This window comes from Microbacterium sp. STF-2, assembly GCF_034650155.1.
In the GTDB taxonomy this organism is placed as follows: Bacteria; Actinomycetota; Actinomycetes; order Actinomycetales; family Microbacteriaceae; genus Microbacterium; species Microbacterium maritypicum_A.
The window spans coordinates 2096956-2153082 of record NZ_JARKMW010000001.1 but is presented as its reverse complement, the minus strand read 5'-3'; the positions used below and the strand labels follow the sequence as shown (position 1 = coordinate 2153082).

Annotated in this window: 51 protein-coding genes (2 of these 51 cut by a window edge); 31 read left to right on the top strand and 20 right to left on the bottom strand. The window is 68.4% G+C overall.

Translation table 11 applies throughout. The features are described from left to right. Together MicroSTF_RS10380 and MicroSTF_RS10375 are read right to left on the bottom strand one after the other, a co-directional pair. Window positions 1–637 carry the 5' portion of an NAD(P)/FAD-dependent oxidoreductase gene (locus MicroSTF_RS10380; protein WP_029264782.1) on the bottom strand. 314 nt of this gene lie to the left of the window's left edge, so 637 of the gene's 951 nt are visible here — the first part of the coding sequence; it begins with the start codon at window positions 635–637; its stop codon lies off the left edge, out of view. 138 nt (window positions 638–775) lie between these two features. After that, window positions 776–1576, bottom strand: a complete 801-nt coding sequence (locus MicroSTF_RS10375; RefSeq protein ID WP_322955377.1) for a MerR family transcriptional regulator — start codon at window positions 1574–1576, stop codon at window positions 776–778. A gap of 178 nt (window positions 1577–1754) precedes the next feature. Between MicroSTF_RS10375 and MicroSTF_RS10370 the strand changes: the two genes are divergently transcribed. From MicroSTF_RS10370 to MicroSTF_RS10345, 6 genes are all read left to right on the top strand, one after another. After that, window positions 1755–3047, top strand: a complete 1293-nt coding sequence (locus MicroSTF_RS10370; RefSeq protein ID WP_322955376.1) for an HNH endonuclease signature motif containing protein — start codon at window positions 1755–1757, stop codon at window positions 3045–3047. Between the two features lie 215 nt (window positions 3048–3262). Continuing rightward, on the top strand, window positions 3263–5128 hold the full coding sequence (gene dnaK / locus MicroSTF_RS10365) for a molecular chaperone DnaK (protein ID WP_021201687.1): 1866 nt from the start codon (window positions 3263–3265) through the stop codon (window positions 5126–5128). 2 nt (window positions 5129–5130) lie between these two features. Further along, window positions 5131–5787: a nucleotide exchange factor GrpE gene (locus tag MicroSTF_RS10360; protein ID WP_021201688.1), complete on the top strand. Its 657-nt coding sequence runs from the start codon at window positions 5131–5133 to the stop codon at window positions 5785–5787. A gap of 7 nt (window positions 5788–5794) precedes the next feature. After that, window positions 5795–6778: a DnaJ C-terminal domain-containing protein gene (locus MicroSTF_RS10355; protein WP_021201689.1), complete on the top strand. Its 984-nt coding sequence runs from the start codon at window positions 5795–5797 to the stop codon at window positions 6776–6778. Between the two features lie 40 nt (window positions 6779–6818). Then, window positions 6819–7232 carry a heat shock protein transcriptional repressor HspR gene (locus MicroSTF_RS10350; RefSeq protein WP_167256169.1) on the top strand — a complete coding sequence of 138 codons (414 nt, stop codon included), beginning with the start codon at window positions 6819–6821 and terminating at the stop codon, window positions 7230–7232. A gap of 52 nt (window positions 7233–7284) precedes the next feature. Further along, window positions 7285–7944: a GntR family transcriptional regulator gene (locus tag MicroSTF_RS10345; protein ID WP_021201691.1), complete on the top strand. Its 660-nt coding sequence runs from the start codon at window positions 7285–7287 to the stop codon at window positions 7942–7944. A 3-nt stretch (window positions 7945–7947) separates the two neighbouring features. Here MicroSTF_RS10345 and MicroSTF_RS10340 read toward each other — a convergent pair whose 3' ends face one another. The 4 genes from MicroSTF_RS10340 to MicroSTF_RS10325 are packed head-to-tail and all read right to left on the bottom strand — an operon-like array spanning window position 7948 to window position 11803. Beyond that, complete coding sequence (locus tag MicroSTF_RS10340) at window positions 7948–8382, bottom strand: ATP-binding protein (RefSeq protein WP_136024647.1); 435 nt, start codon at window positions 8380–8382, stop codon at window positions 7948–7950. Next, window positions 8372–8704: an STAS domain-containing protein gene (locus MicroSTF_RS10335; protein WP_021201693.1), complete on the bottom strand. Its 333-nt coding sequence runs from the start codon at window positions 8702–8704 to the stop codon at window positions 8372–8374. Before MicroSTF_RS10335 ends, MicroSTF_RS10340 begins: the two co-directional genes overlap by 11 nt. Further along, on the bottom strand, window positions 8688–10652 hold the full coding sequence (locus MicroSTF_RS10330) for a glycosyltransferase family 2 protein (protein WP_029259350.1): 1965 nt from the start codon (window positions 10650–10652) through the stop codon (window positions 8688–8690). The genes MicroSTF_RS10335 and MicroSTF_RS10330 overlap by 17 nt, the downstream gene beginning before the upstream one ends. Continuing rightward, window positions 10649–11803 carry a PP2C family protein-serine/threonine phosphatase gene (locus MicroSTF_RS10325; RefSeq protein WP_021201695.1) on the bottom strand — a complete coding sequence of 385 codons (1155 nt, stop codon included), beginning with the start codon at window positions 11801–11803 and terminating at the stop codon, window positions 10649–10651. Before MicroSTF_RS10325 ends, MicroSTF_RS10330 begins: the two co-directional genes overlap by 4 nt. Window positions 11804–11959: 156 nt before the next feature. On the opposite strand from MicroSTF_RS10325, the gene MicroSTF_RS10320 reads away from it, so the two are divergent. From MicroSTF_RS10320 to MicroSTF_RS10270, 11 genes are all read left to right on the top strand, one after another. After that, a complete protein-coding gene (locus MicroSTF_RS10320) occupies window positions 11960–12928 on the top strand; it encodes a tripartite tricarboxylate transporter substrate binding protein (protein WP_021201696.1) in 969 nt (322 codons plus the stop codon). An 88-nt stretch (window positions 12929–13016) separates the two neighbouring features. Beyond that, window positions 13017–13574 (top strand): tripartite tricarboxylate transporter TctB family protein, encoded by a 558-nt coding sequence (locus MicroSTF_RS10315; RefSeq protein ID WP_029264776.1) that lies wholly within the window; start codon window positions 13017–13019, stop codon window positions 13572–13574. Continuing rightward, complete coding sequence (locus tag MicroSTF_RS10310) at window positions 13571–15226, top strand: tripartite tricarboxylate transporter permease (RefSeq protein ID WP_167255260.1); 1656 nt, start codon at window positions 13571–13573, stop codon at window positions 15224–15226. The genes MicroSTF_RS10315 and MicroSTF_RS10310 overlap by 4 nt, the downstream gene beginning before the upstream one ends. Then, the gene (locus MicroSTF_RS10305) at window positions 15223–16092 is read left to right on the top strand and encodes a dihydrodipicolinate synthase family protein (RefSeq protein WP_029264774.1); all 870 of its coding nucleotides are present in this window, start codon (window positions 15223–15225) and stop codon (window positions 16090–16092) included. Before MicroSTF_RS10310 ends, MicroSTF_RS10305 begins: the two co-directional genes overlap by 4 nt. 119 nt (window positions 16093–16211) lie before the next feature. Next, window positions 16212–16652 (top strand): DoxX family protein, encoded by a 441-nt coding sequence (locus MicroSTF_RS10300; RefSeq protein WP_021201700.1) that lies wholly within the window; start codon window positions 16212–16214, stop codon window positions 16650–16652. Window positions 16653–16932: 280 nt separating this feature from the next. Next, window positions 16933–18249: an ABC transporter substrate-binding protein gene (locus MicroSTF_RS10295; protein WP_021201701.1), complete on the top strand. Its 1317-nt coding sequence runs from the start codon at window positions 16933–16935 to the stop codon at window positions 18247–18249. 79 nt (window positions 18250–18328) lie between these two features. Further along, the gene (locus tag MicroSTF_RS10290) at window positions 18329–19219 is read left to right on the top strand and encodes a carbohydrate ABC transporter permease (RefSeq protein WP_021201702.1); all 891 of its coding nucleotides are present in this window, start codon (window positions 18329–18331) and stop codon (window positions 19217–19219) included. Then, window positions 19216–20103, top strand: coding sequence for a carbohydrate ABC transporter permease (locus MicroSTF_RS10285; protein ID WP_021201703.1), 888 nt, complete (start codon window positions 19216–19218; stop codon window positions 20101–20103). Before MicroSTF_RS10290 ends, MicroSTF_RS10285 begins: the two co-directional genes overlap by 4 nt. Then, window positions 20100–21611: an FGGY-family carbohydrate kinase gene (locus MicroSTF_RS10280; protein WP_029264772.1), complete on the top strand. Its 1512-nt coding sequence runs from the start codon at window positions 20100–20102 to the stop codon at window positions 21609–21611. The genes MicroSTF_RS10285 and MicroSTF_RS10280 overlap by 4 nt, the downstream gene beginning before the upstream one ends. Continuing rightward, on the top strand, window positions 21608–22264 hold the full coding sequence (locus MicroSTF_RS10275) for a class II aldolase/adducin family protein (protein WP_021201705.1): 657 nt from the start codon (window positions 21608–21610) through the stop codon (window positions 22262–22264). The genes MicroSTF_RS10280 and MicroSTF_RS10275 overlap by 4 nt, the downstream gene beginning before the upstream one ends. Window positions 22265–22273: 9 nt before the next feature. After that, complete coding sequence (locus tag MicroSTF_RS10270) at window positions 22274–23233, top strand: ketose-bisphosphate aldolase (protein ID WP_322955368.1); 960 nt, start codon at window positions 22274–22276, stop codon at window positions 23231–23233. A 45-nt stretch (window positions 23234–23278) separates the two neighbouring features. Here the strand turns inward: MicroSTF_RS10270 and MicroSTF_RS10265 are convergent, their stop codons facing one another. Further along, window positions 23279–24076 (bottom strand): DeoR/GlpR family DNA-binding transcription regulator, encoded by a 798-nt coding sequence (locus MicroSTF_RS10265; protein ID WP_021201707.1) that lies wholly within the window; start codon window positions 24074–24076, stop codon window positions 23279–23281. A 157-nt stretch (window positions 24077–24233) separates the two neighbouring features. On the opposite strand from MicroSTF_RS10265, the gene MicroSTF_RS10260 reads away from it, so the two are divergent. Beyond that, complete coding sequence (locus tag MicroSTF_RS10260) at window positions 24234–25220, top strand: LacI family DNA-binding transcriptional regulator (RefSeq protein ID WP_021201708.1); 987 nt, start codon at window positions 24234–24236, stop codon at window positions 25218–25220. A 17-nt stretch (window positions 25221–25237) separates the two neighbouring features. Here the strand turns inward: MicroSTF_RS10260 and MicroSTF_RS10255 are convergent, their stop codons facing one another. Next, window positions 25238–25528 carry a hypothetical protein gene (locus MicroSTF_RS10255; protein WP_021201709.1) on the bottom strand — a complete coding sequence of 97 codons (291 nt, stop codon included), beginning with the start codon at window positions 25526–25528 and terminating at the stop codon, window positions 25238–25240. A gap of 194 nt (window positions 25529–25722) precedes the next feature. On the opposite strand from MicroSTF_RS10255, the gene MicroSTF_RS10250 reads away from it, so the two are divergent. Continuing rightward, window positions 25723–27258: an FGGY-family carbohydrate kinase gene (locus tag MicroSTF_RS10250; protein WP_322955364.1), complete on the top strand. Its 1536-nt coding sequence runs from the start codon at window positions 25723–25725 to the stop codon at window positions 27256–27258. Continuing rightward, window positions 27255–28889 (top strand): fucose isomerase, encoded by a 1635-nt coding sequence (locus MicroSTF_RS10245; protein ID WP_322955362.1) that lies wholly within the window; start codon window positions 27255–27257, stop codon window positions 28887–28889. Before MicroSTF_RS10250 ends, MicroSTF_RS10245 begins: the two co-directional genes overlap by 4 nt. A 39-nt stretch (window positions 28890–28928) precedes the next feature. On the opposite strand, the gene MicroSTF_RS10240 is transcribed toward MicroSTF_RS10245, so the two are convergent. Further along, window positions 28929–29207, bottom strand: a complete 279-nt coding sequence (locus MicroSTF_RS10240) for a hypothetical protein (protein WP_322955360.1) — start codon at window positions 29205–29207, stop codon at window positions 28929–28931. Between the two features lie 226 nt (window positions 29208–29433). Between MicroSTF_RS10240 and MicroSTF_RS10235 the strand changes: the two genes are divergently transcribed. Continuing rightward, window positions 29434–30360 carry an endo-beta-N-acetylglucosaminidase H gene (locus tag MicroSTF_RS10235; RefSeq protein ID WP_322955358.1) on the top strand — a complete coding sequence of 309 codons (927 nt, stop codon included), beginning with the start codon at window positions 29434–29436 and terminating at the stop codon, window positions 30358–30360. Window positions 30361–30403: 43 nt separating this feature from the next. Here MicroSTF_RS10235 and MicroSTF_RS10230 read toward each other — a convergent pair whose 3' ends face one another. Genes MicroSTF_RS10230 through MicroSTF_RS10215 form a run of 4 tightly spaced genes read right to left on the bottom strand, consistent with a single transcriptional unit; the run spans window position 30404 to window position 36794 of the window. After that, window positions 30404–33634: a GH92 family glycosyl hydrolase gene (locus tag MicroSTF_RS10230; protein WP_322955356.1), complete on the bottom strand. Its 3231-nt coding sequence runs from the start codon at window positions 33632–33634 to the stop codon at window positions 30404–30406. After that, on the bottom strand, window positions 33631–34566 hold the full coding sequence (locus tag MicroSTF_RS10225) for a carbohydrate ABC transporter permease (protein ID WP_322955354.1): 936 nt from the start codon (window positions 34564–34566) through the stop codon (window positions 33631–33633). Before MicroSTF_RS10225 ends, MicroSTF_RS10230 begins: the two co-directional genes overlap by 4 nt. After that, window positions 34563–35489 carry a carbohydrate ABC transporter permease gene (locus MicroSTF_RS10220; RefSeq protein WP_021201716.1) on the bottom strand — a complete coding sequence of 309 codons (927 nt, stop codon included), beginning with the start codon at window positions 35487–35489 and terminating at the stop codon, window positions 34563–34565. Before MicroSTF_RS10220 ends, MicroSTF_RS10225 begins: the two co-directional genes overlap by 4 nt. A 3-nt stretch (window positions 35490–35492) precedes the next feature. Further along, window positions 35493–36794 (bottom strand): ABC transporter substrate-binding protein, encoded by a 1302-nt coding sequence (locus MicroSTF_RS10215; protein WP_021201717.1) that lies wholly within the window; start codon window positions 36792–36794, stop codon window positions 35493–35495. Window positions 36795–37025: 231 nt separating this feature from the next. On the opposite strand from MicroSTF_RS10215, the gene MicroSTF_RS10210 reads away from it, so the two are divergent. Further along, window positions 37026–38336 (top strand): glycoside hydrolase 5 family protein, encoded by a 1311-nt coding sequence (locus MicroSTF_RS10210; protein WP_167255274.1) that lies wholly within the window; start codon window positions 37026–37028, stop codon window positions 38334–38336. Between the two features lie 7 nt (window positions 38337–38343). Here MicroSTF_RS10210 and MicroSTF_RS10205 read toward each other — a convergent pair whose 3' ends face one another. Further along, on the bottom strand, window positions 38344–39375 hold the full coding sequence (locus MicroSTF_RS10205) for a LacI family DNA-binding transcriptional regulator (protein ID WP_021201719.1): 1032 nt from the start codon (window positions 39373–39375) through the stop codon (window positions 38344–38346). Window positions 39376–39534: 159 nt separating this feature from the next. On the opposite strand from MicroSTF_RS10205, the gene MicroSTF_RS10200 reads away from it, so the two are divergent. The 3 genes from MicroSTF_RS10200 (at window position 39535) to MicroSTF_RS10190 (ending at window position 44658) form a co-directional block, all read left to right on the top strand. Continuing rightward, on the top strand, window positions 39535–41124 hold the full coding sequence (locus MicroSTF_RS10200) for a family 20 glycosylhydrolase (protein WP_322955349.1): 1590 nt from the start codon (window positions 39535–39537) through the stop codon (window positions 41122–41124). Next, window positions 41117–44137, top strand: coding sequence for an alpha-mannosidase (locus MicroSTF_RS10195; protein WP_322955347.1), 3021 nt, complete (start codon window positions 41117–41119; stop codon window positions 44135–44137). Before MicroSTF_RS10200 ends, MicroSTF_RS10195 begins: the two co-directional genes overlap by 8 nt. 110 nt (window positions 44138–44247) lie before the next feature. Then, window positions 44248–44658 (top strand): MmcQ/YjbR family DNA-binding protein, encoded by a 411-nt coding sequence (locus MicroSTF_RS10190; protein ID WP_322955345.1) that lies wholly within the window; start codon window positions 44248–44250, stop codon window positions 44656–44658. 146 nt (window positions 44659–44804) lie between these two features. Here MicroSTF_RS10190 and MicroSTF_RS10185 read toward each other — a convergent pair whose 3' ends face one another. Beyond that, window positions 44805–45803 carry an SEC-C domain-containing protein gene (locus MicroSTF_RS10185; protein ID WP_322955343.1) on the bottom strand — a complete coding sequence of 333 codons (999 nt, stop codon included), beginning with the start codon at window positions 45801–45803 and terminating at the stop codon, window positions 44805–44807. 53 nt (window positions 45804–45856) lie between these two features. On the opposite strand from MicroSTF_RS10185, the gene MicroSTF_RS10180 reads away from it, so the two are divergent. Next, a complete protein-coding gene (locus tag MicroSTF_RS10180; RefSeq protein ID WP_029259327.1) occupies window positions 45857–46225 on the top strand; it encodes a VOC family protein in 369 nt (122 codons plus the stop codon). 18 nt (window positions 46226–46243) lie between these two features. On the opposite strand, the gene MicroSTF_RS10175 is transcribed toward MicroSTF_RS10180, so the two are convergent. Beyond that, the gene (locus MicroSTF_RS10175; RefSeq protein WP_029259326.1) at window positions 46244–46831 is read right to left on the bottom strand and encodes a hypothetical protein; all 588 of its coding nucleotides are present in this window, start codon (window positions 46829–46831) and stop codon (window positions 46244–46246) included. A 125-nt stretch (window positions 46832–46956) separates the two neighbouring features. Between MicroSTF_RS10175 and MicroSTF_RS10170 the strand changes: the two genes are divergently transcribed. Both MicroSTF_RS10170 and MicroSTF_RS10165 read left to right on the top strand, forming a co-directional pair. After that, window positions 46957–48189, top strand: coding sequence for a glycosyltransferase (locus MicroSTF_RS10170; protein WP_322955342.1), 1233 nt, complete (start codon window positions 46957–46959; stop codon window positions 48187–48189). A 64-nt stretch (window positions 48190–48253) separates the two neighbouring features. Continuing rightward, window positions 48254–49483: a glycosyltransferase gene (locus MicroSTF_RS10165; RefSeq protein WP_322955340.1), complete on the top strand. Its 1230-nt coding sequence runs from the start codon at window positions 48254–48256 to the stop codon at window positions 49481–49483. A gap of 48 nt (window positions 49484–49531) precedes the next feature. Here the strand turns inward: MicroSTF_RS10165 and MicroSTF_RS10160 are convergent, their stop codons facing one another. Both MicroSTF_RS10160 and MicroSTF_RS10155 read right to left on the bottom strand, forming a co-directional pair. Continuing rightward, complete coding sequence (locus MicroSTF_RS10160) at window positions 49532–50122, bottom strand: hypothetical protein (RefSeq protein WP_322955338.1); 591 nt, start codon at window positions 50120–50122, stop codon at window positions 49532–49534. Between the two features lie 43 nt (window positions 50123–50165). Further along, entirely contained in the window at window positions 50166–50327 is a 162-nt protein-coding gene (locus MicroSTF_RS10155; protein WP_021201728.1) for a hypothetical protein, read from the bottom strand. Window positions 50328–50411: 84 nt separating this feature from the next. Here MicroSTF_RS10155 and MicroSTF_RS10150 point away from each other — a divergent pair, with 84 nt between their 5' ends. Continuing rightward, entirely contained in the window at window positions 50412–51386 is a 975-nt protein-coding gene (locus MicroSTF_RS10150; protein ID WP_029264752.1) for a GlxA family transcriptional regulator, read from the top strand. 26 nt (window positions 51387–51412) lie between these two features. Here MicroSTF_RS10150 and MicroSTF_RS10145 read toward each other — a convergent pair whose 3' ends face one another. Then, window positions 51413–52114, bottom strand: a complete 702-nt coding sequence (locus MicroSTF_RS10145) for an NRDE family protein (protein WP_021201730.1) — start codon at window positions 52112–52114, stop codon at window positions 51413–51415. Between the two features lie 67 nt (window positions 52115–52181). On the opposite strand from MicroSTF_RS10145, the gene coaBC reads away from it, so the two are divergent. Beyond that, complete coding sequence (coaBC, locus tag MicroSTF_RS10140; protein ID WP_322955333.1) at window positions 52182–53381, top strand: bifunctional phosphopantothenoylcysteine decarboxylase/phosphopantothenate--cysteine ligase CoaBC; 1200 nt, start codon at window positions 52182–52184, stop codon at window positions 53379–53381. A 149-nt stretch (window positions 53382–53530) separates the two neighbouring features. Next, a complete protein-coding gene (locus tag MicroSTF_RS10135) occupies window positions 53531–55741 on the top strand; it encodes an ATP-dependent Clp protease ATP-binding subunit (protein WP_021201732.1) in 2211 nt (736 codons plus the stop codon). A gap of 100 nt (window positions 55742–55841) precedes the next feature. Here the strand turns inward: MicroSTF_RS10135 and MicroSTF_RS10130 are convergent, their stop codons facing one another. Continuing rightward, window positions 55842–56127 carry the 3' end of an excinuclease ABC subunit UvrA gene (locus MicroSTF_RS10130; protein WP_322955329.1) on the bottom strand. Its footprint extends 1991 nt past the window's final position, so the window shows 286 of its 2277 coding nt (coding positions 1992–2277); its start codon lies beyond the right edge, outside the window — the gene reads right to left on this strand; the stop codon is at window positions 55842–55844.

Below are 56127 nucleotides of genomic sequence, written 5' to 3'. Positions count from 1 at the left end.
CGATGGGAGCCCGATGCACGGAGATCCCGACGGCTGCGAGGGCAGCCTCCTCGTCCGGTGTCACGGAGTCTGCGCCGTGGGTGAAGACGGCAAGGTTCTCGGTCCAACGGCCGATGAGTCGCGCGCGATCCGCGAGGTCCGCGGTCTCGCCGATGAGGGCGAGTCGGCGTCCCTGCAGCTCCCACGCATCGCAGGCGGCGCAGCTGAACAGACTCATGCCGTAGTAGCCGCGCAGGTTCGGGACATCCGGGAGCGTCTCGCGCAGACCGGTGGCCAGCAGCGTCGTGCGGGCGGTCACGGTCGCCTCGGTCTCGCGCCGTCCGATGTCCGCCGCGAACCCGCCGGCCGCGGGGCGGAGAGCGGCCACGCGGGTCCGTGATCTCACCTCGACGTTCGGGTAGGCCGCGAGCTCTGCCCTGGCGAGGCGACGCAGTTCTTGAGGCGGGATGCCGTCGCGGGTCAGGAATCCGTGCGATCGCAGCGTGGCCGCGTTGCGGGGACGATCGGCGTCGATCACGAGCACGCGCGCGAGGGCGCGGCCGAGGTTGAGCGCAGCGGAGAGGCCGGCGGGTCCGCCACCCACGACGAGCACGTCGTAGTCGGCGGGCTCGTCCGCTCTCGGTGTGAGTGATGTCATCCGCGTGGTCCTTCCGAGAAAGGGGCGGATCCATCGCTCGGCGTCTGCCGAGGCGACGCCGCCGGGCGGCCGGTAAGGCGCGCCTTACTTTCATCCTGCCACTGTTCGGCTGACCGGGTCGGTGCCTTCCGGCCCGACCTACCCGCGCCGCACGGGCTGCTGCAGTTCGGTGACCCAGTCGGACTGGTCTTCCGAGACGGCGCGCACGTAGAGCTCGCGGCAGGGGCCGTCGTGGACCAGACCGCGGGCGAAGATCTCGGTGTGGATCGACTGCCAGCTCTCGGCGATGCGATCCATCGAGCCGAGGTGGATGCCGCACACGGCGCCCGCCGCCGCCGGGAGCTCGATGATCTCGAACCCATCCTGTGCGGGGCCGGTGTAGGCGTATCCGGCGATGACCTGCAGGCCGTCGTCGAGCGTCTCGTACTCGGCGATCGGGGTGGACAGGGAGTGCTGGTCGCCGATGATCTCCGCCACCGCGTCGAACGCGGGTCCGACCACCCCCGCGACCGCCGGCTGATCGGCGACGATCGTGCGGATGGCCGCGAGGCGGACGGCGGGGAGGGGCTTGTCGACGATCTCGATCTGAGACATGTGATTCTCTCTTTCGATGAGGTGGAGGCGCCTCTCCACGTCGACGAGTCTCTCCGCGGCGATCCGATGCTCCTGCTCGACCTCTGCGCGACGGATCCGCAGCAGGGCGGCGATGCGCTCGGCATCGACACCCCGTTCGAGGATCGTCGAGATGTCGTCGAGCCCGAAACCCAGCTGGCGCAGGGCGACGATCCGATGCAGCCGTTCCAGCTGCGAGGGATCGTAGGAGCGGTAGCCGCTGAACTCGTCCACGTGGGCGGGCACGAGCAGGCCGGCGGTGTCCCAATGCCGGAGCATCCGATGGGTCACCTGGCCGACCTGCGCGAACGCTCCGATGGACAACATGTCTCAGTTCTCCCGTCTGCCACTGTGTCAGGGTCAAGTATCACGTCAGGGGAGGGGCGGGCGCGGATGCGGTCTCTCCTGACGCCGCATTCTCCGGCTCCGGACCGCATTCCGATATATCGTTTTCAGCCGCTGATCTGGGCCTTTGAATGTCGGTGGCTCCTGGTTCACTGACGGTATGACGGCACTGGCGGATGCGACTCTCGAGCAGGTGGGGGCGCTCGCCGCGCTCACCGAGATGCTCGTCGAGGTCGAGCGCACGATCAGCAGTCTGCAGGCCGCGCGCGACGGCATCCTCGCAGTGGGCTCGCGGCTCGCGCTCGACGTCGCCGCGCAGGCGGAGCATCCCGATCATGGGGAGATGACGGCGCGCACCGTGGCCGCGGAGTTCGCCGCGGCGCTGCGTGTGAGCGACCGCACGGTGCAGCGCCGCATGGCGGATGCGGCGTGGGTCGTGGAGCGCTTCCCGCTGGTCTGGGAAGCGCAGGGCGCCGGGCGCATCAGCGCGGCGCACGCCAGGGTCGTGTGCGAAGCCGGCGAGCATCTCGACGAGGCGGCGGGCCGCGATGCCTACGCGACGCAGATGGTCGCCTTCGCGGAGAGCGAGTCTCCTGGCAGGGTCGCGCGGATGGCGCGACGCGTCGCCGAACGGTTCCAGGCGCGATCGGTCGATCAGCGGCACGAGGATGCGCGGGAGCAGCGGTCCGTGTGGATCAAAGACGTCGACGACGGGATGACGCAGCTCGGGCTGCTCGGTCCCTCCGCGCTGGTCCACGGTGTCTTCGAGCGGCTGACGCAGATGGCCAAGGCCACGCAGGAGCAGCCGGTCGCGGAGGGGGTTGCGACCGAGGATGCGGAGGCGGATCCTCGCACCATCGCGCAGATCCGCGCCGACCTGGCCCTCGATCTGCTCCTGTCCGGCGCACCGGCAGGACATGACGCGCCCGAGGGGCTCCTCGCGGCGATCCGCGGATCGGTGTCGATCACCGTTCCCGTCACGACCCTGATGGGAAGCGGCACGACCCCGGCCGAGCTGAACGGCCGGACCCCGATCGACGCGCCGACCGCCCGCAGGTTGGCTGGCGCGGCATCCGGGTGGGATCGGATCCTCACCCACCCCGTCACCGGAGCAGTCCTCGCGGTCGACCGTTATCGTCCGAGTTCCGACCTGAAACGGCATCTGAGCGCCAGGGATCAGCGCTGTCGTTTTCCCACCTGCGGGTACGCGGCCGTCGACTGCGACATCGATCACCATCGGGATGCCGCGCTCGGGGGAGCCACCGCCGAAACGAATCTCGGTCACCTGTGCCGACGTCATCACGTGCTCAAGCATCATTCGCCATGGGCGGTCGAGCCCCTCGGCGGCGGGATCTACGCCTGGACCAGCCCGACCGGCAAGGTCTACATCGATCGGCCGCCGCCGCAGAACACCGTCACCTTCGCCGAGGATCATGGGGTTCCGCCGTTCTGAGTGACGGTGCCGCTGCCCGTGTGGGACGGTGCTGAGCGACCGGTCTGAGTGGCCGCGCTGCTTCCAGGTGGGGGAATCGCAAACTTGAGCCCGTTCATATCAAGTTCATTTGACACTCGAGCGACCTCTCGTTACACTTGAGTCATCGCGACTCAGGTTTCCTGATCGCCGCAGATTTCCGAACCACAACGAACTTCCAACAAAGGAGAGAACACATGGCACGTGCTGTCGGTATCGACCTCGGAACCACCAACTCCGTCGTCAGCGTCCTCGAGGGTGGCGAGCCCAAGGTCATCGCCAACGCCGAGGGCTTCCGCACGACCCCCTCGGTCGTGGCCTTCACCAAGGACGGGGAGGTGCTCGTCGGTGAGACCGCGAAGCGCCAGGCCGTCACCAACGTCGACCGGACGATCGCTTCCGTCAAGCGCCACATGGGCACCGACTGGAGCTTCGACGTCGACGGCAAGAAGTGGACGCCGCAGGAGATCTCCGCGCGCATCCTCATGAAGCTCAAGCGCGACGCAGAGGCGTACCTGGGCGACACGGTGACCGACGCGGTCATCACCGTCCCCGCGTACTTCAACGACGCCGAGCGTCAGGCCACCAAGGAGGCCGGCGAGATCTCGGGCCTCAACGTCCTGCGCATCATCAACGAGCCGACCGCGGCCGCGCTGGCCTACGGCCTCGACAAGGGCAAGGAAGACGAGCTCATCCTGGTCTTCGACCTGGGTGGCGGAACGTTCGACGTCTCGCTGCTGGAAGTGGGCAAGGACGACGACTTCTCCACGATCCAGGTGCGCGCCACCGCTGGCGACAACCGCCTCGGTGGAGACGACTGGGACCAGCGTCTCGTCGACTACCTGATCAAGCAGTTCAAGGAGACCACGGGCGTCGACGTCTCGGGTGACAAGATCGCCCTGCAGCGCCTCAAGGAGGCCGCGGAGCAGGCGAAGAAGGAACTCTCCTCCTCCACGTCGACCAGCATCAACCTGCCGTACCTGTCGCTGACCGACTCCGGCCCGGTGTCGCTGTCCGAGACCATCACCCGCGCGAAGTTCGAGGACCTCACGAAGGACCTGCTCGACCGCACCAAGAAGCCGTTCGAGGACGTCATCCGCGAAGCCGGCATCAAGGTGTCCGAGATCGACCACATCGTGCTCGTGGGTGGATCGACGCGTATGCCTGCGGTCGCCGAGCTCGTCAAGCGCGAGACCGGCAAGGACGCGAACAAGGGCGTCAACCCGGACGAGGTCGTCGCCGTCGGCGCGGCTCTCCAGGCCGGTGTCCTCAAGGGTGAGCGCAAGGACGTTCTCCTCATCGACGTCACCCCGCTGAGCCTCGGCATCGAGACCAAGGGCGGCATGATGACCAAGCTCATCGAGCGCAACACGGCCATCCCGACCAAGCGCAGCGAGACCTTCACCACGGCAGACGACAACCAGCCGTCCGTCGCGATCCAGGTCTTCCAGGGAGAGCGTGACTTCACGCGCGACAACAAGCCGCTCGGCACGTTCGAGCTGACGGGTATCGCACCGGCGCCCCGTGGCATCCCGCAGATCGAGGTCACCTTCGACATCGACGCCAACGGCATCGTGCACGTGTCCGCTAAGGACAAGGGCACGGGTACCGAGAAGTCGATCGTCATCTCCGGCGGCTCGTCGCTGTCGAAGGAAGACATCGAGCGCATGGTGCGCGAGGCTGAGGAGCACGCAGCGGAGGACAAGGCGCGCCGTGAGGCCGCCGAGGTCCGCAACCAGGCCGAGACCCTCGCGTACTCGATCGACAAGCTGATCACCGAGAACGACGACAAGCTGCCCGAAGACGTGAAGACCGAGGTCAAGGCCGACGTCGACGCGCTCAAGACGGCGCTGGCCGGCGAAGACGACGAGGCTGTGAAGACCGCGTTCGACAAGCTCAACCAGTCGCAGTCCAAGCTCGGCGAGGCCATCTACGCCTCCTCGCAGGCGGATGCCGCTGCCGGCGCTTCGGCTGACGGCGAGGCCCCGACCGGTGACGCTCCCTCCTCCGATGAGGACGTCATCGATGCCGAGGTCGTCGACGATGAGGACGAGAAGAAGTAATCATGACGGACAAGAACTTCGACGAGAACCAGTTTCCTGAGTCCGCCGAAGGTCGCAGCGAGGGGTCGGATGCTCAGGCATCCGGCCCCGCGCCGCACCACCAGGACTCCCGTGAAGCGGCAGCCGCCGAGGGGTCGGACGAGACCCCCGTCGACGGTGCGCCGGACGACCTCACGGTCGACGACATCCTCGGCGCCACGCAGACCGGCGAGGCCGCGGCGGAAGACGCCGTGCTCGCCGACCTGGAATCCACGCTGCTGAACGACCTCAAGCGCCTCCAGGCCGAGTACGCCAACTACCGTCGCCGCACCGAGGAGCAGCGCCAGGTCGAGAGCGAGCGCGCGAAGGGCGAGGCCGCCAAGGGTCTCATCCCCGTGCTCGACGACCTCGACCGCGCCGCCCAGCACGGCGATCTCGTGGAGGGGACTCCCTTCGCCGTGATCGCCGACAAGGTGCGGCTGGTCGTGGAGCGTCTCGGAGTGGTCGCGTACGGCGAGAAGGGCGAGGAATTCGACCCCCAGCGTCACGAGGCCATCTTCCAGCAGCCGACTCCCGGCGCCGAGAAGACCACCGTGCTGGAGGTCGTCGAGGTGGGCTACCGCCTCGGTGATGTCGAGTTGCGCCCCGCGAAGGTCGTCGTCGCCGTCCCGGAAGGGTAGGTGATCGATGGCCAGCCAGGATTGGTTCGACAAGGACTTCTACAAGACCCTCGGGGTCTCCAAGGACGTCAGCGATGCGGACCTGAAGAAGACGTATCGCAAGCTCGCGCGCAAGTATCATCCGGACTCCAATCAGGGTGATGCCAAGGCCGAGGCGAAGTTCAAGGAGATCAGCGAGGCCTACTCGGTGCTCTCCGACGCCGAACAGCGCAAGGAATACGACGAGATCCGCGCCATGGGCTCCGGCGCCCGCTTCACGGCGGGCGGCCAGGGGGCCGGCGGCTTCGAAGACGTGTTCAGCCGTTTCGGACAGCAGGGCCGCGGGCAGACTGCCGACTTCGAGGACATCTTCGCGATGTTCAACCAGGGGCAGGGCGCGAGCTTCGGCAACGGTCGCTTCGGTCAGCCGAGCGGCGGTTACCGCGGCTTCGGTGGTCCGCAGCGCGGTGCCGACGTCACGGCCCGCACCACGCTCGACTTCATCACCGCCGTGCAGGGCGAGACCATCTCGCTGCAGGGTGAAGACGGCAAGCCGTTCAAGGTGAAGATCCCTGCGGGTGTCGCCGACGGCCAGAAGATCCGTCTGCGCGGGCGCGGTCGTCCCTCGCCCGATGGCGGAGAGAGCGGCGACATCGTGGTGCAGATCGCGGTGCGCCCGCATCCGGTCTTCACCCGCGACGGTCTCAACCTGCGAGTCGTCGTCCCGGTGACGTTCACCGAGGCCACTCTCGGGGCGACCATCGAGGTGCCCACCCTCGGCGGCGACGTGGTGAAACTCCGCGTCGCACCCGGCACCCCCTCCGGGCGGGTGCTGCGGGTCAAGGGCCGCGGTGTCACCACCTCGAAGGGCACGGGCGACCTGCTCGCCGAGCTTCAGGTCGCGGTGCCCACGCACCTCGATGAGGCCGCACGCGAAGCGCTGGAGAAGTTCCAGGAACTCGAGCCCACGGAGAACCCGCGGGCCGAGCTGATGGCGAAGGCGCGGCGATGACCGGTCGTCGAAGCGGACACCGGGGGCGGAGGCGTTCATGATGAATGCCGACACCCCGGTGTTCGCGATCGCCGCCGCCGCCGAACTCTCCGGCCTCCATCCGCAGACCCTGCGGCAGTACGACCGCATCGGCCTCGTCGTCCCCGGGCGCACCTCAGGGGGCTCGCGCCGCTACTCGACACGCAACATCGAGCAGTTGCGCGAGGTCGCTCAGCTCTCCTCCGAAGGGGTGAGCCTTCCCGCGATCGCTCGCCTGCTCGACCTGGAAGACGAGAACAGGGCGCTGCGTAATCGAATCACCGTGCTCGAGAGCGCGCTGCGCACCGAGCGCGAGAGCCGTCCGGGCGTGCGCGTGTTCGCCGCCGGGTCCGCGGGCGTCGTGCCCATGCCGACCGGTCGCCGCCTTCGGCGCTCGACCGAGGTCGTGCTCTGGGACCCGCGCGGGAGCGCCTAGGTCACTCGCGATGGGCGGTGTGTATCCTGTCAACAGTTAACAGGAGGTCACCATGACGCAGACCGTCACGCGCGGAGAATCCCTCGGCGCCCAGGTGGCGCGGGTGCTCCGCCAGCGCATCGTGCGCGGCGAACTCGCCCCGGGCGCACGCATCACCGAAGAAGCGCTCGCCGAGGAGTTCTCGGTCAGTCGGGGACCGGTGCGCGATGCCCTGACGCAGCTGAGCTTCGAGAAGCTCGTCGAGGTGCAACGTCCGCGTGGGGTCTACATCGTCGGACTCACCCGCGACGACGTCGATCAGCTGTACAGCCTGCGGGGCGCTCTCGAACAGCTCGCCCTCTCTCGAGCGATGCGCGTCGACGACGACGAGCGCTGGGAGGCCATCTCCGCCGCCGTCGCGCGGATGGCCGAAGCCGCCGATGCCGGAGACCACGCGGCGTTCGTCACCGCCGACCTCGAGTTCCACTCGCAGATCTACGCGCTCGCCGATCACCCGCGCCTCGAGGGGGCGTGGAACCAGTACCTGCCGACGTTCACGGCGCTGCTCGAGGTCACGATCAATCATGACGAGGATCTCCATGAGTCGTCAGACGATCATGTGAAGCTGCTCGAGGTCATGCGCACCGGTACCCAGGAAGCTGCTGCCGAGGTGTTGAGCGCCCACCTCGACGGTGCACGCGAGCGCATGCTGCACGAGGTGGGCGGACGCTGACCGTCAGATCGACGGATCGTTCGGATGCACCTGCAGCCGACGCACCAGCCCCCAGGTGTTGCCGCGGGCTGTCGCCGAATGGCTGAACTCGTCGAGAGCGGCCTGCGCCAGAGCAAGACCGCGTCCGTTCTCGCTCGCCTGCTCGGGCATCACGACGCCGTCCCAGTCGATCGTCGCCGGTTCCGCCGAGTCGACGACCTCAGCGTGCAGCGCACCGTCGGAAGCGCGCACATCCACGCTCATCGTCACGTCGATGCCCCGGCTGTGCTGTGCGATGTTGGTCGCGACTTCGCTGAGCGCGAGCGTGAAGAGGGTGCGGTCTTCGGCGGGGACGCCGGGCGCGCGTATCCAGAGCCGGTCGAGCTCATCCAGGACGCGGTCGACGAGGGCGAGTTCTGCCCGCCCGTCGATGTGGAAGCCCGGCGGTTCAGCTGCCATCGAACGCCGATTCCGGCGTGGGGTAGTCGCGAAGCACGCGATCGAGGTTGGTGAGGTGCAGGACCGTCTTCACCGCGTCGGGCACGGCGGCGATCCGCAGGTCTCCGCCTGCGACCCGGGCGCTCTTGAGGCCTCCGACGAGGGCGCCGAGTCCGGAGGAATCGACGAATTCCGTGCCACGCAGATCGATCGCGATGCGGGGCTGTCCTGCGGTGACGAGGTCGCTCACCGCGTTTCGCAGCAGCGGCGCGCCCGAAGCGGTCAGCCGCCCCGTGATCGCGATCACGGCATAGCCATCCCTGTTCTCAGTGCTGACGTTCATTCGACTCCTTCTCGAGGGCGCGGGCGGCCGGTCCGCGGTAGCGGGCGGCCTGGATGATGACGCTGAGCACGACCAGGTCGTACAGCACCCAAGCCGTGTTCACGATCGTGCCGGTGCCGTCGGCGGTTCCGATGATCACGCGGGTGATGCCGATGATGAGGGCGAGCGCGAGCATCGCCATCGCGGTGAGCTGGGGCCAGATCTGCCCCCAGGGGATGCCGCGGGGGTCGCGGCCGTCCTTCCGCGTGACGGCGAAGGAAAGCGGGCGGCCGAGTGCGACGTTGGCGAATGCCGTCCAGCAGGCACGGATCCATACCGGGAACAGTGCGAGCGAGTACTGCTGCCCCCTCCAGGTGCGCACGCCCTTCGCGACCACGAGGAACAGCGCCTGATTCACGAGGAAGTACGGCAGGAAGCGGGCGAAGAAATCCAACGACCAGGCGGTGACCGGAAGCACACCCCACACCAGGTAGACGACCGGGGCCACGAGATAGACGATCGCGGCGAATCCCGACAGGTACGTCCACATCGTGGAGAAGTACATCAGCCGCTGTCCGGCCGAGAGGCCCCGTTTGACGAGCGGGTTGTCCCGCAGCATCACCTGCAGAGTGCCCTGCGCCCAGCGCAGTCGCTGCGTCAGCATCGTGCGGAGGTCTTCGGGAGCGAGACCGTGCGCCAGGATCTCGTGGTGGTACACGCTCTTCCAGCCGAGGGCGTGCAGCTGCATGGCCGTGGCCATGTCCTCGGTGACCGAGATCGTCGCGAGGGGGAGGATGGGCTGTGCCTCGTCGCCACGGTCCAACCGCAACGCGTCCAGCAGACCCCGCACAGCGGCGACGGCGGTGACCGGGGAGAGGTCGGAGGCGGCGAGGGCATCGAGGCCGGCCTCGTCGACGATCACCGCGCCCAGCTCGGCGTCCTGCTGCAGCGGAAGGGCGCCTATCTCCGCCAGGTCAGCCCTGATGCCGTCCATATCGTGCGCGATGAGGATGCGTGAGGCATGGTCGACCGACTCGCGCACCCGCGCGGCGACATCGGCGACCGATTCTCCGGCCGCGAGTTCCTTCCGTCCGCGGCTGATCGCGATGCGCAGCGCCGACAGCTCCGTCGCCAGGGCGGAATCCGCTGCGGTCTGCGCCTCCCGCGCGATCAGGGTCTCGGCGGCCTTGAGTGCCCGGGAGGCCGAGTCGGTGACGTCGCGCACATACCCCACGATCCCGAGTCGCATCAGGGCTTCGCGTCGCAGCACGGCGTTCGAGCCGCAGAAGAAGGCGGCGTTCCATCCGTCCTTGCCCTGCTGGATCGGACCGTAGAACAGCGGCGCCTGGCTGCCCAGCGGATCGGCGTCATCGACGTTCACGAACCACTGCGGCGTCTGCACGAGGGCGACCTCCTCGTCGTCCGCGAAGTATCCGAGCGTGCGATGGAGGATCAGTGGATCGGGAACCTGATCGGCGTCGAGGATGAGGAGGAACTCGCCGTCGGTCTGGAACAGTGCGCTGTTCAGGTTGCCGGCCTTGGCATGCCGCGGCTTTCCCGTCCACTCCTCCGAGCGCGTGAGGTAGCCGACCCCCGCCGCTCGGGCTTCGGCCTCCAACTCGGGGCGCGAGCCGTCGTCGAGGATCCAGGTCGAGTGGGGGTAGGCGATGTTCTTCGCCGCGCGGGCGGTGGTCATCACCAGAGCCACCGGTTCGTCGTACGTCGTGATGAACACGTCGACTGTCCCCTGCGGCGGCGAGACGGGGGCCGGCCGCTCGCGTGCGCGCCACATCGTGAGGCAGAACAGGAACGTGTCGATCAGGCTGTAGGTCTCGGCGATCACGAGGGGCACGGCGATCCACCACGCCGACCAGTTGACCGATTCGAGCCAGCGCCATGCCACGTAGTTGACACCCAGCAGCACGGAGAGCAGGGCGAGGATGCGGATCGCCGCGAACCGGGCGGTCATGCGTCCCTCCGCACCACCACGACGGTGATGTCGTCCGTCGCACGATCGTCGGCGGCGAGTCGCAGCGCCTCGCGCACCGCACCCTCCGGGCCGAGCGCTCGGAGCACGCGCTGCACATGGGCGAAGGGATCGTCGGCGTCGAGCACATCCAGCAGTCCGTCGCTGCAGCAGATGAACGTGTCGCCGGGTTCGAGCCTCGTGGTCATCGGGACGCGGGCATCGACGACGCCCATGCCCATCCCGAGCGGGAGGTTCTTGGAGCGCAGGTGCGTCCAGGAACCGTCGGCCCGGATCACGAAGGCGAGGTTGTGCCCGGCGTCGATCACGTCCAGATCCCCGCTCTCGGGTCGCAGCTCGGCGACCATGGCGGTGACGAACATCGCCGTGTCGGCGAGGTCCTCTTCGAGCAGACGATCGACGTCGGCCACGGAGACGGCGAGCGAGCGCTCGGGCGCCGTCCGCAACGACGCTCGCACGGTCGCGGCGACGAGTGCGGGGCCGGTGCCCTTGCCCATCGCGTCGGCCACCGTGATGCGCAGCGCCCCTCCGTGCGTCGAGAAGTCGTAGTAGTCGCCCGCGAGCATGCCGCGCGGGGCGGCACCCGCAGCGATCGTGTAACCATCGAGCTCGGGGTTCGAGCGTGGTCGCAGCGCGCGCTGGAGAACAGCCGCGTGGTCGATGTCCTGGTCCTGGGCGAGCTCGGTCTGCACCCAGAACGCCAGGTCGCGCAGCAGGTCGCGCTGCGCTTCGGTGAAGGTGTGGGGCTCGGTGTCGAGCACGCACAGGGTGCCGACGGGCTCGCCGCCGGGCGCGTGCAGCGGGTGGCCGGCATAGAAACGCAGGTGCGGGTCCCCGGTGACGAACGGGTTGTCGGCGAAGACATCGGTGATGAGGGCATCTTCGACCACCACGGTCGCGTCCTGCGACACCGTGTAGTCGCAGAAGGAGTCCTGCCGGGGGGCTTCGTTCCCGCCCAGCCCGATCTGCGCCTTGCGCCATTGCCGATCACGGTCGATCAGCGAGACGCTGACCATCGGCACGCCGAACATCTCCTTCGCCAGCCGTGCCACCCGGTCCACGCGCTCGTCCGGTGGTGTGTCAAGGATCCCCAGTTCCTCGAGCGCTGCCTGTCGCCGTCGCTCGTCGAACATGTGCTCCGCCCCTCCTACGGTCGCCTTCGGCCATCCTAGAAGGAACGCATCGCCGGCGGGACGCCATTCGCGCATCCGCCAGTGTTGACTGTTAACAGTCAACACTGCTACGGTCGGGGAGTCGACAACAGGGTCGACCCACGTAGAGGAGCAAAGATGCCCCGCAAGCGCATCACCCGGGCGGCCGCCGCGATCGCCGCCCTCGCAGCCACCGCTCTCATCGTCTCGGCCTGCACCAAGGTCGAGGAGGGCGAGGAAGCCGGATCGGCGTTCCCCGAGAACGACATCCGACTCATCATCCAGGCCAACCCCGGCGGAGGGTCCGACCTCTCGTCGCGCGCGCTGGCCACCGAGCTGGAGAAGATCCTCGGCGTCAGCGTCATCCCGGAGAACATGCCCGGTGCCGCCGGAGCGCTGGCCATGGAGTACGTGGGCGCGCAGGATCCCGACGGGTATGTCATCGGATTCGCGCCGGTCGAGATCGCGATGCTCAACACCACGCAGAGTGCGAACGTGCTGCCGGACGACTTCGACCTGCTCGGCCAGATCATGCTCGCCCCCGGCGTGGTCACGGTCGGCGCGAACAGCGGTATCGAGACCCTGGAAGACCTCGTCTCTCAGGCGAAGGCGGGTGCCGTGACGGTCGCCAACTCCGGCGCCGGCTCCATCTGGGAGGCCGCCACCATCGGGCTCGGCGACGCGACGGACGCCGACTTCACCCCGGTGCCGTACGACGGAGGAGCGACAGCCGTCGCAGCAGCGGCATCGGGTGAGACCGTCGCCGCCGTCTCCGGCCTCGGCGAAGCCCTGGCGCAGGGTGAGGCCGTGCGCATCCTGGCTGTCATGAACGACGTGCGCCACCCCGACGCGGAAGACGTCGAGACGGTCGAAGAGGCCATCGGCGAAGACGTGATCTTCGGTGGCTGGGGCGGCATCTACGCACCCAAGGGTCTCCCTGACGACGTCAAGACCACGCTCGAAGCCGCCGTGAAGGAAGCCGTCGAGTCCGACAGCTACCAGAAGTTCCAGGCCGATGCCGGAAACCTGGTCGTGTACCGCGACTCCGCCGAGTGGACCACCTTCGTCGACGAGCAGTTCGACCTCTTCAAGGACCTCCTGGGCTGAGAAGACCGGGTCGCCGATGCTGCGGGGCCGGGCTCATCACCGGCTCCGCAGCACCCACCCTCACTTCTCGGATCAGGAAAGGAGCACCATGTCGACCTCCGCATCGGACGGGTCTGCAACGCACGTCTCCGTCGCCGCCACGGACGACGGGTACCAGGGCGCCTCCGCCTCGCGTCCCCTCGAGATCGTGTTCGCGGTCGTCGCCCTCGGGTTCACCGCCGGCTACCTCTTCCTCGCAACGCAGATCCCGCTGCGCCGCGAGGCCGCCCCCGGGCAGATCGACGCCCGCTTCTGGCCCCTCGTCATCGGGGTCACCGGCGTCGTCATCGCCATCGCGCTGCTCGCGGTCGCGATCACCCGTCCGGCCCCCACCCGTGAAGACCTCGAGCGCATCCAGCCAGGAGGCTACCTGCGCGTGATCGCCACCCTCGCGATCACCGGCACCTTCATCGCGCTGTGGTCGCTGGGTTCGGTCATCCTGTTCGGCTACCGCATCGAGGTCTTCCCGATCGCCGCCGCTCTGCTGATGGCCGCCCTCATGCTCCTCTACGGCCACCGCCGCTGGCTGAGCCTCGTCATCTACTCCGCCTCCGTCACGGCGTTCGTCTACGTCGTGTTCGGGATGCTCCTGAGGATCCCCCTGTGAACGCGCTCATGGAGGGGCTGAACTCGCTCCTCGACATCTCGATCCTGCTCTACATGCTCGTCGGCCTCGTGCTCGGGTTCATGGTCGGAGCGTTCCCCGGCATCACCGCGACCATGGCCGTCGCCCTCGCCGCCGGCTTCACGATGACCCTCGAGCCCGTGCAGGGTCTCGCCGTGCTGCTGACGATCTACGTCGCGGCGAACTTCGGCGACCGGGTGCCGTCCATCCTGATCAACACCCCGGGCACGCCCGCGTCCATCGCCACCACCCTCGACGGGTATCCGATGGCGAAGCAGGGAAGGGCGGGGCTCGCGCTCACCGTCTCGGCGATCGTCTCGGCGGTCGGCATCCTCGCCTCACTCGTGCTCTTCGCGGTCGCCGCCGTGCCGATCGCCAGCTTCGCCCGCGACTACTTCAAGTCGCCCGAGCTGTTCGCGCTCGTGGTCTTCGGCATCGCGATCATGATCGGCATCTCGTCGAAGTCGATGCTCAAGGGCATTCTCGCCGGACTCTTCGGCCTCATGCTCGGCAGCGTCGGCACGTACGCGGCCACCGCCGACCAGCGCTTCACCTTCGGGGTGCTCGAACTCGTCGAGGGTGTCAACTTCATCGCCGTGATCATCGGACTCTTCGGCATCGCCGAGCTGTTCGACCAGCTGCTCACGCATCGGAAGTCGGCCGTGCGCCCGATCTCGAGTCTCGGCCGCTGGTGGCCGAACCGCGCCGAACTGAAGCAGAGCGGGCGCGCGACCGCGGTCGGCGGCGCCGTCGGACTCGGTGTCGGGCTCATCCCCGCGGCCGGTGGGGACATCGCCGGACTCATCGGGTGGGAGCGGGCACGCAAGGCGTCGAAGCACCCCGAGATGTTCGGCAAGGGATCGATCGAGGGTGTCGCCGCCTCCGACACCGCCTCCAGCGCCACCCTCGGCGGCTCCCTCACGACGACCATGGCCCTCGGCATCCCCGGTGACTCGGTGATGGCCGTGATGATCGGCTCGATGATCATCTGGGGCATCACCCCCGGTCCCACACTCTTCACCAACCGCCCCGACCTGGTCGTCTCGATCGTGGGCATCATGCTGATCGCGACGATCCTCTCTCTCGCGCTCAGCCTGGTGCGCATGAAGGGCATGGTGAAGCTGCTCGACGTGCCACAGCCGTATCTGTGGAGCGGCATCCTGATCTTCTGCATCATCGGCACCTACGCCACCTCGAACAGCCTGTCGACGGTCGTGACGATGCTCGTCTTCGGTGTGATCGGCGTGCTGCTCAAGCGCATGCAGGTGCCGGCCGGTCCGGTCGTGCTCGGCCTCCTGCTCGGACCGCTCGCCGAGGAGAACCTCGCCCGCACGCTGGCGATCCTCCCCACGCGTCCGTTCTTCGAGGTGGTCAGCCCCATCGCGCTCGTGCTGCTCGCCCTGGCCGTGCTCTCGATCGTGATGCCGGCCATCCGCGCCGCCCGGAGGCCCCGTGCCGAGCGCGCCTCGCTCGCGGACTCGATCCTGCACGACGACAGCATCCAGCAGATCGAGAAGGCACACGACGAGCTCGCAGCCCAGCCCGATCTGCTCACCTCCACCGTCCGCAACGTCGACACCTCAGGGCGTCGTGCCCGCAAGACCCGCAAGAACTCCGAGGAGACCGAGAAGTGACCCGCTATGACATCCTGACCGCCGTGCCCACCGCGTTCCACCGCGACGGCACCCTCGACATCGAGGGCTCGCGTGCGATCTTCCGGTTCGTCGCCGACTCGGGGAACGAGGGAGCGTTCGTGCTCGGCACGACGGGGGAGTTCCCCGCCGTGGACGCCGACGAGTTCGCGGCCATCGTGGAAGCGGCGTTGGCCGAGCTGCAGGAGCGCATGCGCGTGGTCGTGCACGTCGGTCGCCCCAGCACCTTCGAGGCCGTGCGGCTGACCCGTATCGCCCGCCGACTGGGCGCGACCGAGTTCGCCGCGCTGACGCCGTACTACCTGCAGGCCACGGACGACGCGATCTTCGAGTACTACCGCGCGGTGTCGGAGGCCGTCGGGGACGGGCGGCTGTACGTGTACATCTACCCGGCCCGCAGCGGCAACCCGGTGTCGCCGGAGCTCCTCGCGCGTCTCGCACGACTGCCCAACGTCGTGGGCGCCAAGATCAGCGAACTCTCCCTCGACGACATCGCCGCCTACCGTGCCGTCGTGCCCGCCGACTTCGACCTCTACACCGGCGCCGACCGCGACCTGATCGCGGCCGTCGAGGTGGGGGCGCAGGGCGTCGTGTCCGGGGTATCGTCCGTCACGCCGAAGCCGTTCCGCGCCCTCGCCGACGCCGCGCGGTCCGGGGACGCGGCGGCCATCGTCGCTGCGCAGGCCGCGGTCGACGATGTGGTCGCGCTCATCGGTGGCGACATGGCCCGCATGAAGGAGGCGTACCGCGTGCTCGACGTGGTCGACACGCACTGCCGCATGGCGATCGCCGAGCCGAGTGCCGCCGAGCGCACCGCCGTCGCCGAGGTGGTGGCCGCGCACCGGTGACACGTCACAGGTGACACGGTCACAGGAGATGGAAATGTCGTCTTCCTAGCGTGGAACCAGGGAACGACCCTGCTCCGCGCCTGGCGCGCGGGTGTCCTGCCACGAAGGAAGAACTCCTCATGACGAACACCACAGCCCCCTCCGCCGCACCCTCGCTGGGACTCCTGGTCCTCCGCGTGGTCGTCGGCGCGATCTTCGCCGCACACGGCGCGCAGAAGATCTTCGAGTTCACGCTCCCCGGAACGATCGGCAGCTTCGCAGGCATGGGGATTCCGCTCCCGGAGATCGCCGGCCCTGTCGTCGCCTTCGTCGAGCTCATCGGCGGCATCCTGTTGATCCTCGGCCTCTTCACCCGTCCTGTCGGTATCCTGCTGGCCATCGACATGATCGTCGCGCTCATCGCCGTGCACCTTCCCGCGGGCCTCTGGGTCGGCGAGGGCGGCTACGAGTTCGTCGCCGTCCTCGGTGCGGCAGCTCTCGCCCTCGCGCTCACAGGCGCCGGGCGTTTCTCCCTGGACGGTGCGTTCCTGCGGGGACGCGCACCGGCCTGGCTGAGCTGAAGAACCTCCGCATCACGACGGATGCCGCGGCCCGAGGGGTCGCGGCATCCGTCGTCTGTGCGGGGTGTGTTGCGGAAGGGAAACCCGCATTCCGCGTCGTTGCGGCCTCCACGCGCACCTCCGCTTTCGTTTTCGACGACAAAGGTATGCGAAAACACAAAAAAGAAAAGACTTTCACTGAGGTTCCCCGTATTCCTGGCGTCAAATACGCAAATAAACCTAAACTGAGCGCATTCGGCATCTCGCCGAGGACTTTTACAGCGAAGTAAGGGGATTGCAGATGAAGCTCAAGAGGAGCCTGGCGGGAGTGGCCACGGTCATCACCGCCCTCGGAGTCACCGCCTGCGCCGGCGGCGCAGCGCCGGACGCGTCGGGAAACGCCTCCAGCGACACCATCACGTTCCGCTCGTGGAGCCCGATCGAGCAGACGACCCGTCAGATGATCGAGGCCTTCCAAGCGGAGAACGACGGATCGAAGATCGACGCGACGATCTTCAACTACCCGGAGTACCTCGTCGACCTGCAGAGCCGTGCCAGCTCGAACACGATGCCCGACGTGCTCGGCCTGCAGCCCGGAGCGCTCACCCAGCAGTACCGCGAGAACCTGATGCCTCTGCAGGACTGCGCCGCCGAGACCTGGGGTGACGACTGGCAGAGCAAGTTCTACCCGATCGGCATCGAACAGGCCCGAATGGGCAACCCCGAGGGCGACGACAACTTCTACTCGCTCCCCATCCTCACCCAGACGGTCAACCTCTGGGCCAACTCCGAGATCTTCGACGACGCCGGTCTGAGTGTGCCGAAGACCTGGGACGAGCTCGTGCAGACCACGAAGGACCTGAGCGGTGGCGACGCCGCCCCGTTCCTCCTGCCCGCGAAGGACTCCTGGCTGCGCAACGTCGTCTTCCTGCAGATCGCCAACAACGTCTCGCCCGGAACCGTCTATGAGGCAGAGGCCGGTTCCGTGCAATGGACAGACCCGGCCATCGTGAAGGCGTTCGAGTACTGGGGCAAGCTGTTCTCCGACGGCATCGCCCAGGACGGTGCGATCGGCCTCGACGCCTACCCGTCGGCGGTGAACCAGTTCGAGGCGGGCAACGCCGCCATGATCCCCCTCGGTGCCTGGTGGATCCAGCAGTCCGACCCGACCAAGTCCGACATCCCGCCGCTGTCGGAGGGCATGTCCGGGTACGAGCCGTTCCTGTTCCCGACCATCCCCGGCGGTGCCGCCGAGCCGCAGTTCGTCGGCGGCATCGACGTGAGCCTGGGCATCTCGAAGAACACGGCCAACCCCGACCTCGCCTGCAAGGTGCTCACCGACTTCATCGCCGGCTCCGCCGCGCAGAAGCTCGTCAACACCATGAACGATGTCCCCGCCGTCACCGGTCTCGCTCCGGAGAAGTTCACGAGCGAGAAGCAGGAGCAGATCTGGAACCTGTTCGTCGACGAGTGGCTCCCGCAGGTGAAGTACTCGCGCTACTTCGAGTCGCCCAAGCTCGACCAGGCCGTGGCCGATGCGCTCGCCGCCATCGCGACCGGTGACGCCACTCCGCAGGAGGCAGCGGAATCCGTCCAGGCCGTCCAGGACACCCTGTAGCTCAGGAACCTGTGGCAGCAGTGGAGTTCGTGCAGGGTCCGGGACCTCTTCCCCGGACCCTGCGCCGAGAGGAGCGCGCATGAAGATCCTGACGAGAGAGCGGCTGGTCGGCCTCGCCTTCCTGGCACCGACCCTCATCCTGTTCGCCGTATTCGTCGTGTACCCGATCGTGTACAACGTGCAGGCGAGCACGCTCGACTGGGACGGTGTCAACGTCGGCACGGCAGTCGGCATCGGCAACTACCTGGAGCTGTTCCAGGATCCGACGTTCCTCATCACGCTGCGCAACTCGGCGTTCTGGATCGTGCTGACGATCGTGCCCCAGGGCGTGATCGGCTTCCTCCTCGCCGTCGCCCTCAACCAGGGGCTCCGCGGCAGCACGATCTACCGGGCAATCTTCTTCATCCCCGCGATCCTCTCGCCGGTCGTGGTCGGGATCGTGTGGCAGCGCATCCTCGACCCTTTCAACGGCGTGCTCACCGCCATCGGCAAGGCCACAGGGCTCACCTTCCTCGGCGGCAACTACCTGGCCGATCCGCAGACGGCGATCTTCGCGGTGATCTTCGTGAACGTCTGGATGTGGACCGGGTTCTCGATGCTGTTCTACCTCGCGGGGCTGCAGCTGATCGATCCCAGCCTCGTGGAGGCGGCGCGCATCGACGGCGCCAACGGTTTCCAGACCATGGTGCGGATCACGTTCCCCCTGCTGAAGACCACCACACTGTCGCTCGTGCTCCTCGGGATCATCGGTTCGCTCAAGACCTTCGAGCTCGTCTACGTGCTCACGCAGGGCGGACCCAACCACGCGTCGGAGATGCTGCCCACCTTCGCGTTCCTGGAGGCGTTCCAGCTGCAGAACGTCGGGTACGCCTCGGCCATCAGCGTCGTGCTGCTCGTCGTCGCCGTCGTGAGCTCGCTCTCGATGGTGCGGGTGTTCGGCGCCGGATTCATCACAGGAGACGAGAAATGACCGCGACGAGCGAGACCCGCACCCTGATCGTCCCGAAGGACACAGTCGGCCGTCACCGCCACGGTGCTCCCGGACGCCGCGTCGGCTGGCTGCACTTCGTGCTCGTGCCGCTCGCCGTGCTCTGGCTCGTACCGATCATCATGGTCGTCGGGCTCTCGATGATGCCGCCGAACAACCCCGGCACGCAGTTCTTCGGGCTGTTCCCCGCGGAATTCAGCGTCAAGAACTACCTCACGATCTGGGACCAGAACCCGATCCTGTTGCACCTGCTCAACAGCCTCCTCATCACGGTGCCTTCGGTGCTGCTGGTCTGTCTGCTCGGATCGATGACCGCCTTCGCCCTGGCCCGGCTGCGGGTTCCGCTGAAGGCCCTGATCTTCGGGGTGCTGATCCTCGCGCTGATCCTGCCGATGTCGAGCATCGTGGTCGCGACGTTCCGCATCCTGCAGTCGATGCAGCTGTACAACAACCTCCTCGGGCTCGTCCTGGTGTACAGCGCACTCGGCCTGCCGTTCGCGGTCATCATCATCCGCACCTCCTACCTCGCGATCCCGCTCGAGACCTACGAGGCCGCACGACTCGACGGGGCGAACAGCTGGCAGATCTTCTGGCGCATCTACCTGCCGCTCGGCAAGCCCGCCCTCGCCGTGGTCGCGGTGTGGCAGACGATGATGAGCTGGAACGACTTCCTGCTGCCGCTCGTCACGCTCGGCGACAACGAGCTCAAGCCGCTCACCCTCGTGCCGCTCGCCTACCGCGGCATGTACCTGTCACAGCCGGGGGCACTGTTCGCGATCCTGGTGCTGATCTCCATCCCGGTCGTGCTGCTGTTCGTCTTCATCCAGAAGTACCTGGTGAACGGCCTGTCGGGAGCGATCAAATGAGCGTCATCGGCCTCGATCTCGGAACCAGTGGCGTGCGGGCCGTCGCCTTCGCCGCAGACGGACGGACGCTCGGTGGGGCGTCGGCACCGCTGATGCTGCGGCGCGACGGTCGCGGGCGCGTCGAGCTCGATGCCGAGGAGATCATCGTCGCCGCCGAGAGCGTGGTGCGCGCAGCGGCGGCGGAGGCAGAGCAACTCGGCGACGCGGTGCAGGCGATCGGCTTCAGCGTGCTCGGCGAGGCCGTCGTGCCTGTCGACGGGGCCGGCGTACCGCTCGCTCCGGTGGCGGTGAGCATGGACACGCGCGGCATCGAACACGCCGCCGTGCTGGGGGCGCGGCTCGGAGACGGCCGCTTCACCGCGATCACCGGACAGCCGTTGCACGGGATGTTCTCGGTCTTCAAGATCATGGCCGGCGATGATGCCTGGTCTGCGGCCGCGGGTTACCGCTGCATCGGGGATCTGGTCGCCGAGCGGTGGAGCGGTGTCGCTGCCATCGACCTCGGTCAGGCCGCGCGTACCGGCATCCTCGACGTCGATCGAGGCGAATGGAGCAGCGAGATCCTCGAAGCCGTGGCCGCCTCCGCCCCGTGGGTGCGGGAAGACCGGCTCCCGGTCCCCGTGGCATCGGGAACCGTGATCGCCGGCGTCCACGACCAGGCGGCTGCCGTGCTCGGCGTCGCACCCGGCACGCGCCTGGTTGCCGGCACGCACGACCAGGCGGCTGCCTTCCTCGGCGCCGGTGGAGAGGCGGGAGTGCGGTCCGTGATCGCGCTCGGGTCGAGCGACTGCCTCTCCGTCGCCACCCGCGAACGCCCGCGTGGACTCGAGTCGACCGGCTTCGCCAGCTACCGACTCGATGACGAGACATGGATCACCCTCGCCGGAACCGCCGCAGGCGGATGGGCGCTGGAATGGCTGGCGACCCTCCTGGGCCGTGACGTCGGCGATGTGTTCGGCGCGCTCGCCGAGGATCCGCCCTCTCTCCTCGTGCTGCCGTACCTCGCCGGCTCCGGCACCCTCGACAACGACCCCTCCGCGCGCGGAACGATCCACGGCCTCACGCTCGACACGACCGTGCCGCAACTGGCGCGAGCCGTCGTGGAGGCCGCAGGCTTCGAGTTCCACAAGATCATCGCGGCCCTGGACCGCCACGGGGTCCGCGTCGATGACCTCCAGGTCACCGGCGCAGGTTCCGAGAACGCCGAGGCGCTCTCCGCCCGTGCCGCCGCGGCCGGGACGCGACTCACGCCGGTCGCCCGTGACGCATCCGCCCGTGGGGCGGCGATGCTCGCGCTCCGCGGTCTCGGCGCCGATTCCTCGGATCTCCTCGTCGCCCCCGACCCCGCGGCTGCGGCCGAGCCCGACCCCGCATCGGGCGAGTGGTACGCCGCGCAGCGAGCCGCCTACGCCGCCCTCTACGACGTGACCCGCGGCATCGCGCCGCACCTGGCCCGGCCATCGTGGCCGACCCAGAACCCGCCCCACCAGAAGGAGAACACGAAATGACCGAGACGACGCTCCAGCTCGACTTCGACATCGACGCCGCGCGCGAGGAGATCCTCGACTACTGCCTGCGTTCGATGGAGTACGGACTCAACTTCAACACGCAGGGCAACATCAGCATCCGCGTTCCCGGCGTCGAGGACCGGTTCCTGATCACGCCGACCGACCTCGAGTACGACAAGATGAGCGCCGATGACATCGTGCTCGTCAACGGCGACAGCGAGGTGATCGACGGACGGCTCGGGCCGTCGAGCGAGGTCACCGTGCACATGGCCGTCTACCGGCGTCGACCCGACGTGAACGCGATCGTGCACTCCGAGCCGGTGTTCTCCAACGTCTGGGGCGTCGTGGGGTCGCCGATCCTCGGGACGCTGGTGAACATGGTGATCTACACCAAGGGCGACGTGCCGATCATGCCGTTCGAGCTCAGCAACAACACCGAATTCGGCGAGCACATGTGCGACGCGATGGGCGACCTCAACGCGGTGGTGTGGGCGAACCACGGCCTGCTCACGGTCGGGCCGAACCTGCGTGACGCGTTCAAGACCAGTGTCGCGGTGGAGTCGGCGGCCAAGGTGCAGGCCTACGCCCGCGCGCTCACCGACACCCCGATCGTGCTCGACTACGACACGCTCGGCATCACCGAGTCGCTCTGAGGATCACGGATGGCACTGCAGACTCTGCGTACCGCGCTCGCCGACGCCGACGCGGGCGGCTACGCCGTCGGCGCCTTCAACGTGTCGAGCATCGATCAGGCGATCGCGGTGCTCGATGCCGCCGAGACGGAGCGTTCGCCCGTGATCGTGCAGGCGATCGCGGGGATGTCCGCCTACGACGACGAATCGCGCTGGTGGCACCGCCTGAGGGGTCTGGTCGCCGAATACGAGCATATCCCCGCAGTGCTGCATCTCGATCACGGGCGCACCCATGACGACTGCGCGCGTGCCATGGACCACGGCTTCACCAGCGTGATGATCGACGCGAGCAGAGCGAGCGGCACCGATGAACCCGCCTCCTTCGCCGACAACGTGGCGCTCACGCGTCGGGTGGTCGAGGCGGCCGTGCCCTTCGGTGTGAGCGTCGAGGGCGAGCTCGGCACGATCGGCGGGGCGGAGGCGGGTGTCACCGGGGTGCTCGAGGAGATCGTGTTCGCCGACCCCGATCAGGCCGTCGAGTTCGTGGAACAGACCGGGGTGGACGCGCTCGCGGTGGCAGTGGGCACGAGTCACGGCTCGGTCAAGTTCACCGACGAGGCCGGAGGCCAACGGCTGCGGCTCGGCCTCATCTCGGAGATCAGAGGACGTCTGCCGGACACCTTCCTGGTGCTGCACGGTTCCTCGTCGGTGCCCGCCGAGGCGGTCGCCAGGATCAACGCACACGGCGGTGACGTGCGGCCCTCGTACGGGATCTCTCCTGAGCAGAAGGCGGAGGGGATCGCCGCAGGCATCCGCAAGATCAACCAGGGTACCGACTCCCACCTGGCCTGGAGTGCCGCGCTGCGCACATTCCTGCAGGAGAACCCCGCGGTGGTCGAGCCCAGCGAGCAGCTGCGCCCCGCGATGGGCGCATTCCGGGCGATGGTCACGCAGCGCATGCGTGAGTTCGGCTCCTCGGGTCGCGCCTGAGGCGCCGGCCCCGCGGGTGAGGCGCGACGAGCTCGATCTCGCAGGTCAGGCGAGCTCGATCGCGAGTCCGGCCTCTCGAAGCGTCTCCAGCTCGGCCGGAGGCGCTTCGACGCCGGTGATCAGCACGTCGACGCGCGCGAGCGGAGCCACCTGGATCACCTGACTCTTGCCGATCTTCGAGCTGTCGGCGACCACGATGGCCCGCGCCGCCGAGTCGAGGTAGCGCCTCTTCATGGTGACCTCGGGGAGGCTGGAGTTCGTGAACCCCCGCTCCGACACCCCGTTGCAGCCGATGAAGCAGATGTCGCTGTGCACGGACCCGATGAACATGTCGCCCATCGGGTCGATGAGCGAGCGCTGCTTGTAGTTCACGGTGCCGCCGGTGACGACGACGGTGATCTGGTGCGGCTCCGCGACGCCGAGCTCGAGCGCGATCGTGAGGGAGTTGGTGAACACCACGACGCCGCGCAGATCCTCCCGGGCTCGCAGGGCGCGGGCGATCGCGAGCGTCGTCGTCCCGGCATCGAGCAGGATCGCCATCTCGCTCTCGACCAGCGCGGCCGCAGCATTGCCGATGCGTCGCTTCTCGGTGACGGCGCGCGTGAGGGCCCGCTCGTAGTCCGGGGAGTGGGCGGTGGACTTGATGCCCGAGATCGCTCCGCCGTGAACGCGCTGGATGACGTTCTCCTCGGCGAGGAGGTCGAGGTCGCTGCGCACCGTGACCTCGGACACGCTGAGGGTGCGGCTCAGCTCCTGCACGCGGGCGAAGCCCTGACGCTCGATGATCGACACGATCTGCTCGCGCCGCACCGTTGCGGGGACCGTCTGCGACCACTCTGGCATCCCCTCAGCGTACTCGGGACGGCGGAGCAGCCGACGGGTGCGCCGCCGGCGCCGCGCGATACTGTTGCACCTGTTGCACCACCCGGCTGCCGCATCATCCGGGCGTTGTCGGCGGGCGAGCCGGGGCAGCAGCAGTCGGCGGGAAGCAGAGGAGCGCATGGCAACGATCTACGACGTCGCCGCGCTCGCCGGCGTCTCGCCCGCGACGGTCTCGCGCGTCTTCAACGGCACGAGCGTGTCGGACGAGAAGGTCGCCGCCGTCCGTGCGGCCGCCGCGACGCTCGACTTCACGCCCAATCGGGCCGCCCGCTCGCTGCGTCGACAGAGTTCCGAGGTCATCGCCCTCGTGATCCCCGACATCGAGAACCCGTACTTCACCGAGATGGCGAGAGGGGTCGAGGATGTCGCCTCGGAGGCCGGGTACTCCGTCGTGCTCTGCAATTCCGATGCGCAGGTGGAGAAGGAGGCCACGTACCTCCGCATCGCGATCGCCGAGAACATGTCCGGCGTGATCATCGCGACCGCTGATGAGCACTCCGACCTCGACAGCCTCCTCGCCACCGGCCGGCCGGTCGTGGCCGTCGACCGCAGCACGACCTACGACATCGACGGCGTGGTGATGGCCAATCGGGCGGCAGGCACATCGGCGACGCGGAGTCTGATCGATGCCGGGCACCGTCGCATCGCCTATATCGGAGGGCCCGCGCACATCGACACCGCCGCCGAGCGCGCTGCGGGATGGCGTTCCGCGCTCGCCGCGGCATATCCCGATCTCGCCCTCGACGGCCTCGAGCGCTTCGCGACGTTCCGCGTCGACGGCGGGCGTGCCGCGATGGAGGAACTGCTCGCCCTCCCGGAACCTCCGGATGCGGTGGTGGCCGGCAACAATCTGATCGGTGTCGGAGCGATCCAGGTGCTCACGGAGCACGGACTCACCCCGCCGGACGTGGGTGTCGCCGTGATCGGCTCGCTGCCGTTCACGACGCTCTCGCCGAGTGTCGTGACCGTGGTGCGCCTTCCGGCGCGGCACATGGGTGTGACCGCGGCGCGGATGCTGCTCGAACGGATCAAGGGTGACACCCAGCCGGCGCGCACGGTCGTGCTGCGCAACGAGCTTCAGCCCGCGAGCGCCGTGCGGAGCTGAGCGGGCGGTCGGGCCGGCTACTGCGAGCGCCAGAACCGCGTCGCGAGGTTCGCCACCTCTTTGTCGAGGCTGTCGACCTTGTGCTCCAGGGCGTCGATGCGGCCGGTGAGCCGGCCCTCGAGACTCTCCAGCCGCCCGCTCAGATCGCCGCGCAGGCCACCGATCTCGCCCCGCAGCTCGCCGCGCAGGCCACCGACCTCGGCGCGGATCACCCGGCTGAACTGCATCGTCATGAGGGTCATGCCGCCGAGCATCATGGTCGTGAACACGCCGATCAGCGTCCATACCTGCGGGTCGTCCAAGCGCATGCCTCCAGTCTGATTCGGGGTGCCCAGAATGTCACGGTATTCCGGTGCTGGTCAGCCAGAAAGCTGCGCTCGGTGGGCGCACCACCCTTCGGCGTGAGTGGTGCAGGACGACTCGCGCCTTGCGTCATGAAATCGATTTCGCGTACAGTGGCGATGAAGCCCGGACTCCGTCGTCCGGGCACGAGGAGGACTCCATGCGCTGCACCCTCGGGGTGGACATCGGCACGTCCAGCAGCAAGGGCGTGCTCGTGGATGCCGGCGGTGGAATCCTGGCATCGGCGACGAGGGCGCACGATGTCGATCGTCCGCGCACGGGCTGGGTCGAGATGGACGCCGCGATCTGGTGGGACGAGTTCGTCGCGATCTCGGGGGAGTTGCTCGCCGCAGTCCCGGACGCCGAGATCGTCGGTGTGGGCGTCAGCGGAATGGGCCCCTGCATCCTCCTCGCCGACGAGCATGACGTCCCGGTGCGCCCGGCGATCCTGTACGGCGTCGACACCCGTTCGACCGTGCAGATCGAGCGCCTCACCCGGGAGCTGGGCGTCGACGACATCACCCGCATCGGCGGGTCGACGCTGACCTCGCAGGCGGGCGGACCGAAGATCGCCTGGGTCGCCGACGAGGAGCCCGCGGCGTGGGAACGGGCGCGGCGGCTGTACATGCCCGCGACGTGGCTCGTGCGCAAGCTCACCGCCGCCTACGTGCTCGATCACCAGTCCGCCAGTCAGGTGTCCCCCCTCTATGACATCGAAGGCGAATGCTGGCACGGCCCCTGGTGGGACCGATACGCGGCGCATGTCGAGCAGCCGACTCTGCAGTGGGCGGGAGATGTCGCCGGCGAAGTCACGGCCGAGGCATCGGCGCTCACCGGAATCCCCGCAGGCACTCCCGTGATCACGGGCACGATCGACGCCTGGACCGAGGCCGTCAGCGTCGGCGCGCACGAGGTCGGCGACCTGATGCTGATGTACGGCACCACGATGTTCATGGTCTTCACGAACGGTGCCGAGACGCTGCGGACGCCATCGATGTGGACCACGGCCGGTGCTTTCGCCGGCACCCGCAACCTCGCCGGCGGCCTCTCGACCTCGGGCGCGCTGACGGCCTGGCTCGTGGGGCTGACCGGCGCCGACTATCCCGAGCTGCTCGCCGAAGCCGAGACCTCGGGGGCCGGAGCGCGGGGCCTCCTCGTCCTGCCCTACTTCGCGGGCGAACGCACGCCGATCCAGGACCCGGACGCCCGGGGCGTGATCGCGGGACTCACGCTCGACCACACCCGCGGTGACCTCTACCGGGCCGCGCTCGAGGCCACGGCTCTCGGGGTGCGCCACAACGTCGAGACCATGCGCGCGGCGGGTGCGGACATCCTCCGCATCGTCGCGGTCGGCGGCGGCACCCAGGGGCGCTTGTGGTTGCAGATCGTGTCCGATGTCACCGGACTCGTGCAGGAGGTGCCCGCGACCACGATCGGGGCGAGCTACGGGGCGGCATTCCTCGCCGCGACCGCGACGGCCGCACTAGACGGGACTCCGGTCATCGCCGACTGGAACCCGATCTCCGAGCGCATCCACCCCGACGAGGCGGTGCGCCCGCTCTACGACGCCCTCTTCGACCGCTACGTGCGGCTGTACGAGGGGTCGAAGCCCGTCGTCCACGAACTCGCCGCTGCCCAGCGCGGCACGCCCGCGACCATCGACAACCCGACCCCCACCGCCCCGGAGGCATCATGACCACCTACACCCTGCCGACGCCGGCGACCCGTCCGGCCACCGCGCCGAAGACGGCATACATCATCACGTCCGGAGACCTGCGCGAGTCGGCGAACATCGCCGGCTGGCCGACCCAGGTCGAGCTGGAGACCGGCGTCACCGGCGTGCTGAACGCGCTCGGCTGGGAGGTCATCCGCCCGTTCGGCGTCGACCCCGAGACCGGCCATGGCTTCATCTCGAGCCAGCGGATGGGACTCGAGGTGTTCAAGAGCATCCCCGTCGATGCTCCCCTCGTCGTCGCCATCGCCAACTGGCAGTACTCCCACCACGTGCTCGCCGGTCTGCGGTCGCATGAGGGGCCGATCCTCACCGTCGCGAACTTCGCGGGGGACTGGCCAGGACTCGTCGGGCTGCTCGGGCTGAACGCGGGTCTGACCAAGATGGACAAGCCCTATGCGACGACGTGGTCGGTCGACTTTACCGATCAGTGGTTCACCGACGGCATCAGGGAATGGACCGAGACCGGTGCCATCGCCCACGACGCCTCGCACGTGCGCGCACTGCCCGCACTGCCGGAGAGCCCCGAGAAGCAGCTGGGTGAGGCGCTCGCGGCCGAGCTGCGCGCAGAGAAGGCGATCATCGGCGTCTTCGACGAAGGATGCATGGGCATGTACAACGCGATCTTCGACGACGAGCTGCTCAACGGGACCGGCATCTACAAGGAGCGGCTGTCGCAGTCGGCGCTGTACGCCGAGATGCTGAACGTCACCGAGGACGAGGCGGATGCCGCCTACGACTGGCTGATCGATGCGGGCATGACGTTCCGCTACGGCGACGACGCCGTCACCGAGCTCACGCGCGAACAGGTGCAGTGGCAGCTGAAGATGTACATCGCCGCGCTCCGCATCGCCGACGACTTCGGACTCGATGCGGTCGGCATCCAGTACCAGCAGGGGCTCAAGGACCTGGTGCCGGCGTCGGACCTGGCCGAGGGCATCCTGAACTCGACCGAGCGGCCGCCCGTCACCTCGCGCGACGGCTCACGCGTGCTGCACGAGGGGCGCGCGTTCCCGCACTTCAACGAAGCCGACGAGGGGGTCGCGGTCGACGCGCTCGTGACCGACCGGGTGTGGCGCGCGATGGGTCTCGTGCCCGACAACACCCTGCACGACGTGCGCTGGGGTGAGGACTACGACGGGCAGTTCGTCTGGGTCTACGAGATCTCCGGCTCGGTGCCCGCCTCGCACCTGGGCGGGTGGCAGAACGCCGAGGGCTGGCGCCAGGGCCACGTGTTCTTCCCGGCCGGCGGTGCGACCATCAACGGCGTCTCGAAGCCGGGTGAGATCGTGCTGTCGCGGGTGTTCATCGCCGAGGGGATCCTGCAGGCCGACATCTTCCGCGCCTCGGTCGTCGAGCTTCCTGCCGAGGAGACGCAGCGGCGCAAGGACGCCACCAACCCGGAATGGCCGATCGCGCACGTGGTGCTGCACGGCATCTCGCGTGACCAGTTCATGGCCCGCCACAAGGCCAACCACGCGCAGCTGGTCTACGCCCCGGATGCCGAGACGGCCGACAAGGCCCTGATCGCGAAGGCCGCGATGTTCGCCGGCATGGGCATCAAGGTCAACCTGGTGGGAGACGTGGCGGTCTGATCGGCTCGTGAGTAGCTCTCGTGAGAGTTCTCACGAGAGCTACTGCGATCGCCAGAGACGCGTCGCGAGATTCGTCAGCTCCGTGTCGAGATCGTCGACCTTCGATTCGATGCGCCCGAGTCGACCGTCGATGCCGTCGATGCGAGCCGAGAGGATGCCTTCGACGCGATCGATGCGAGCGGTGAGCGAGCCCTCGACGCGATCGACCTCGACGCGGATGATGCGGCTCAGCTGTGTCGTCATGAGCGTCATGCCGCCGAGCATGACGGCGGCGAACACGCCGATCAGCGTCCATACCTGTGGGTCGGTCAAGCGCATGCCTCCAGTGTGAGTCGGAGCGGCCAGGTTGTCACGGTATTTCGGTGTCCGTGAGTCACGTACCCAGTCGTTGTGGGGAGGTCGCCTCCTGCGGCTCCGGTGCAGGAGGAGAGAATCATCCACTTCATCGACTTCTTCACCTCCGTCCACTTAAGCGATATAGTCGGCCGCAGGTCGCACCGAAGCGGCCTGATCTCGATATCGATGATGAAGGAGACGATCAGCCATGACTCAGTCGCACATCAGGATTCACCGTTTCCGAAAGGGCCTCGCGGCACTCGCGGGCTTGGCGTTCGCAGCGGTCGGCGCCGCCGCGGCCTCGCCTGCCGTCGCCGAGAGCTCGGCGATCGACCCGCAGGTGGTGGCATACGTCGAGGTGAACTCGAACGATTTAGCGAATGTCGCCGACTACACCCTGGCGGATTCGGGCAAGCCCGCCGTCGACATGGCGATCATCTTCGCCGCCAACATCAACTACGACGGCGAGAAGGCATACCTGCACTTCAACGACCGCGTCACCGCGACGCTCGACGATGCCGAGAACCAGATCCGCCCTGTCCAGGCGCGCGGCACCAAGGTGCTGCTCTCCGTGCTCGGCAACCACCAGGGGGCGGGATTCGCGAACTTCACCTCGTACGAAGAAGCCGATGCCTTCGCCGCCCAACTCGCCGACGCGGTGACGACCTACGGGCTCGACGGCATCGACTTCGATGACGAGTACGCGCAGTACGGAGTCGGCGGCACGCCGCAGCCCAACGCGCAGTCGTTCGGATGGCTGGCGACGGCTCTCCGCGATCGCCTGGGCCCTGACAAGATCATCAGCCTGTACGCGATCGGCGAGACGTACACCGTGACCGACTTCAGCCTGTTCGACGTCGCGGGCGTGATCGACTACGCCTGGAACCCGTACTACCCCACGTACGACGCGCCGACCATCCCGGGCTTCGGGGACAAGACCCGCCTCGGGGCTGCGGCGATCGACCTCGCGACCGTGAGCTCGTCGACGGCTGCGGACTTCGCCGAGCGCACGGTGGTCGACGGGTACGGCGTGTACGTCGCGTACAACCTCACCGCGACGGACCAGTCCGCGCTGCTGTCCGGGATCACGCAGCAGCTCAAGGGAGAGGCGACGCAGTACAAGGCTGCGCCGTGATCCGGCCACGTGCCGCGAGCCGGCGACGTGCCGTCTCGAGTGCTCAATCCAGATCGAACACCTCGAGCTGACGGATCGTGACCTCGGCCTCCGCACGCACGCGGAGCGCCGGGGTCACGACCCGGTCGGTGAGCGTGAACGGCGTCGTGCGATCGCGAAGCAGAGCCTCCTGATGCGTCGTCGTCACGGGAGTCCAGTTCTCGTCCGCTCCCAGGATCTCCCAGCACAGTGCAGACGAGTTCGAGGCGGCCGTCGTCGTCACACTGAGGTCGCTGACGCCGCGCGGCTCGGGGAACCGCCACCCGACCCATTCCCCGGCGCGGAGGGTGACGCCGGGATCCCCCGCCGGATCCCCGTCGTCGAAGACGCGCTCGGGGTGCGCGAGCGCCACGGAGGAGATGACCTCGCCCCCGGTCGAAGTCAGGTCCGCGCGCCAGGGTTCGGGGGTGTCGCGCGGAGTCGGCTCGCCGGTCTCGAGCGCGCACACGGGGTCGTCACCGAAGACCAGGTCGAGCACGGCGTCGCCGGCGAGAGCGTCGATCGGCAGCGTGGCCGACGCCATGGGAGACCCGTCGAGTCGCGCCTCCTGCAGCACGTGGGCCGAGGGGGAGGAGCGTCGGGACCGGATGCGCAGGGTCGAGCCGTCGCCGCGATCCACGCGGATGTCGTCGAAGAGCGGTGATCCGATCCGCAGATGTCCGGAGGCGAGCTCGAGCGGGTACAGCCCGAGCGCCGCCCACAGCCACCACGCGCTCATCTCGCCGTTGTCCTCGTCGCCGGGGAAACCCTGGCCGATGTGCCCGCCGGCGAACAGCCGTCCGGCGAGCTCGTTCACGAGGGGCGCCGACCGCCACGGGCGATCGCTGAACGCGTACATGAAGGGGATGTGGTGAGCGGGCTGGTTCGAGATCGCGCACATCCCGGAACGCAGCGCCCTCGCCTCGCGTTGCTCGTGGATGACGGTGCCGTACGCGCCGCCGAACCGTTCGTCCGCGGTCTCCGGCTCCGCGAAGAGGGCGTCGAGGTGGCGGCCGAAGCCCGCTGGACCCCCGTAGAGCTCGGCGATGCCTGCTCCGTCGTGCACGGCCCCGACCGACATGCCCCAGGCATTCGTCTCGACGTTGTCTCCGCCCCAGGATCGCGGATCGAATCCGGGGGTGCGCGCACCGCTGTCGTCCCTTCCCCGGAAGAACCCCGTGCCCTCGTCGAACAGTGTGCGATACGACCGGGATCGATTCGCGAAGTACCGGGCGAAGGATCGATAGCGTGCTGATTCCGATCCGGAATCGACGTCGGAAGCCCGCTGCGCGGCGAAGCGGCCGAGTGCGGCATCGCTCACCGCGTTCTCGATGCTCCAGCTCATGCCCTCCGGTACGTCCGAGGAGATGTACCCCGTGAATCGGCCCCTCGCGATGCCCTTGCGACCGCGGCGTGCGTCCGGCCCCGGCTCGCAGGCATTCCGCCATCCGCTCTCGAACGCGCCGACCCGGTCGAACTCCACGCCCCAGCGGGCCGCGTCGGCGAAGATCTGGTCGCTCGAGGTGCCGACCATGCTGTCGACGTACCCCGGCGCGCTCCATCTCGCCATCCACCCTCCGCGGCGATACTGCTCGAGCTGGCCGTCGAGCAGCGTCCCGGCGAGCCCCGGATCGAGCAGGGCGAGCGCCGGCCACTCCGTGCGATAGGTGTCCCAGTACCCGTTGTTCACGACGAGCTTCCCGTCGACGGCCGGTGCCTCCTCGCCGGAGGGGTGTCGTGCGGCGAACACATCGGCGAACCGCCAGGCGGGCGTCTCCGGGGTGCCCACGTTCTCGGCCGCGCTGTTGGGGTACAGGTGCATGCGGTGCAACGCCCCGGCGATCCGGGAGCGATGCTCTTCGTCGGCGAGCGTGCGATAGGGAAGGTCGGCGTCGGGCAGCGGCGGGATCGTCACGCGCGACAGCAGCCGATTCCACGAGGCGGCACCGGCGTCGCGCAGTTCCTCGTAGGCGACCGAGGGCGGTGCCTCGGTCTGCAGAGCATGCCGGGCCTGCGCCACGGAGAGGAAGGAGAGGCCGATCCGCACTTCGAGCGACCCACGTCCACCGACGGAGCCGGCGACCGCACCGCGTCCGTCGTCATCGAGCGGGCCCTGCGCGAGCGCCGGACCGTCCCCATTAGCGTCATCGCCGGGATGCCGCACCGCTCCCGCGAAGTAGCACCGGGGCGCATTCCCCCACTCCTCGGATCCCTCCGGGATCCACCCCTCGAATCCTCCGGCGTCCGTCCAGGCGAGGTGGCCGTCGTCGGTGAGCTGGTCGATGACGAAGCCGACCGGGGCATCGGGGTCTGCGCTGTGCACGCGGAAGACGGCCCCGTGTGCGGTCGCGGTCATCTCGACGCGCAGGCCGTCGCCGAGCTCCGCCGCGTACTCGTGCGGTCGCGCGCGCTCGGAACCGTGAGTGATCCAGCGGCGGCGGCCGGCGCGGTGCGAGGTGGGCGTGCCGAGGAACGGCATCAGCTGCAGCACGGAACGATCGCCGATCCAGGGGCTCGGCTGATGGGAGAACTGCAGGGCTTCGAGACGACGCCCCTGCGGGTCGTCGTGCACGAAGGGGCGGTAGGGCCAGCGGGAGTCTTCCGCATCGGTCGACGGCGTGACGAACGTGAATCCGTGGGGGAGGGCGACCGCCGGGATGGTGTTGCCGCGCGAGAACCGCGGGCCGGAGTGCGAGCCGCGTCGGGTGTCGACGCGTTCGACGGGGGCGACGTCGGCCGGCGTCGGCGTCTTCTGCTCGACCTCGACCTGCACGTAGCCCGTGCATCGGGCGGGGAGGTCCGCGGCGTGGGGAAGCGAAACGGTGCCGAGCACGAGCTCGACCACACCGCGGCGGCCCGCCGAAGGGGCGAGCGAGACGGTGTCGGCGTTCCACTGCTCGGGCAGGCTCCATCGGGCGTCGAACTGTGCGTGCGCCGTGACAGGGAAGTCGTAGCGGTCGCGCACGGCGGCGACATCGCTCAGTCGCGTGCCGTCGGCGAGGCGCACGTCGACCGTCACGGCGAGGGCCGCGTGCGGGGCCAGGGTCGCATCGGGACCGTCGGCGTAGAACGCCCAGTGCAGCACGGTGTCCGGGGTGATCTCGAGATCGTCGAACCCCGGGACGTCGATCCGCTGCTCGCCGGCGGAGGGGTCGAACACGAAGGCGTGCACCGGGCTCGACAGCACACCCGATCGGGGACGGGACGACGGGGGATCTGCCGGCCCGTCCGCCGGCGTGAGATGCACGGCGCTCACCCCTTGATCGCGCCCTCCTGCACGCCCTTGAAGAAGAACCGCTGCGTGAACGAGAACATGATGACGATCGGCACGAGAGCGATCATGGTGCCGGCCGCGATCAGGCGCGGGTCGACCGAGAAGCTGCTGTTCAGGTAGGCCATCCCGACCGTCAGCGTGTACTTCGACGGGTCGGACAGCACGATCAGCGGCCAGAGGTAGTCGTCCCAGGCGCCGATGAAGGCGAAGATCGCGACCACCGAGACCATGCCGCGGATGTTCGGCCACACGATGTGCCGGATGCGCTGCCAGGTCGTCGCACCGTCGACGGTCGCCGCATCCAGCACGTCCTTCGGGATCATGCGGCAGGCGGTGGCGATCAACAGCACGTTCATCGCGCTGATCGCGCCGGGGAGGAAGACGCCCCAGAGGGTGTCGGCCAGGCCCAGGGCGCGGATCGTGAGGAAGTTGCTCGTCACCGTGACCTCGCCGGGGAAGAGCAGCGTCGAGAGCAGGATCCCCATGACGATCCACTTGCCGCGGAACCGCATGCAGCCCAGCGCGTAGCCCGCGAAGGTGGCCAGGACCACGTTGCTGATGACCGTGCCGACCGAGACGAGCAGCGAGTGCCAGGCGTACAGGTACACCGGGACGATGTCGGCGACCCTGGTGTAGTTCTGCAGGGTCGGCTCGCGCGGGATGAGCTCGGGCGGGAAGGAGTAGATGTTCTCCTGGGCGCCCTTGAACGAGGTCGACAGCTGCCAGAGGAACGGCCCGATGACGATCACGAGGACGAAGAGGAGGAGCGCGTATCGGCCGATCAGCCCGCCGAGGGTCGGCCTGCTGAAGTCGCCGGAGCCGCGGCGGCGGAACATGCGCTCGCGGGTCGGTGCAGCCGACTCCTCGGAGGCGCGGACGTCTTCTGCTGAACGGGGCGACGTGAGCGTGCTCATGCGGAGACCTTCGCCTTCTTCTCGCGATTCATGACGGCGATCGCGACGAGCGGGATGAGGGTGAGCAGGAACAGCGCCACGCTGATGGCGGAGGCGTACCCGATGTTCCCGTTGAGGCCGGATCCCACCTGACGGATGAGCATCACGAGCGACATGTCGTATCCGCCGGGACCGCCCGTGCTCTTGGACAGCACGTCGAGCTCGGCGAAGACCCTCATCGCCGACACAGCGATGAGCACCGAGATGAGCAGCATCGCGCCGCGCACGGAGGGGATGGTGACGGAGAGGAACCGGCGGAACGAGCCGGCGCCGTCGAGCATCGCGGCCTCGTGCAGCTCCTTGCCGACGTTCCCGAGCGCCGCGAGGTACACGACCATGTAGTAGCCCAGGCCCTTCCAGACCGTGAGCAGGATCGCGCAGCCGAGCAGCAGCCACCGGTCGACGAGGAACGCCATCGGCTTGTCGATCAGCCCGAGGAACTCGAGCGTCTGGTTGATGATGCCACGGCTGTCGAACAGCCAGGTCCAGATCAGGGCGACCACGACCACCGAGGCGATCACGGGGAAGTAGAACGTGGTGCGGAAGAACGAGATGCCGGGGAGCTTCTTCTGCACGAGCAGCGCCAGCAGCAGCGGGAGGATCGTGAGCAGCGGCACGCACACGACCACGTAGATGAGGCACGTCGTCAGGGCGTTCCAGAACATCTCGTCGCCGAACATGCGCTCGTAGTTCGCCCCGCCCACGAACTCGGGGTTCCGCAGCGGCCGGGCATCGGTGAAGCTGAGGAAGACCGTGTTCAGGAAGGGCCAGAGCGCGAACACCAGCACCCAGGCGACGGCGGGCCCGAGGAGCAGCCAGGGTGTGAACCACCGATGGGTTCTCATCGTCTTCCTGCCGGCCCGGATGCCGGTGTTCGCACGCATGGCTTACTTGTCCACGCGGTTGGCGTTGGCGTACTCGACGATCTTGTCGAGCTGGGCCTTGGAGTCCGCCTCGCCGTTGACGGCGAGGGCGATCTGCTGGGTCATGTAGGTGGCCATGTCGGAGGTCCACTGGAACGGCAGCGCCTTGGCGTCCTTCATCGCGCCGAAGACGGTATCGATCGCCGAGAGCTGCTTCTCGTCGGTGACGGTGGAGGCGATGTTGTCGACGACCTCGTCGCCGCCTTCGGCGGTGCCGGGGGCGGTGCCGACGGCGAGCGACGAGAAGGCCACCTGGTTCTCCTGGTTCGTCGCGAACTCCGCGAATGCGAGTGCGGCTTCCTTGTTGTCGGAGTCGGCCGAGACGTTGAGGCCCTGCACGTACAGGGGCGCGATACCGAGCCGCGGCGTGGCCACCGTGCTCGCGAGCAGTGCCGGTGCGTCCTTCTGCAGATCGGTCGTGAAACCGGTGCCGCCGGTCGTGAAGGCGACCTTCTCCTGGATGTACGCCTCCGCATTCCCGCCGTAGTCGCCGGTCAACGCCTCGGCGGGCATCGCGCCCGCCGCGTACGCGTCGGCGTACTTGTCGATGATCGCGGCGGCCTCGTCGGTGTTGAAGTCGAACTCGCCCTTGTCGTTGATGACCTCCATGCCGGCGGCAGTGAAGGTGTCCAGCGCCGGGATGGAGGAGAGGAGCTGCACCTTTCCGCCGGACTCCGTCGCCACATCCTTCGCGAGCGTGAGGAGTTCGTCGACGGTGGTCGGGAGGTTCTCCTGGGTGACGCCGAAGGGAGCGAGCTGGGCGAGGTTCCACCAGGACGCGTCGCTGGAGAGGTACCACGGCAGCCCGTAGGTGCCTTCCATGCCGGGGTACTGGCTGTAGGCCTCCCAGGCGCCGGTGTTGTAGCCCGACTTCAGGTCGGGATCGGCGGTCTCCAGGTCGACCAGTTTGCCCGCCGCCACCAGCGGGTAGGCGATGTCGGGCGGGAGGTTCAGCACGTCCGGAAGAGTGTCGGCGTTCGCCTGGCTCAGGATCTTGTCCTGGTAGCCGTCGCCCGGCTGGTCGAGCCACTCGACGGTGACGTCGGGGTGCTCCTTCTCGAAGGCATCGATCAGGTCTTCGAAATAGGGAGTGAACTTCTCGTTCTTGAGCGACCATGTCTGGAACTGGATCGTGCCGCTGAGCTCGCCCGAGGTGTCGATGGGGCCCGAGGCGCCGGAAGAGCCCCCGCCTCCCGTGCAACTCGTCAGCGCCAGAACGCCGATGCTGAATGCTGCCAGAGCGACAATGCGTGTGGGAACTTTCATCGTGCTTCTTCCTCGAGGCGGGCGAATCCGCGTGACGTCCGGATCAGCGGCCTGCGCACACCGTGGACTACAACGCTTTAGCAGATGAAACCATCCGATCCCCTCCCTGTCAAGACGGTCCGACGACGGAATACCGGTGACCGGCATCGCAGGGTGGATCACCTGTTTCTCAAGCGTTATAGTGGTGCGAAATCCGCCCTCGCCGAAGGGCATGTCCGAAAGGCCTGACACATGACGCAGCGCGGCGCCCTCGATGCTCCTCTGAGGTTCGGGGCGAACTACACGCCGTCGAAGAACTGGATGCACTCCTGGCTCGACTTCACCCCCGACGACGTGCGCCGCGACTTCTCGGCCCTCGCCGAGCTCGGCCTCGACCATGTCCGCGTCTTCCCGCTGTGGACCGTGCTGCAGCCGAACCGCACTCTCATCCGCGAGAAGGCGATCGACGATGTGCGCGCCGTCGTCGACATCGCCGGCGAGTTCGGCATGGACGCCAGTATCGACGTTGTCCAGGGGCACCTGTCGAGCTTCGACTTCGTGCCGTCGTGGCTGTACACGTGGCACGACAAGAACATGTTCACCGATCCGCGGGCGCTCGAAGGCCAGGTCGCGCTCGTCGACCGGCTCGCCCGGGGTCTGCGCGACGCTCCGAACTTCCTCGGGCTGACGCTCGGCAACGAGACGAACCAGTTCTCCGCGCACACGCATCCCTCTCCCTGGCCGGTCACGCAGGACGAGGCCGGCGGCTGGATCTCGGCCCTGCTGCAGGCGGCGGAGACCGCGGCCCCCGGGCTCCCGCACGTCCACAGCGAGTACGACGCCGTCTGGTACATGGACGGCCATGGCTTCACCCCGGCGCATGCCTCGCGGCTGGGGGCGATGACCACGATCCACTCCTGGATCTTCAACGGCACCGCGCAGCGCTACGGTGGCCGTTCCGTCGCTTCCGATCGCCATGCCGAGTACCTGATCGAGCTCTCCCGCGCCTTCGCGACCGACCCCGACCGCGTCGTATGGCTGCAGGAGGTCGGGGCGCCCTCGAACTGCCTCGCCGATGACGAGATGCCGGATTTCCTGGAGGCGACGGTGCGCTCCGCCGTGCGCACCGAGAATCTGTGGGGCATCACGTGGTGGTGCTCGCATGACGTGAGCCGTGACCTCGGCGACTTCCCCGAGTTGGAGTACACCCTCGGTCTGATCGGTCAGGACGGTGCGGCGAAGCCCATCGGCCGCCGGCTCGCCGAGATCATCCCCGAGCTGCGGCAACGGGTCGCGGCGCCCGCGAGAGACACCGCGATCGTCGTGGACGTCGACGAGCGCGAGGTTCCCGTGAGCCGGGCGGCGCTGAGCCCCGGCGGAGCGGTGTTCCAGGCCTGGGTCGACGCGTGTGCCGCCGGCCTCGATCCCGCACTGATCACGTCCCGTGACGCGCTCGATCCCACTGCGCTCGATGCGCGGGGGATCCGCCGACTCATCCGTCCCGATGCATCGGCCGATGTCGTCGACCCCTACGGATCGGTCAACACCGTCGTTCCGAGCTGAGGGCGGCTCACCCGAGGCGGGAGGGCGGGGCCGTGCTCTCGCGCGCGGTGAGCACGGGTGTCGGACCCTCGACGCTGGGCAGGTTGGCTCCCGCCTCGATCTGCTGCAGCAGGAGAGTGGCGGCGCGTTCGCCGAGCTCGAAGGTGTCGCGCGTCATCGCCGTGATCGAGGGGTTGATCAGACCGGCGATCACCGAGTCGTCGAAGGAGGCGAGCGAGACGTCGCGCGGAACCGCGCGTCCCATCTCCTGCGCGACGCGCAGGCCGGCGACGGCCATCACGTCGTTGTCGTAGACGATCGCCGTCGGTCGCTGCCGTCCCGACAGCAGCGCCCGCGTCACGGCAGAGGCGCGGGCGGGAGAGAAGTCGGTCGTGATGACCTCGCCCTCGAGGCCGTCGACGGTCATGCGCTCGAGCACTTCGGCGCGCAGTCGCGTGTGCTCGAGTTCGGCCGGACCGGCCACGTAGGCGATGCGGGCGTGGCCGAGGGCGGCGAGGTAGGAGAAGAGGGTCTCGGCGACCGTGTCGTCGCCGATCCAGACGCTCGGCACCGAGCCTTCGGGGGAGGGCTCGGACCCGATCATGACGGCGCGCGCGTCGAGCGCCTCGATGCGTCCGATGCGCGGGTCGTCGTCGCGGGGGTCGATGAAGATGAAGCCGTCGACCTGGTTGGAGGAGCGCCACTGGCGGTGCACCTCCATCTCCTCCGCGATGTCGGCGACCAGTCGCAGCTGCAGGCTCACCTTGCTCTCCGACAGCCGCGACTCGATGCCCGCGATCAGGTCGGTGAAGAAGGCCTCGGAGCCGAGGGAGCGGGCGGGGCGGGCGAGGGCGAATCCGACCGTGTTCGCGCGGGCCCCGACGAGGGCCCGCGCCGCGGAGCTCGGCTGCCAGCCGTTCTCCTCGACGATCGTGAGGATGCGATGCCTGGTCTCGTCGCTCACGCCGGGGCGGCCGTTCAGCGCGAACGACACCGCACCGGGGGAGACCCCCGCCATGCGCGCGATATCGGCGATCGTCACGCGTTTCGCCGGGCTCATAGTCCCTCACCCTACTTGATCGGTTTAGCCTCGGGAAAGAAGCGCCGACGTGCCTTAGACTCTTCGACTAGATCGCTTTAGTACACCAGATAGCATCAGTCGCAGCGCATCACCAGCAGACCCGAATCAGCCCTCACCGTCGAGCCCGGAGATCCACCCATGCATGACGACACGTCGCTCGCCGAGGTGGGCACTCGTCCGCAGTCGGCAAGAGGCGAGGAGATCGCGCGATGGCTGGCGATCCCGCAGCCGACGACCGTCGCGCTCAGGGTCGGGGTCTGGCGCCCGTCATCCGTACGGGTCATCGCTGAGGAGCCCGCGTACGCGCGGGAGGCGGAACGGCTGTCGGGCGAGCTCGCAGCCCTCGGCATCCCGAGCGGCGAGGCCGCGGTGATTCGGCTGCGGCGCGGGGACGCCGACGGCGCCGGCGACACGGCCGGCGACAGCGAGTCGTTCGAGATCGACGTCGACGCCGACATCGACGTGCGGGCGGCCGGAGCCGCCGGAGCGTTCCGGGCGACGCGACAGCTGCTGCACAACCTGCGCGCGCAGGGGCGGGTGCCGAAGGGGCGGGTGTCATCGGTCCCTGTGGTGGCGGAACGGGGCTTCCACCTCGACGCCGCCCGCCGCTACTTTCCTGCCTCGTGGATCATCGCACTGCTGCACGCGCTCGCCGACGTCGGGATCACGACGTTCCAGTGGCACGTCTCCGACAACGAGGGTTTCCGCATCGGGTCGACAGCCTTCCCCGAGATCGTCTCCTCCGCGCACGTCACCCGCGCGGAGGCAGCGGCCGTGGCGGACGCGGCCGCTGACCTGCACATCGACCTCGTGCCCTCGCTCGACATGCCAGGGCACCTCCGCCACGCCCTCTCCGTGCACCCGGAGCATCGGCTGCCGGCAGCTGGCGGACCGTGCACCGACCACGCGCTCGACATCACCCGTGCCGAGTCCATCGACTTCGCGTCGGCGCTGATCGACGACGTCGCCGCCGTGTTCCCGCACAGCACGAACTGGCACCTCGGCGGAGACGAGTTCGTCGACTTCGCCCGCATCGACGAGTACCCCGCGCTCGCAGAAGCGGCACGAGAGCGGCATGGGCCATCCGGCACGGGTTTCGACCTGCTGACGGGTTTCGTGAACGAGATCGCCGTGCATCTCCGTGCGAAGGGGCTCGCCCCCCGGGTCTGGAACGACGGGATGCTGCGTAGTGGAGAAGTCGTCCTCGATCACGACATCGTGCTGACCTGGTGGACGAACTGGCATGCGCAGATGCCGTCCCTCGGGGTGGGCATCGAAGCCGGCAATCCGCTGGTGAACTTCCACGATGCGCTGTTCTACTACGTCCTCGGAGAGAAGGCGGGCTACCTCTACCCGACGAGCGAGCGCATCTGGGAAGCCGACTGGCATCCCGGGCTGTTTCCGTCTCTTCCTGGCGGGGCGCGGCAGGAGATCCGGCCGCCCTATCCGCAGCGGCTCCTCGGAGCGTCGTTCTCGGTCTGGTCGGACGATGCCGCAGCGCAGACGCCGGTCGAGGTCGCAGACGGCATCCGTCGACCACTTCGCGCCATGGCCGAGCGCGCCTGGAACGGAGGGAGCTCGCTCTCGCACGACGACTTCTGCGCGATCGATGCGGCGATTGGTGTCCCGACTGCCGTCACCACGACCGCATCCACCAGCCACACGACCGCCACCAGCCACACGACCGCCACCACCCACCTTCGAGCCCGGAGATCCACCCATGCATGACGACACCTCGCTCACCGTCGGCCGCGTCAAGCGCGTACTCGAAGAGCGCATCCGCCCGGCGATCCACTCGGCCTCCGTGCCGTTGGACGTCGAGATCCATGAGCTGCCCGGCGAGCCGATCGCGCCCGCGGAGGGACTCGCCCTCGACTACGCGCCCGGCGCTGTCGGCGCTCCCTGGGGTCCCGCGTGGGGCACCACCTGGTTCAAGCTCACCGGTCGGGTGCCGTCCGAATGGGCGGGGCGGCGTGTCGAAGCTCTCATCGACCTCGGCTTCGACGTGAACATGACCGGTTTCCAATGCGAGGCCCTGGCCTATCGCCCGGGTGGCGCGGACGGCGACCCGATTCCCGTGAAGAGCATCAATCCGCGCAACCAGTGGGTTCCGATCGCCGAGACGGCTGCGGGAGATGAGCCCGTCGAGCTGTACCTCGAGGCTGCGTCCAACCCGGTGCTCCTCGACTACCACCCCTTCCTGCCCACGCAGGAGGGCGACATCCTCACCTCCTCGAAGGAGCCGCTCTACCGCGCGCGGCGGATGGACCTTGCCGTGTTCGAGCAGGAGGTCTTCGACCTGTCCCTCGACCTCGAGGTGCTGTTCGAGCTGCAGGCCGAGCTGCCGGCGACGTCGCCCCGCCGCATGCGCATCCTGCAGGCCATGGACGATGCCCTCGACGTGCTCGATCTGCAGCACATCGTGCAGACCGCTCCCGACGCCCGCGCCCGCCTCGCCGAGGTGCTGGCCGCTCGGGCCGAGGCGAGTGCGCACCGCATCTCGGCCGTCGGGCACGCGCACATCGACTCGGCCTGGCTGTGGCCGGTGCGCGAGACGATCCGAAAGGTCGCACGCACGACCTCGTCGATGACGACGCTCATCGACGAGCAGCCCGAGTTCCAGTACGGCATGTCCAGCGCGCAGCAGTACGCCTGGATCAAGGAGCACCGCCCCGAGGTGTGGGAGCGGGTCAAGGCCGCTGTCGCCTCCGGGCGATTCCTGCCGCTGGGCGGCATGTGGGTCGAGTCGGACACCGTGATGCCGACCGGCGAATCGCTCGTGCGGCAGTTCTCGCACGGGCAGCGGTTCTTCGAGCGCGAGTTCGGCATCCGCTCGAAGGGGGTCTGGCTGCCGGACAGCTTCGGCTACTCGCCCGCCCTGCCGCAGCTGATGCGCCGTGCCGGTTTCGAGTGGTTCTTCACGCAGAAGATCTCGTGGAACCAGCAGAACGTCTTCCCGCACCACTCGTTCCTCTGGGAGGGCATCGACGGCTCGCAGGTGTTCACGCACTTCCCATCCATGGACACGTACAACTCGCAGCTGAGCGGCATGGAGGTCGCGAAGGCGTCGCGCCAGTTCAAGGAGAACCGCCTCAGCTCGCGGTCGATCGCTCCGGTCGGCTGGGGCGACGGCGGCGGTGGCACCACCCGGGAGATGACAGGCAAGGCCGAGCGCCTGCGCGACCTCGAGGGCAGTGCGCAGGTGGTGTGGGAGCACCCGGACGTCTTCTTCGACGCGGCGAAGGCGGAGCTGCCGAATCCGGCCGTGTGGGTCGGCGAACTGTACCTCGAGCTGCACCGCGGCACGCTCACCAGCCAGCACGCCACGAAAGCGCTGCACCGTTGGGCCGAGCACGCGCTGATCGAGGCCGAGCTGTGGGCCGCGACCGATGCCGTGCGCACCGGCGCCGACTACCCGCAGGCCGAGTTCGACCGGTTGTGGCAGGCCGTGCTGCTGCACGAGTTCCACGACATCCTGCCCGGCACCTCGATCGCGTGGGTGCACCGCGAGGCCGTCGCGGTGCTGTCGGATGTGCTGTCGGACGCGCGCGACATCGCCGATGCCGCCCGCCGCTCGCTCGCCGGCGACGGTGATCGCGCACTGCGCTTCGAGCCGACGTCCGTCGGGTATGCCACGAAGGGCGGCCGCGCGCTCGGGGCGGCGTTCGTCGCCGAGCCCACGGCAGCACCGGTGTCGCTCACGGAAGAGGACGGCGGCTGGCGCCTGGAGAACGAGCTCGTGTCGGTGCTCGTCTCGGCCGAGGGACTCATCGTCTCGGCGGTCGACAAGGCCTCCGGGCGTGACGCCGTCGCGCCGGGTAAGGCCGCGAACCTGTTCCAGCTGCACCAGGACTTCCCGAACATGTGGGACGCGTGGGACATCGATCGGTACTACCGCAACAGCGTCGACGACCTCACCGGGGTCTCGTCGATCGAGGCCTCGGTCGTGAACGGCGTCGCGCAGATCGTGGTCGTCCGTGCGTTCTCGGAGTCGACGATCACTCAGACGATGCTCCTGGCTCCGGATTCGCGCACCGTGCTGCTGCGCAACGAGGTCGACTGGCACGAGACCGAGAAGCTGCTCAAGCTCGCCTTCCCGCTCGACATCCAGGCCGCGCACACCGAGGCCGAGACCCAGTTCGGGTTCCAGTCGCGCGTGACGCACACCAACACCAGCTGGGAGGCCGCGAAGTTCGAGACGTCGATGCACCGTTTCGTGCTGGTGCGCGAGCAGGACTTCGGCGCCGCCCTCGTGAACGACTCGATCTACGGCTACGACACGTCGCGCGAGGTCTCGGACGATGCCGTGACCACGACGGTGCGGCTCTCGCTGCTGCGGGCGCCGCGGTTCCCCGACCCCGACACCGACCACGGCGTCCACGAGATCGAGGTCGGCTTCGTGATCGGTGCGGATGCCGCGATCGCCACGGCCGAGGGCATCCGGATCAACACCCTCCCGTCGATCGTGTGCGGTGAGCGGGAGGTCGAGCCGCTCGTCTCCGTACAGGGCGAGGGGATCGTCGTGTCGGCCGTCAAGCTGGCGGACGACGGCTCGGGTGATGTGATCGTGCGTGTGTACGAGGCGCTCGGCCGTCGCGCGGTCGGTGAGCTGTCGGTCGGGTTCGCGCACCGAGAGGTGCGCGAGGTGAGTCTGATCGAGGACGACATCGACGAGGCGCGGATCGGTGGCGAGCTGCGGCTGCGCCCGTTCGAGGTGCGGACCATGCGCATCACGCGCTGAGTGAAGTGTGATCAGGCGGAAGCGCGGGATCAGGCGGAATGTCCGCGCACGTGCCTGATCTCGCGTGCCTGCCGGTTGTGGGGACCGGTGCCCGGGAGGACGATGGCGTGATGGCGAACATCGACGACGTGCGGGCGATCGCCCTCGCCCTCCCGGGAGCCGAGGAATCGGTGAGCGGTCACACGGGTGAGGCTGCCTGGCGGCTGAAGAGCGGACAGTTCGCGTGGCTCCGCGGCCCGAGCGCGACCGACCTGCGGCAGCTGGCGGAGCTCGGACGTGAGTGGCCCTCCGGCGAGGTGCTCGCGGTGCGCGTCGCCGACCTCGAGGAGAAGGAGGCGCTGCTCGCCGCCGAACCCGATGCCCTGTTCACGATCCCGCACTTCGAGGGCTACCCCGGACTGCTCGTGCGTCTCGACGCCGTCGACGGCGCCCGGATCGAGGAAATCATCACCGATGCGTGGCTGGCGCGGGCGCCCTCCCGCGTCGCGAAGAAGTGGCTCGCGGAGCGCGGGCTGGAATGAGAGAGGCGCGGACGTGGACGTGGGCCAGGCGGCGCGGTCCTCGCTCGCGGCGCTCCCTCGCGATCAAAGCCCCGTCGAGCTCGCTGGATCGGAACCATGTCCGGCCGCGGGCGTCCCCGGCGATCCGCTGCGAGACGAGATGGTCTCTAACCGGGGGGCTTCCATGAAGTATCCGACGGGAGCCAGATTCCTGAGCAGCAGTCGGCGAATGGAAGGCCCGAACCGCACGGGCAATCTTCCTGATCCTCGATCGGTCGATCGGGGACCATGTCTCCCGACGAGAGTGTGTCGTCGTTCTCATCGATCCACTCATTCATGCCGGTACGCCAATACGTGTCCATGCCGAGGTGCCAGGCGGCGGATTCACCCAGGACCTGTGCGGTATCCTCGATCCACCGCGCCGCAGGTCCCAGGAACGCCGTGAAATGCCACCCGGCCAGAACGATATGTGAGAGGCAACCCCCGAATCCCCGGAACTGGACGATGTTGGCCTGTGCCCGTGGGTTGACATCCGGTATGACCGTGTTGGCGAGCCGATAGCCCTCCACGGCGAGTCGGCTCGCAGGGTAGACGTCGGACACGATCATCTTCACCAGCTCATTGGTCTCGCCGCGTGAGAGCGTGTTTCGGGAGTAGAGCGTCGCTGGTGAGAGATGTGCCTTCAAGACGATCCCCGCAAGCGCCCTCTTCACAAGCGTCGTGTCGACACCAGCCAAAAGGACGTCGCCGTCGGACGGCGACGCCGTGACAGAGATGGATGTGAGCGCTGGGGTTGTGCCGCTGGTCAGGGTGGAGAGGTAGCGCTCGGCATCTCCCAACCGCTGGTCACACTCCCGGCAGAACAGGTAGCTCTTGATGAAGTCCTGTCGTTTCGTGACGACGCCGCGAGAGTTGTAGACGCCGAGCAGCCCGCCTTCGTTCTTCGCCCAGCGGGCTGCCCACTTCGGCGTGACGTGCCCCAGGACCAACGGCTTGACCGTTCGGCACAGTCCGCATGGCTGAACGACTTCAGCTCTGAGGTCACTCCCGACGATAAGCGACGAGCGAGGCCCTTCGATGATGGCCTCGCGGCTTTGCGTGGGGCGAATCGCACCAGACACGGCTCTCCGCTGTCTCTGCTCCCGTCTCCTCGATGCATTTCCCACGTCGGCAATGTTTCCATAGCATCGACGTGGCAGTGATGCGCTAGAACGGGAGCATGACTTCAGACGTGACGGGGATCGGCGGCCTCTTCTTCCGCAGCAGGGATCCGGAGGCACGGGCCACGTGGTATCAGCAGCATCTCGGCATCAGCGCCGGTCACACCGGCACCTGGCAGCAGGACGCGGGGATGACCGTCTTCGCGCCGTTCCCCGCCGACAGCGACTACTTCGCCGCCGACCAGCAGTTCATGCTGAACCTGCGCGTCACCGACATCGAACAGCTCGCCGTGAGGCTGGAATCCGAGGGCATCCCGGTGGAGCGCCGAGACGAGTGGAACACCGAGGAGTACGGGACGTTCGCCCGCATCCACGATCCCGAAGGTCTCGCGATCGAGCTGTGGCAACCACCGGCGGAATCGTCTTGAACCGAGCCGCTTCCGCGCTCAGGCCGGATCGAGGCGCAGCACGTCGGGCGATTCGCCGCCGGTGAGGTCGTCCGCGATGCGGAGGCTGCGCGCCAGATCGTCGAGCGCGCCGATCAGCGTGCCGAACCGTTCCTTGTCGCTGCACACCGCGGTCAGGGTCACCAGGTGGGTCCCGGTGTCCCAGGTGTACGTCGCGAACGGCGGCGACGCCGGCGACGGCGGCATCGGTACCAGCAGCTTCTCGCCCACGCCGAGCCGGGTGGGGAACGACTCCGTGTCGTCGTAGTCCATCGGCATCGAGGCCCGCGCGATGCGCACATCCGGCGTCAGGACCTGTGCGGTCGCCATCGCCACGACAAGCTCCGGCTCGGCCTTCCACGTCCACACCAGCACGCGTCCGTCTGCCCGCTTCATGAGCATCGGCGCCGCCTGGCTCATCGCCCACGCGCCGAACTTCGAGCCCGGCCGCTCCGTCGCCCCCACGGCCGCATTGACCTGACCGAGCAGCATCCGGATCGCGGCCTTGCGGTGGCGGCGGCCCTTCCAGCCGAGCGAGTCCGTCACGGGAATCCACAGCTGGGGATCGGCGTCGGCAGTCAGTCGCATGGCTCCACGGTATCGGCTGCACCTGAGGGATGCCCGGTACGCCTCGGCCGCGCGAACAGGGCCCTCGGGTAGAGTGGCCAGCGCCCGACCAGGGCTTTCCCTTGGCCGCCACATCGTAAGGCAGCATGTCTGTGACCTCCTCCGACGATCCGATCGATCCGTCGAGCGGCCCCGCCGCCGAACCCGCGCCCCGACCATTGAAGATCGTGATCGGCTGCGACACGTTCGCGCCCGACATCAACGGCGCCGCCCGGTTCGCCGAGCGTCTCGCCGCCGGCCTCGTGCAGCGCGGCCACGACGTGCATGTCGTCGCCCCCAACCAGGCCTATCGCCGTGCGCAGCCGCACACCGAGGTGATCGAGGGCGAGCCGATGACGCTGCACCGTCTGCCGTCGTTGCGCTGGGCGCCGCACGACTGGCTGCGCTTCGTGTGGCCGTGGCGCTCGAAGCACTACGCCCGCAAGGTCCTCGACCATGTGCAGCCCGACGTCGTGCACATCCAGTCGCACATCGTGATCGGCCGCGGTCTCGCGTACATCGCGCACGAGCGCGGGATACCGGTCATCGCCACGAACCACGTCATGGCCGAGAACATCCTCGACCACACGACCATGCCGAAGTTCATCGACGACCTGGTCCTCAAGTTCGCCTGGGCCGATGCGAAGCGCACCTTCGACATGACCCGCGCGATCACCACTCCCACCCGTCGCGCCGCCGACTTCCTCGAGAAGACCGTCGAGGTGAAGGGTGTGATCCCGGTCAGCTGCGGCATCGACCGCACGCAGTACACGCCGGTGATCGCCCCGCGCGACGAGAACCGGATCATCTTCGTCGGCAGGCTCACCGCCGAGAAGCAGGTCGAGGTCATCCTCAAGGCGATGACGAAACTCGACCCGGCGCTGGAGACGACGTTCGACATCGTGGGCGGCGGCGATCAGCGCAAGCAGCTGGAGCACCTGACCGCGCAGCTCGGACTCGCCCACCGTGTGACCTTCCACGGACGGACGAGCGATGAAGAGCTCCGCGCCCTGCTGTCGCGCGCGAGCCTGTTCGTGATCGCCTCGATCGCCGAGCTGCAGTCCATCGCGACGATGGAGGCCATGGCCTCGGCTCTGCCGATCGTCGCCGCGGACGCCGTCGCCCTTCCGCACCTCGTGCACCACGGTGAGAACGGATACCTGTTCGAGCCGGGGAACGTCGATGCGCTCGCCGCGCGCCTCACCGACGTGCTCACGGCGGAGCCCGCGGAATACCAGCGGATGCAGCAGGCATCGCTCGACGGCGTCGCCATCCACGACATCAACCGCACCCTCGACACCTTCGAGGCGCTGTATCGCGACGAGCCGCTGCCGGAGTAGCGCCCATGCACGGTACCCCCATCCGATCACGCCGCGGTGACGCGCCGGCGGCGGAGTAGCACGCATGCACATCGTCTTCTTCGGCGACCAGCACCTCGACTCGCTCGGCGGTGCGCAGGTGTCGATGCGGCTCCAGCGGGAGTTCCTCGAGCGTGCCGGTCACATCGTCACCGTGGTCGCCCCGAGGATGCACGGGTCGCGCCGTTCATCCGGCTCGCACGGCGGCGCGTACATCGACCTGCCGTCGATGCCGATCACGACGGATCGCGAGTACGCGATGAGCTGGCCGGGGCGTGGGAGCGACCGCTTCCTCGACACGGCCATGACCCATCGTCCCGCGGTGGATCTGGTGCACGTGCAGGCCGACTTCTGGGGCGCGTTCATCGGGCACCGTTACGCGCAGCGCCACGGCATCCCGGTGGTGCACACCATGCACAACCGTGTCGACGTCGGCATCGCCGCCGTCACCCCGCTGCACGGGCCGGTGCTGGCGGCGCTGAACATCTGGCGCCGGATCGCGATGCGCGGCATCGGAGTCCCCGTGCCCGGCACCGACGGCTGGGCGTTCCTGCGAGGACTCGCCGCCGGAGCATCCGCCGTCACCGCGCCCTCGACGCACTTCGCCCGCCGCCTCGAACAGCACGATGTCTTCCCGCACGTGGACGTGATCTGGAACGGCATCGACGACGACCTCCGCGCGCAGACGCTCGCCGCCGGACCCGCAGACCGCACGCCGGGACGCCCGCGCTTCGTGTGGCTCGGCCGGATGAGCCCTGAGAAGCGACTGCTCCCGTTCCTGGAAGCGTTCATCGCCTCCGGCATCGATGCGGATCTCGAGATCATCGGCGGCGGAGCGCAGCGTTCCGCGGCAGAGAAGATCGTGCGCGGGCGCGGGGGCATCCGATTCGCCGGCCGATTGACCTACCCGCAGACGCTGGCGCGGATCGCCGCGGCCGATGCCCTCGTGCAGACGTCGATCGGCTTCGAGACCCAGGGCATGACCCCGTTCGAGGCGGCGACGCTCGGAACCCCGTCGGTGATCTGCGACCCCGACATCGCGGCGGAGCTCGGCGGCGGACTCTGGGCCGTTCCGGATGCCGAGGAGTCGGCGAGCGGACGAGACCTCGAAGCCCAGCGCACGGCAGCACTCGCCGAGACGCTGCGGCAGGCCGCATCCGATATCGCCGCGGGCACCGCACCCACCCCGCTCCCCGAAGTGGCCGAAGCCTTCCGGCAGTCGTCGCGCACGGCGGCGATGGTCGAGGTCTACCGGAGGGTTCGCGCCGACAGCTGAACCGGCGCCGTCTCAGAGGTAGGTGCCGTCTCAGAGGTAGGTGCCGTCTCAGAGGTACTGGTACAGGGCGATCGTCAGTCCGGTGACGGCGATCCCGATGGCACCGGCCCCCGCGATGCCGACGGCGATGCCCGTGAGCAGCCGATTCGTGGGCCGGCGCACCGCGATCAACCCCAGCACGAGGGCGACGACGTAGGCGAAGAAGCTGAGGATCCCGATGCCGTTGTCGAACGCGAGCATGAACGCGAATCCGCCATCACCGCCGTAGACGAACGGCCGGGCGACGGAGCTGAACAGGTTGACCGCGAGAGTGGCCACCGCGATCACGAACGCCGCGACCGCGAGCGGGTTGCCGGTGCGGGCCTGCGCCGGGGGTATCGCCTGGCCGGGGAACGCGGGATGCCCCGGTGCGTACGCCTGCCATCCGGGAGCGGACGCCGGATACGCGGGCGGAGACGACGGTGGATAGGGCGTCGAGGAAGACTTCGAGGAGGGGGATGAGCCGTCGGGCGCGGGTGCCGGGGACGGAGGCGGCGGGGTCGAGCGCTGCGGCGCGGCTGGATACTGCGCTGCGGCCGGATACTGCGGTGTTGCGGGCAGATGCGCGGTCGGGACCGGAGGCTGCTGAGGCTCGCTCATGACGACGAGCGTAGCCGCCGCTGCGAGGATCGGCGGCAGGCGATCAGCGATAGACGTGCCCGGACTCGGCCTGGTGGCCGACGTCGCGGCCGGCGACGCGCGTCCAATCGGTGGGGGTGCGTCGGTAGCCGTCCCGGCGCAGTTCGATGACGGTGGCGACGGTCGCCCACGCAGCGAGGAGGAGGAGTGCGATGAGGAGTACCATGGCAGAAACGCTACGTTCGATGTCGAACAGCCACGAGTGGCAGAATAGACTATGAACGTCGGAAAACTGCCAACAGGAGTGAGTATGAAGACGGTCGCCTGCGTCATCCAGGACGGGTTCGCGCCCTTCGAGTTCGGCGTCGCCTGCGAGGCATTCGGCCTCGACCGCGCCGACGACGGGGTGCCGAACTTCGACTTCCGCATCGTCGCTCCCCGCGCCGGTGTCGTGACCTCGAAGATCGGCTTCTCGGTCAACGTCGAGCACGATCTGACCTTCGCCTACGACGCCGACCTCGTCGTGTTCTGTCCGCTCCCTCGGGAGAGATGGGGCGACATCGATCCGCTCCTGCTCGACCTCGCCCGTCACGCGGTGGCACGCGACGCCTGGGTGATGAGCGTGTGCAGCGGGTCGTTCATCCTCGCCGCCGCAGGAGTGCTCGATGGTCGGCGCGCCACCACGCACTGGATGTACGCCCACGTCATGGCCGACATGTACCCGCAGATCGACATCGACCCCGACGTGCTGTTCGTGCAGGACGGCAAGATCATCACGAGCGCGGGCACGGCCGCCGGGATCGACGCGTGCCTGCACCTGCTGCGGCAGGAGGTGGGAGCGGAGCTCACCAACCGCATCGCCCGCCGCATGGTCGTGCCGCCGCAGCGCGACGGCGGGCAGGCGCAGTTCATCGATCGCCCGATCCCCGTGGTTCCCACCGACTCGCTCGCGGCCGTCGCCGACTGGGCGGTCGAGCACCTGCGTGACGACCTCGGCGTCGATCAGCTGGCGGCAAAGGCCCTGATGTCACCGCGCACCTTCGCCCGTCGGTTCAAGGCCGAGTACGGCGCGACACCCGCGGCCTGGTTGGCGCGTCAGCGCATCATCCATGCGCAGCGGATGCTGGAGCGCACCGACCTGCCGCTCGAGCACATCGCCGACGAATGCGGGTTCGGCTCGGCGGCCGTGCTGCGGCAGAACTTCGCCCGGGTGCTCGGCCTCACCCCCACGGCCTATCGCGCGCGGTTCTCCTGTGCCGAGGAGTCGGCTGTTCCCGCCGCCTGAGCGGGTATCGGCTCCTCGGCGGTCCGCTACTCGGTCCAGTGGGCCGGCGAGGGGAGCGTGACGTCGTTCACCTCGACGCCGCCGGGGGTCACCGTGGCGATGCAGTACAGCAGCGACTGCGTGGGGTAGCCATGCGGACGGTTGTCGCGGATGATCGCCCGGTCATCCTCCGCGGGCAGCGCGGTCGAGGAGGCGAGCAGCGCGGTCCACTCCGTCGTCCAGTCGTCGCTGTCAGCCGTCGGTCCTAGGGCGCGGAACTCCGGCAGCCAGGCCTCGATGCGCGGGGTCGTCGCGTCGTCGAGGTCGTCATGCGCGATCATGTGCGTGCCGGGATCGATGGTCGTCTCGCGCAGCTCGACACCGTCCCACGACAGCACCCGTGCACCCTCGGGGCGCACCTCGAGCAGGTTGAAGCCGTGCATGGCCAGCGGGGCGACGGGGGAGCGGCCCCTCACCGATTCCAGCGCGAGAGCGCCACGAGAGACGGCGCGCGCATCGGGAAGGCCGCCCACGTCGGCGCGGTTCAGCAGCACGGCGAGCCGACGTTCGGCGGGGTTCGCGGCGAGCCAGGCGCCACCGGCGCGGCGATCGCGGATCCCGACCACGCCGGGGTAGTCCTCCGGCCACCAGGCTCCGAGCGAGTCCCATGCGCGTAGCGGGTCTTCATCGCGGACCGCGAGAAGACGTGCGGATCCGGCATTCTCGACATCGATCACGACCGTGCACACGGACCCCAGTCTAGGTCGGGGATGAGGTGTCGGCCCATGGCGGCGGATGCTGGGGCAGAATCGAGACGTGAACATCGTCGTCGGAGTCACGGGCGGCATCGCCGCGTACAAGACGGTGCACCTCGTGCGCCTGCTCACGAAGGGTGGGCACGACGTGACCGTGGTGCCCACCGAGGATGCGTTGCGCTTCGTGGGATTGCCCACATGGGAGGCGATCAGTCGGCACCCGGTCACCACGAGCGTGCATGATGATGTGGCGAAGGTGCGGCACGTGGCTCTCGGTCAAGCCGCCGAGCTGGTGATCGTGGCACCCGCGACCGCGAACTCCCTCGCGAAGATCACCGCGGGCCTCGCCGACGACCTGCTGGGCACCACGCTGCTCGCCACCGAGGCCCCGGTGCTGCTCGCTCCGGCGATGCACGCGGAGATGTGGCGGAATCGCGCGACACAGGCGAACATCGCCACGCTGCGTGAGCGCGGCGTCCACATCGTCGGCCCGGCCGACGGAGAGCTCGCCGGCGGTGACAGTGGACCCGGCCGCATGTCGGAGCCGGAGGACATCTTCGCCGCGGCGCAGGCGCTGCTGGCCCCCGGTGACCTCGCCGGGGTGCGGGTCGTGGTGTCGGCCGGCGGCACGCGGGAGCCGATCGACCCCGTGCGCTTCCTGGGCAACCGCTCCAGCGGCAGGCAGGGCGCGGCTCTCGCGGCCGAAGCCGCCGCGCGCGGTGCCGAGGTCACCCTGGTCTCGGCCAACATCTCGGGCGATGTGCTCGCCGAGGTGCGGCATCCGTCGATCCGCATCGTGCCGGTCGGCGCGGCGGCGGAGCTCTCCGCGGCGATGAAGCGGGAATCCGCCGACGCCGACGTGGTCGTCATGGCCGCGGCGGTCGCGGACTACCGCCCGGTCGAGGTGTCGGACCGCAAGCTCACCAAGGAGGGCGGCGGGATACCGGCCATCGAGCTGGTCGAGAACGAGGACATCGTCGCGGCGCTCGCCTCGTCACGCCGACCGGGGCAGCTCGTCGTCGGTTTCGCGGCGGAGACCCCGGAGGACGAAGCCGAACTGCTCGCCCGCGCGCGCGGCAAGCAGCAGCGCAAGGGCGTCGACCTGCTGGTGGTGAACGAGGTCGGCTGGGAGCGCGGGTTCGAGTCCGCCGAGAACGCGGTGCACATTCTCGGACCGGGTGGTGTCGACGCCGGGGTGGCATCGGGGTCCAAGCGCGCCGTCGCGGCGGCGATCTGGGATGCCGTCGAGCGCGAGCGCTGAGCGCAGGATCGGCGACGGCGGGCGGGGGAACGGACTGGAGGAGAATCTCGGCGAGTGCTAAACTTGAGTCAACACAACTCAACTTTGATCCCGCCTCCCGATCCGGCAGGCGGGAGACGACCAGAAGGAGCATCTCCAAGGAGGAGCGCATGACCACCCCGCAGACCGGCAACCAGAACCAAGAGCAGCAGTCCGCCCTCGAGCAGTTCGGCATCAACCTGACCGACCGCGCCCGCGAGGGCAAGCTCGACCCCGTGATCGGACGAGACAGCGAGATCCGTCGCGTCAGTCAGGTGCTCACCCGCCGCACGAAGAACAACCCCGTGCTGATCGGTGAGCCGGGCGTCGGCAAGACCGCCGTCGTCGAAGGACTCGCCCAGCGCATCGTCGCGGGCGATGTCGCCGAGTCCCTCAAGGACAAGGAGCTGGTCACCCTCGACATCTCCGCCCTCGTGGCCGGCGCCATGTACCGCGGGCAGTTCGAGGAGCGGCTGAAGCAGGTGCTCAAGGAGATCACCGAGTCCGACGGACAGGTCATCACGTTCATCGACGAGCTGCACGTGCTGATGGGTGCCGGCGGTGGCGAGGGGTCGGTCGCGGCCTCCAACATGCTCAAGCCCATGCTGGCCCGCGGTGAACTGCGCCTGATCGGCGCGACCACTCTCAACGAGTATCGCGAGTTCATCGAGAAGGACGCCGCACTCGAGCGCCGCTTCCAGCAGGTCTACGTCGGAGAGCCCTCGGTCGAGGACACGATCGCGATCCTCCGCGGACTCAAAGGTCGCTACGAGGCCCACCACGGGGTCACGATCTCCGACAGCGCCCTCGTCGCCGCCGCCGCACTCTCGAGCCGCTATCTTCCCGCGCGCCAGCTTCCCGACAAGGCGATCGACCTGATCGACGAGTCGATGTCGCGGCTGAAGATGGAGATCGACTCGTCTCCGGTCGAGATCGATCAGCTCAAGCGCCAGGTCGACCGCATGAAGCTCGAAGAGCTCGCGCTCAAGCGGGAGAAGGACGCCGCCTCCAAGGAGCGTCTGAGTGCCCTGCGCGAGCAACTCGTCGGCATGGAGAAGCAGCTCGCCGAGCTCGAGGCCCGGTGGGCGCGCGAGCGGCAGGGGCTGAACCGGGTCGGTGAGCTGAAGAAGCAGCTCGACGACGCGATCACCCAGCGTGACCTCGCCATGCGCAACGCCGACTACACGAAGGCCTCGAAGCTGGAGTACGAGACCATCAAGCGTCTGGAGCGCGACATCGCCGAGGCCGAGCAGGCCGAGGCCGCGACGCCGGCGGAACCCCGCATGGTCAACGAACAGGTCACCGACGAGGACATCGCCGCCGTGATCGCCGCGTGGACGGGTATCCCTGTCGGGCGTCTGCTGCAGGGCGAGAGCGAGAAGCTGCTGCACCTGGAGCAGGAGCTCGGCAAGCGCCTGATCGGTCAGAAGGACGCCGTGAAGGCCGTATCGGATGCCGTGCGCCGTTCGCGTGCGGGTATCAGCGACCCCGGTCGGCCGACCGGATCGTTCCTGTTCCTCGGCCCCACCGGTGTCGGAAAGACCGAGCTGGCCAAGGCGCTGGCCGAGTTCCTCTTCGACGACGAGCACGCCATGGTGCGCATCGACATGTCGGAGTACGGCGAGAAGCACTCGGTCTCGCGACTCGTCGGTGCCCCTCCCGGATACATCGGATACGAGCAGGGTGGTCAGCTGACCGAGGCTGTGCGACGCCGCCCGTACAGCGTGATCCTGCTCGACGAGGTCGAGAAGGCGCACCCCGAGGTGTTCGACGTGCTGCTGCAGGTGCTCGACGACGGTCGCCTGACCGACGGTCAGGGGCGCACGGTCGACTTCTCGAATGTGATCCTGATCCTCACGTCGAACCTGGGATCGCCGATCCTCATCGACCCGGTGCTCGCACCCGATGAGAAGCGCGATCAGGTCATGGCCCTCGTGCGGCAGGCATTCCGTCCGGAATTCCTGAACCGACTCGACGACATCGTGATGTTCTCGGCCCTGAGCGAGGACGACCTCGCCCAGATCGTGGAGCTCTCGGTCGACCAGCTGCACGACCGGCTGCGCGACCGTCGCCTCACACTCGCCGTCACCCCCGATGCGCGGGCCTGGCTCGCCGAGCGCGGGTACGACCCCATGTTCGGTGCGCGACCGCTGCGCCGCCTCATCCAGAGCGAGGTGCAGAACAAGCTCGCCACCGCGCTGCTCTCGGGCAACGTGCACGACGGCGACACCGTGCGGGTCGACGTGGCCGCCGACGGGGCGGGCCTCGTGCTCACCTCGACGACGCCCGACCCCGAGCCGGAGGAAGACGACGTGATCGAGGCCGAACTGCTCGAGGACTGAGCCGCTCGAGGGCTGAGCTGCTCAAAGGCTGAGCTGAGAGGCACAGCAGAGGGGCCCGTGGATGATCCACGGGCCCCTCTGCTGTCTGATGCGCCCTGCTTCAGGGATGCGGGCGAGACGCTGCCGCGAGCGCCCGACCGGTGAGGGAGTCGTCGTCGCCCGAGATCTCTGCCGGAGTGCCGGTGAAGATCAGCTGACCGCCATCGGAACCGGCACCCGGACCGATGTCGACGACGTGGTCGGCGCGGGCGACCACGCGCAGATTGTGCTCGACCACGACCAGCGTCGCCCCCTCGTCGAGCAGATCGTCGAAGAGGGCGTTGACGGTGTCGACGTCGGTCGGATGCAGTCCTGAGGTCGGCTCGTCGAGGATGATGCGGTCGGCG

Excerpts from the sequence above, each read along its gene's own strand:
- MicroSTF_RS10350 (WP_167256169.1), top strand. The coding sequence starts at position 6,819 with ATGAATGCCGACACCCCGGTGTTCGCGATCGCCGCCGCCGCCGAACTC.
- MicroSTF_RS10355 (WP_021201689.1), top strand. The coding sequence starts at position 5,795 with ATGGCCAGCCAGGATTGGTTCGACAAGGACTTCTACAAGACCCTCGGG.
- MicroSTF_RS10315 (WP_029264776.1), top strand. The coding sequence starts at position 13,017 with ATGTCGACCTCCGCATCGGACGGGTCTGCAACGCACGTCTCCGTCGCC.
- MicroSTF_RS10195 (WP_322955347.1), top strand. The coding sequence starts at position 41,117 with ATGCATGACGACACCTCGCTCACCGTCGGCCGCGTCAAGCGCGTACTC.
- MicroSTF_RS10270 (WP_322955368.1), top strand. The coding sequence starts at position 22,274 with ATGGCACTGCAGACTCTGCGTACCGCGCTCGCCGACGCCGACGCGGGC.
- MicroSTF_RS10250 (WP_322955364.1), top strand. The coding sequence starts at position 25,723 with ATGCGCTGCACCCTCGGGGTGGACATCGGCACGTCCAGCAGCAAGGGC.
- MicroSTF_RS10300 (WP_021201700.1), top strand. The coding sequence starts at position 16,212 with ATGACGAACACCACAGCCCCCTCCGCCGCACCCTCGCTGGGACTCCTG.
- MicroSTF_RS10275 (WP_021201705.1), top strand. The coding sequence starts at position 21,608 with ATGACCGAGACGACGCTCCAGCTCGACTTCGACATCGACGCCGCGCGC.
- MicroSTF_RS10220 (WP_021201716.1), bottom strand. The coding sequence starts at position 35,489 with ATGCGTGCGAACACCGGCATCCGGGCCGGCAGGAAGACGATGAGAACC.
- dnaK (WP_021201687.1), top strand. The coding sequence starts at position 3,263 with ATGGCACGTGCTGTCGGTATCGACCTCGGAACCACCAACTCCGTCGTC.
- MicroSTF_RS10155 (WP_021201728.1), bottom strand. The coding sequence starts at position 50,327 with ATGGTACTCCTCATCGCACTCCTCCTCCTCGCTGCGTGGGCGACCGTC.
- MicroSTF_RS10360 (WP_021201688.1), top strand. The coding sequence starts at position 5,131 with ATGACGGACAAGAACTTCGACGAGAACCAGTTTCCTGAGTCCGCCGAA.
- MicroSTF_RS10260 (WP_021201708.1), top strand. The coding sequence starts at position 24,234 with ATGGCAACGATCTACGACGTCGCCGCGCTCGCCGGCGTCTCGCCCGCG.
- MicroSTF_RS10205 (WP_021201719.1), bottom strand. The coding sequence starts at position 39,375 with ATGAGCCCGGCGAAACGCGTGACGATCGCCGATATCGCGCGCATGGCG.
- MicroSTF_RS10345 (WP_021201691.1), top strand. The coding sequence starts at position 7,285 with ATGACGCAGACCGTCACGCGCGGAGAATCCCTCGGCGCCCAGGTGGCG.
- MicroSTF_RS10290 (WP_021201702.1), top strand. The coding sequence starts at position 18,329 with ATGAAGATCCTGACGAGAGAGCGGCTGGTCGGCCTCGCCTTCCTGGCA.
- MicroSTF_RS10200 (WP_322955349.1), top strand. The coding sequence starts at position 39,535 with ATGCATGACGACACGTCGCTCGCCGAGGTGGGCACTCGTCCGCAGTCG.
- MicroSTF_RS10240 (WP_322955360.1), bottom strand. The coding sequence starts at position 29,207 with ATGCGCTTGACCGACCCACAGGTATGGACGCTGATCGGCGTGTTCGCC.
- MicroSTF_RS10320 (WP_021201696.1), top strand. The coding sequence starts at position 11,960 with ATGCCCCGCAAGCGCATCACCCGGGCGGCCGCCGCGATCGCCGCCCTC.
- MicroSTF_RS10295 (WP_021201701.1), top strand. The coding sequence starts at position 16,933 with ATGAAGCTCAAGAGGAGCCTGGCGGGAGTGGCCACGGTCATCACCGCC.
- MicroSTF_RS10170 (WP_322955342.1), top strand. The coding sequence starts at position 46,957 with ATGTCTGTGACCTCCTCCGACGATCCGATCGATCCGTCGAGCGGCCCC.
- MicroSTF_RS10335 (WP_021201693.1), bottom strand. The coding sequence starts at position 8,704 with ATGAACGTCAGCACTGAGAACAGGGATGGCTATGCCGTGATCGCGATC.
- MicroSTF_RS10150 (WP_029264752.1), top strand. The coding sequence starts at position 50,412 with ATGAAGACGGTCGCCTGCGTCATCCAGGACGGGTTCGCGCCCTTCGAG.
- MicroSTF_RS10285 (WP_021201703.1), top strand. The coding sequence starts at position 19,216 with ATGACCGCGACGAGCGAGACCCGCACCCTGATCGTCCCGAAGGACACA.
- MicroSTF_RS10225 (WP_322955354.1), bottom strand. The coding sequence starts at position 34,566 with ATGAGCACGCTCACGTCGCCCCGTTCAGCAGAAGACGTCCGCGCCTCC.
- MicroSTF_RS10175 (WP_029259326.1), bottom strand. The coding sequence starts at position 46,831 with ATGCGACTGACTGCCGACGCCGATCCCCAGCTGTGGATTCCCGTGACG.
- MicroSTF_RS10190 (WP_322955345.1), top strand. The coding sequence starts at position 44,248 with ATGGCGAACATCGACGACGTGCGGGCGATCGCCCTCGCCCTCCCGGGA.
- MicroSTF_RS10280 (WP_029264772.1), top strand. The coding sequence starts at position 20,100 with ATGAGCGTCATCGGCCTCGATCTCGGAACCAGTGGCGTGCGGGCCGTC.
- MicroSTF_RS10180 (WP_029259327.1), top strand. The coding sequence starts at position 45,857 with ATGACTTCAGACGTGACGGGGATCGGCGGCCTCTTCTTCCGCAGCAGG.
- MicroSTF_RS10330 (WP_029259350.1), bottom strand. The coding sequence starts at position 10,652 with ATGACCGCCCGGTTCGCGGCGATCCGCATCCTCGCCCTGCTCTCCGTG.
- MicroSTF_RS10215 (WP_021201717.1), bottom strand. The coding sequence starts at position 36,794 with ATGAAAGTTCCCACACGCATTGTCGCTCTGGCAGCATTCAGCATCGGC.
- MicroSTF_RS10340 (WP_136024647.1), bottom strand. The coding sequence starts at position 8,382 with ATGGCAGCTGAACCGCCGGGCTTCCACATCGACGGGCGGGCAGAACTC.
- MicroSTF_RS10265 (WP_021201707.1), bottom strand. The coding sequence starts at position 24,076 with ATGCCAGAGTGGTCGCAGACGGTCCCCGCAACGGTGCGGCGCGAGCAG.
- MicroSTF_RS10165 (WP_322955340.1), top strand. The coding sequence starts at position 48,254 with ATGCACATCGTCTTCTTCGGCGACCAGCACCTCGACTCGCTCGGCGGT.
- MicroSTF_RS10210 (WP_167255274.1), top strand. The coding sequence starts at position 37,026 with ATGACGCAGCGCGGCGCCCTCGATGCTCCTCTGAGGTTCGGGGCGAAC.
- MicroSTF_RS10160 (WP_322955338.1), bottom strand. The coding sequence starts at position 50,122 with ATGAGCGAGCCTCAGCAGCCTCCGGTCCCGACCGCGCATCTGCCCGCA.
- MicroSTF_RS10245 (WP_322955362.1), top strand. The coding sequence starts at position 27,255 with ATGACCACCTACACCCTGCCGACGCCGGCGACCCGTCCGGCCACCGCG.
- MicroSTF_RS10135 (WP_021201732.1), top strand. The coding sequence starts at position 53,531 with ATGACCACCCCGCAGACCGGCAACCAGAACCAAGAGCAGCAGTCCGCC.
- MicroSTF_RS10235 (WP_322955358.1), top strand. The coding sequence starts at position 29,434 with ATGACTCAGTCGCACATCAGGATTCACCGTTTCCGAAAGGGCCTCGCG.
- MicroSTF_RS10375 (WP_322955377.1), bottom strand. The coding sequence starts at position 1,576 with ATGTTGTCCATCGGAGCGTTCGCGCAGGTCGGCCAGGTGACCCATCGG.
- MicroSTF_RS10255 (WP_021201709.1), bottom strand. The coding sequence starts at position 25,528 with ATGCGCTTGGACGACCCGCAGGTATGGACGCTGATCGGCGTGTTCACG.
- MicroSTF_RS10370 (WP_322955376.1), top strand. The coding sequence starts at position 1,755 with ATGACGGCACTGGCGGATGCGACTCTCGAGCAGGTGGGGGCGCTCGCC.
- MicroSTF_RS10325 (WP_021201695.1), bottom strand. The coding sequence starts at position 11,803 with ATGTTCGACGAGCGACGGCGACAGGCAGCGCTCGAGGAACTGGGGATC.